Source organism: Superficieibacter sp. (assembly GCF_032071645.1).
Classification (GTDB): Bacteria; Pseudomonadota; Gammaproteobacteria; order Enterobacterales; family Enterobacteriaceae; genus Superficieibacter.
Window position 1 is genome coordinate 57,672 of sequence record NZ_DAMAPU010000001.1, and the last position, 55,345, is coordinate 113,016.

Here is a 55,345-nt window from a genome sequence, read left to right on the forward strand (position 1 = left end):
GACCGCGTGCTCCGGTTTTTTTATAACTGTAAGTTATGGGTTAGAGGTTTTGGTTCTTGTTTCGCAGCGGGCGCGTCAGGAATAATTACCCGACTGATATTTTCCGGGTAAATCTTTCCTATGTTACAGATGATAATAAGCGGGCTGTTCTGCGGCGCGCTGTTGGGCTTTGTCATGCAACGCGGGCGTTTCTGCCTCACCGGCGGCTTCCGCGATATGTATATCGCCAAAAATAACCGTATGTTTTATGCGCTGCTGATTGCTATCTGCATTCAGAGCGTCGGCGTTTTTGCCCTGATCCAGCTTGGCGTGGTGCAGTACGATGCAGGCGCGTTTCCATGGCTCGGCACCGTGGTGGGCGGTTTTGTTTTTGGAATCGGCATTGTTTATGCGGGCGGTTGTGCCACCGGAACGTGGTATCGCGCCGGGGAAGGCTTGATCGGTAGCTGGATCGCGCTGGTCACTTATATGGTGATGAGTGCGGTAATGCGCTCGCCGCACGCGGCGGGGCTGAACCAGTTTCTGAAAGGGTACAGCACCGAACATAACTCGATCGCCGAAACGTTCAATCTTTCCGTCTGGCCGCTGATTGCGGTGCTGCTGGTGGTCACATTTTGGCTGGTGCTTAAAGAACTGCGCAAACCAAAATTGAATGTGGCAACGCTGCCATCGCGTCGTCGTGGACTGGCGCATCTGCTGTTTGAAAAACGCTGGCATCCTTTTTTCACCGCCGTTCTGATTGGCCTCATCGCGCTGTTGGCCTGGCCGCTTAGCGAAGCCACCGGGCGAATGTTCGGGCTGGGGATCACCTCGCCGAGCGCCAATATTTTGCAGTTCCTGGTGGCGGGTGACGGCAAGTTCCTCAACTGGGGCGTGTTTCTGGTGCTGGGCATTTTTCTCGGTTCATTCATCGCCGCCAAAGCCAGCCGTGAGTTTCGCGTTCGCGCGGCCGATGCTGCTACCACGCTGCGCAGTGCTTCCGGCGGCGTGCTGATGGGCTTCGGTGCCAGCATTGCGGGCGGCTGCTCGATTGGTAACGGTCTGGTGATGACCGCCATGCTGACCTGGCAGGGCTGGATTGGCCTGGCGTTTATGATCCTCGGCGTCTGGACCGCCTCGTGGTTCCTGTATGTTCGTCCGCAGCGCAAAGCCAGAGTCTCGGCTGCGGCAGCTTAATTGATTGTGGAGTCGATATGACGATTAAAAAACTGGATGTGATTACCCAGGTCTGCCCGTTCCCGCTGATTGAAGCGAAAGCGGCGCTGGCTGAAATGAACAGCGGCGATGAGCTGGTCATTGATTTTGACTGTACCCAGGCGACGGAAGCGATTCCGCAGTGGGCGGCGGAAGAGGGACACCGTATTACCGACTACCAGCAGGTCGGCGATGCGGCGTGGTCTATTACGGTGAAAAAGGGTTGAGTGTGTAAGGGATGGCCCGGATGATCGGGCCTGACCCGAGGGAGACGATTATCCCCTAAACCTACACCGTCTCCTGCGCGTACTGGTATAGCGCCTTCAGCAAAGCCTGTTTCTCACTATTCCCCTCATACTGACCCCACAGCATCTCCAGTTCCTGTGCATACGCCTGTAAAAACTCCGGGGTGAAAATAGCGCGGCGATGCTGCAACCAGCGCTGCTGCTCGGTTTCATCCAGCGTGCCGGGGAAGTTTCGTGCCCGGTAGTTAAACAGCAAACGCTCTATGCGTTTATCGGCAAAGGTGATATCCAGTGCGGGCAGATTACGTGGCTCCGTCTCCAGCACGATTTTCATTGCGGCGCGATCGGCGTCGCTAAAAAAACCATTATACAGCTGGGTATCAACATTTTCTGACGGCACAAACGGCTCGGCGTCAGCAAAAATAGCCACCACCTTCTCGCGCACTTGGGGGTTATCCCGCAGAATTTTCAGATTATCAAGGCAACGCTGGCGGTTGATCCCCAGCCGGTCCGCATCTTCCGGGCGCAGCGTGTTTGCCTGCGCCAGCACCGGACATTTATTTAAGTGCACCAGCTTCACCGGCACCGGCAGCGCGTCACCGAGATCCGCTTTGGCGGTATACAGGCGCTCACGCAGGGCGTCGGCATCCAGATCCAGTAAGGGCGAAACGTCTTCTGCCAGATCCACCATGATCACCGCATTGCGATTTTCCGGGTGCCACGCCAGCGGCGCCACCCAGCTGGTATTGCCGCGGCACGCGCCGAACATCCCGGAAACGTGCATCAGCGGTTTCATTTGCGGCACGTCGATCAGTGTTATCAGCTTGTTTTTACTGCGGTAGGAATACAGATACTCAAACAGGCGCGGCTGCTTCGTCTTCAGCAGTTTCGCCATGGCGATAGTGGCGTACACATCCGCCATCGCATCGTGAGCGTTGCTGTGTTCAATGCCGTTGGCTTTGGTCAGATGCTCAAGGCGAAAGCTCGGCAGACCTTCTTCATTTTCCGGCCAGTTGATCCCTTCCGGGCGCAGGGCATAGCAGGCGCGCATCGCATCCAGCAGATCCCAGCGTGAGTTATCGTGCTGCCAGCTCCAGGCATAAGGATCGTAAAAGTTGCGGTAGAAAATATTGCGCGTGACCTCATCGTCAAAGCGCACGTTGTTGTAGCCCACCACACAGGTTTTGGGCACGGTAAAAAGATCGTGGATGCGCCGCGCAAAGGTGGCTTCGTTTTCGCCCTTCGCCAGCGCTTCCTGCGGCGTGATGCCGGTGATCAATACCGCTTCCGGCTGCGGCAGATAGTCATCAGCAGGTTTGCAGTAGAAAATTTCTGGTTCACCAATGACGTTAAAATCAGCGTCGGTACGCAGAGCGGCGAACTGAGCCGGGCGATCCAGCGCCGGGCTGGTGCCGAACGTCTCGTAGTCGTGAAACAAAAATCCGGGCTGATGTGTCGTCTCTTGCATTGTTCTGGTAAGTCCCTGATGAGCGGCGAGAAGATATTCGCAGTATGGTAAACGATTTACCCCGTCGCCAGAAGGGCGGGTAAAAAGGCGAATGTCATATTTTCTTGCAATTTAGCCGGGTAAGCCGTAAAGAACTCCCGTACAAAGGACGGCGAATTATAGAATGAGGATATGCTGTTGAAACGCCGCCTGTTTATTGCTGTTTCTTTACTCGCTTCGAGTATTTCTTGCGCACTTGCCGCGGATACGTTTGCCGTTTCGCCGCAGCCGCCTTCTGTCCAGGCCGGAGCCTGGGTTCTTATGGATTATACCACCGGTCAGGTGCTGGCCGCCGGGAATGCGCATCAGCAGCGTAATCCTGCCAGCCTGACCAAGCTGATGACCGGCTATGTGGTTGACCGCGCCATTGATAGCCACCGCATCAGCGCCAGCGACATGGTCACCGTCGGACGCGATGCCTGGGCGAAGGGCAACCCGGTTTTTGATGGCTCTTCATTGATGTTCCTCAAAGCGGGTGAACGCCTGTCGGTACATGACCTGAGCCGTGGGCTGATTGTCGATTCCGGTAACGATGCCTGCGTAGCGCTGGCGGATTACGTCGCGGGCGGGCAGCCGCAGTTTGTGGCGATGATGAACAACTACGCTGAAAAGCTGCATCTGCGCGATACCCATTTCGAAACCGTTCACGGGCTGGATGCGCCGGGGCAACACAGCTCGGCCTATGACCTCGCGGTGCTCTCGCGCGCCATTATTCACGGCGAGCCAGCGTTTTATCACATGTACAGTGAGAAAAGCCTGACGTGGAACGGTATCACCCAACAGAATCGTAACGGCCTGCTGTGGGATAAAACCCTGAAAATCGACGGTCTTAAAACCGGGCACACTTCCGGGGCGGGATTTAACCTGATCGCGTCTGCCGTAGAAGGCAACCAGCGGCTGATTGCGGTCATTATGGGCGCGACCAGTGCTAAAGCCCGCGAAGACGAGGCGCGTAAACTGCTGGTCTGGGGCCAGCAGAATTTTGCTACCGTACAAATCCTGACTAACGGTAAATCCATTGCCCGCGAACGCATCTGGTACGGTGATAAAGAACACGTCGCCGTCGGCCCGGAGCAGGATTTCTGGATGGCGCTGCCGAAAACGGAAATCCCGCATATTAAGGCGCGTTATGTGCTGAACGGCAAAGAGCTGGACGCGCCGATTGCCGCCCACCAGCGCATCGGCGAGATCCAGCTGTACGACCGGGATAAGGTCGTCGCGCATATGCCGCTCACCACCCTGGAAAGCGTTGAAAAAGGCGGGATTTTCTCGCGCATGAGTGATTATCTGCACCACAAATCCTGATTTTCCACGCGCCTTTCGAAGGCGCGTTTTTCTTTGCGTCCGCGCTCATCAGCACACATACTTAGGCGATAAATTCCGTTTACAGGAGGCTGTATGGACTATCGCATTACCCAAACCGACGCGCGCAACGTGGCTGGCTTTCACCTGGTCGGGCCGTGGGAGAAAACCGTTAAGCAGGGTTTTGAGCAACTGGTACTGTGGGTAGAGAGCAATCAACTCTCACCGCGGGAATGGATGGCTGTTTATTACGATAACCCCGAAGAGGTGCCCGCTGAAAAATTGCGTTGCGCGACGGTAGTGTCAGTGGAAGAGGGTTTCGCGGTGCCGGAAAACAGCGCCGGGGTGATCCTGACGCAGATTGATGGTGGCGACTACGCCGTTGCCCGTGCGCGGGTGGAGAATCATAATTTTGCCGCAGCGTGGTATCAGTTCTTTGACAGCCTGTTAAAAGATGAGCGCTATAGCATTGCGCCGCGTCCCACCTTTGAAGCCTATCTTAATGACGGCAACGCCGAGGGTTACTGGGAAATTGAGATGTATGTTCCGGTAGCGTTACGGGGATGAAAATCCCCTGTAAAGCAGACGGAATTTTACGTCTCATGGGATGCCTCGCGCAGAAAACCCGGTACAATTGCGTTTTTCAGACTCCTGCCGGAGAGTGTGTTTGCGTGCTGATAAGTCGTTAAGTCCATTTGAGATCCGTTTGTACCGTCACTACCGGGTAGTTCACGGCATTCGCGTCGCGCTGGCATTCATTCTCACCTTTTTAATGGTGAGATTATTTAATATCCCGGAGGGCACCTGGCCGTTAATCACCCTGGTGGTGATCATGGGGCCAATTTCTTTCTGGGGCAACGTGGTGCCGCGCGCCTTTGAGCGTATCGGCGGCACGATCCTCGGCTCGGCGCTGGGGCTGGTGGCGCTTCAGCTTGAGCGTTATTCGCTGCCTTTGATGCTGGTCTGGTGTGCGGCGGCCATGTTCCTCTGCGCCTGGCTGACGCTGGGGAAAAAGCCGTATCAGGCGCTGCTGATCGGTATTACGCTTGCGGTGGTGGTCGGCTCGCCCGCTGGTGATATGCATACCGCACTATGGCGAAGCGGTGACGTGATTTTCGGATCGCTGCTGGCGATGCTGTTCACCGGCATCTGGCCGCAGCGCGCGTTTCTTCACTGGCGCATTCAGATGGCGAACTACGTCACCACCTTTAACCGGCTTTATCAGGCCGGGTTTTCACCCAATCTGGTCGATCGTCCGCGCCTTGAGAAACAGCAGCAGAAAGTGCTGAACGACGTGGTGAAAATGCGCGGCCTGATCGCGCCCGCCAGTAAAGAAACCCACCTTCAGAAATCCATATTCGAGGCTATTCAGACCGTCAGCCGGAATCTGGTGTGTATGCTGGAACTGCAAATCAACGCGTTCTGGGCATCGCGCGCCAGCCATTTCGTTATGCTCAACGCGCGCACGCTGCGCGAAACCCAGCAGATGACCCAGCAAACCTTGCTGACCATTGCTCATGCGCTGTATGAAGGCAACCCGCAGCCCATCCTGGCGAACTCCGAAAAGCTCAATGAAATCGCCGCCGAACTGCGCCAGTTGATGAATGAATATGAAGGGGACGATCTGGCCGAAACGCCGATGCACGGCTACGTCTGGTTAAGCATGGAGCTGGCCCGCCAGCTTGAGCTGTTGTCGCATTTGATCTGTCGGGCATTGCGCAAATAAAATGCAACCATCAGGCGATTTACGCGGTGGTGTTTCGATTCAGCCGCGTTTAGGGTTATGATAACCCCAAAGTAAAAACAGGTCTTCAGCCACAGCGACGCTGTCGCAGTGGCTTTAACGAATCCGAATCTCAATTAGCAGAGGTAGAAAATGGAAACAACCAAACCTTCGTTTCAGGATGTGCTGGAGTTTGTCCGCCTGTTCCGCCGTAAAAACAAACTACAGCGTGAAATCCAGGACGTTGAGAAAAAGATCCGTGATAACCAGAAGCGCGTTCTGCTGCTCGACAACCTCAGCGACTACATCAAGCCGGGGATGAGTGTAGAAGCGATTCAGGGCATTATCGCTAACATGAAGAGCGACTATGAAGATCGCGTGGATGATTACATCATTAAAAATGCTGAAATCTCTAAAGAGCGCCGTGAAATCTCCAAAAAACTGAAGGTGATGGGTGAACTGAAAGTTCACGACGTAGAACCTAAAGCTGAATAATGCGGGTATGCGGTGAGAATGTTCTCACCGCAACCGTTCACTGAAGTCGTTTCTTCATCTGTTACGTCTCTGGTCTGGTTCAGATCCGCTTCCAGGATGAACGAAACGCTAACTACTTGTCTTTCATAATAAGTTTACGTGCCATCAGATAGATTTTCTGACGCTGCCTGCCGATAAACAGAATTTCATTTGCTCGCAGGAGCAAGCTGATATTCCGCGTGTTTACCGGTAAATGCAGTTTCATCAAATAACCTGCGGCTCTGCCTATAACTTCATAAACCTCATCAAGACTATTATCATTCTTTTGGTTCAAGTCACCTCCATGATTCACTATATATAGAAAATAGCGATCCCTCCGCTTATCCAGTTACAGACAGACGGATGGTGTAGTCAGCAGGGTTAGCGTGTAGCCCTGTATTAATTACCTGTTGGCCTGAAATGAGAGCAATAATTCCCCTGATAATCGTTATTGATTATCCGAAAATAATGGCCTCATGGTTGACAATATAAGCCAGACCGATGTCGTTAAATAACACGCCCGGAAAAGTGCTTATTATAGAGATGTGCAGTCTATAATTAAGGCACCCTCGGGTGCCTTAACCAGTTCAGACCTGTTCATCGGGGTGATTGTAATCACGCCCGGATGTGCCGGGTTGTCTGATACTGGCATCAGCATGCATCTCCCCGTTTGCCGTTTGATGACGGGGTTCTGCCACCGTGTGAGATGCGCGAGGCAGGGCCTGAAGTAGCCGCTGTCCCTGCTGCGTGCGTATAGCTGACTCGCTGCTGGCAGGGTTTTCGGCCCGTAAGCCAAGTTCCTGCATCAGAGAATCATTACTGATTTCTTCCCTGTTGAAGATATGGCTTACTACGGCTTCGCCTATAGCAATAAACCCTTTTTTATCTTCTTCAGAATTTTGCACTTATTGAACCTCCTCATTGATGATTTTAGAAACAGGATATTGCTATCCATGTGAATAATTATAGTAAACCCAGTAAAACTGTGGGGTAGATATTTCTTATTTCTGACGATGATAATGAAAGGAAGCGGCTATTGGTATTGTAAGTCGTTGAAATTTAAAATCTATATTACGATTATCATTTTGCTGACGTTTGCAGCAATATTACATTGCAGGCTAACAAAGTTGCTATTTTAGAAACGGGCCGGGCAAACGTTTACGTGTATTATGCGGCACTTAAAACGCAGCCGGGGAGAGAAGATAAATAAAAATATCCCGCATTTGGCAGAGCAGCATGAGAGGCCGGGAAAATAGCACATCAGCGCATCATTTTTGCTATAAATTGGACTTGTTATCAATCGTCATACTCGTGGCAGCATTACTGGCGCTCGCCGGGTCGGTATAAGTGACGCTGGTATCCGATTCATTTAGCCCGAGGCCGGATACCACGCCTTACATTTAAATAGCCCACGATGGGGATTCGCATTTTAGCCACCGGGCAGATATGTAAACCTCATTTCGCGCCAGTGCGCTTAATCACACAATGCAGATTTTTATCACATATGTGCATATCTCATGAGCACTAACAGATATACTCTTTTGAGTTAATTTTTACACGGCGTACAGAGTGGAGGCTTCCTGTACGCCAGGCATTGAATGGACAAGGTTATGGCAAAACAGAAGAACACCGCGCGCTGGCAGGACTACGATCCCCGTTACATCTACTCTCTGGTGGTCAGACGTTATTTCGCGGATATGAAAACCAAAATCGAGATTGCCGAGGAACTCGGCATCTCACGCTTTAAAGTCGCGCGCCTGATCGATGAGGCCATTGAGCAGGATTATGTGCGCTTTATTTTCCCGAAGCAGCAGGCCATGGACGATGAAATCGCCGGAAATCTGCGGGCAAAATATCACCTGGATGATGCGGTGGTGCTGTCGGTTTCCGAATCCTGGACCACCCAACTGGAGTTAACCGACAAGCTCGGAGGGATAACGGCAAAATATCTCAGCGAAACGCTGAAAAAGGGGATGACGTTCGGTATCGCCTGGGGGCGGGTACTTTCCAGTACCGTCAGTCAATTAAACGCGCTGCCCGCTCTGGATGTGGTGCAGCTCTCCGGGGTACATCCCGGCATTGAGTTCAGCCAGGGGCCGATTGATCTTATCCATAAGATTGCTGCGCTTTCTCATGGGAAAGCGCATCCGATGTATGTACCGATGTGGGTGGATGATGAAGGGCTGGCGGAAAAGCTGGCGGAAGATCAGGCGGTACTGGATACCCAGCAGTTTTATTCCCAGCTCGATGTGGTGATCACCGGCATCGGTGCGTGGAAGTCAGGCTCGTCCAGCCTGTGTGATATTTTTCCGCAAGCGTGGCGTGAATCGTTATTCCGGCAGGATATTGCCGCCGATGTCTGTATTACACTAGTCAACAGCCAGGGGGAAATCCTCGAAAGTCCTATCGATCGGCTGGGCTTTGGGATCTCCACAGAGCAACTGAAAAAAACGAAAAAAGTGATTGGCGTGGCCGGTGGCGATGAGAAGTTTGACGGCATCGTCGCGGCGCTAAAATCCGGGCTACTGAACGTTCTGATTACCGATTTTGATACCGCGATAAAACTTCTGGATTAGCGCTGATCGCGAAGTGAACTGGCGGCCGCAGGATTGTTTCCATGGTCGTCAGCACTCTGGTGCCAGCCATTAACGAGGCAAATGTTTTTCCACATCTGAGCATCATGCTGTTTTTCACTCTCCGGCCTTTATCCCAGCGTTAACTTTACTAAAAACCTTTATTTTCATAGCGATATTCGATTTGCATTTATTTGGCTCACGGTTCTTTTGCTCATATGAGCAAACTCTTTTATGCCCTAATGTGATTTTTTGTGATCAAAGTACAACTTCTGGCAACCGCAGATTTCCCACCCGAACGGGTGTGCTATAAATGCTCATATGATTTTATGTTATTGCTCACATGAGCGGTAATGAAAAATAAGGAGAAGGTGGTGAGTACATTTACGATCCAGGTGGCCGACGGCGAAGGGTTTAACCATTACGACGAGGTGCTGGCGCATCTTTATGACCAGCTTTGCGCGCAGGGGATTGTCAAAACGTCCTGGCTTACGGCGATGCGCGAGCGCGAAGCCGATTACCCTACCGGGATTGAACTGGATGGCTATGCGGTGGCGATCCCCCACTGTGGCAGTGAACATGCTAACCATCCGGCCGTCTCCATCCTGCGCACGCCAGAGGCTGTAAAGGTCAATCAGGCCGACGGCGACGGAGAATTATCGGTACGGTTGATTATCTGCTTAATCGTTACCGACCCGGCAGATCAGCTTCAGTTGCTGAAAGCCATGTTTAATCATCTGCAAAATAAACATTTTTATAAGAGTTTATTGGAGCTGCCTGCCGAAGAGGCAAAGGCTCTTTTTGTGTCCACAGTCATTCAATAATAACTTACCGGAGTATTCTATGATTAATATCCTTGTTGCCTGCGGTAGCGGTGTTGCAACGTCCACTTTAGCGGCGGATGAAGTGAAATCGGTCTGTGCTGAATATAATATTACTAAATACAGCATTAACAAATGCAGTATGTCTGAGCTGCCTTCCCAGCTATCCCAGGCGGACGTGGTACTGACCACCAATAATTATAAAGGGGATATCGGTAAGCCGCATATGAGCGTCGCCGGATTTATCACCGGAATTAACGAAGAGGCGTTGCGTAAAAAACTCGGTGAGTTATTAACTGGCCTGGTTGATCACCAGGGCTAAAAGGGGATGGCAAAATGGAAATGTTGAAACATATAATGGAAACGATCACCAGCATGGGAGCAACCGCTATCCTGCCGCTGGTGATCTTTATTCTCGGATTAGTTTTTCGCATGAAAGTCGGGGCCGCAATAAAATCGGGCCTTACCGTCGGGATTGGTTTTATTGGCCTGGGACTGGTGGTCGGGCTGCTGAATGCTTCACTGCAACCGGCTATTGAATATTATTCAAAAATTGGCAGCGGATTTACCGTTGCCGACATTGGCTGGCCAGCCGTCGGCGCGGCGGCGTGGGTCGCGCCTTTTGCCGCATTGGTGATCCCGGTGGGCATCATTTTAAACCTGCTGCTGGTGCGCCTGAAATTAACCAAAACGCTGAACGTGGATATCTGGAACTATATGCACTTTTTAGTTCCCGGCGCGCTGGCTTATTTTGTTTTCGACAGTTTTTTTATCGGCTTCAGCGTGGCCGTAGTGTTAAGCGTGGCGGCGTTGTTTATCGGTGATTTAATCGCACCACGGTGGCAAAAATATTATGGCCTTGAAGGCACCACCTGTACCACGATGATCCATATTGGCTGGACGCTACCTTTTGCCTGGCTGGTCAATAAAATCATTGATTATATTCCGGGGCTTAATAAATTAGACGTTGACCTTGAAAGCGTGCAAAAACGGCTGGGCGTATTTGGCGAACCGGCAATTATCGGCGTTATTGTGGGTGCGCTGCTGGGGGTGTTAACCAAACAGGATATTACCAAAATCGTGCCGATGGCGATGGGCGTTGCCGGGGTTATGGTGCTGCTGCCCAAAGTGGTCGGCGTGCTGATGGAAGGGCTTAACCCTATCGGTAAAAGCGCCAAAGAAATTATGCAAAAACAGATGGGTAAAGATGCAGAGCTGAATATTGGTATGGACTGCGCGCTGGCGCTCGGCGATCCGGCTACGGTAACCGTGACGGTGATTACTATTCCGCTGACGATGCTCTGCGCCCTGGTCTTACCCGGTATTCAGATTTTCCCCATCGGCGTATTAATGTCGATTATTTATATGACGACCATGACGGTGATGATGAGCAACGGCAACGTGATCCGCTCTGTCATTTCAACTTTGCTGTTCTGCATCGTGGTGATGTATTTAGGCGGCTATGTGGCTCCCGGCGCAACGCAATTTTTACAGGGCGCGGGTGTAGGACTGAACGGACAGGGAACCGACTTTGTATTAACCGGACCCTGGGAGATCTTAACTTACTGGCTAAGCACGGTAACGCCTTAACCCAACAGAGCGGGGCTTGACGACAATGGCACAAATACTACCTTCAGTTTTCGGGGCGAATATTTTACGCCTTCAGGAAGAGATCGACTTCCTTGAACAGGAAAAAACAGAAATTTTACATGTTGATCTTATGGACGGCACCTATGTCAGCAATATTGCTTTTGGTCCGAATCAAATCGCGGCGATGAAAAAAGCCAGCGTCATGACATTTGACGTGCATATGATGCTGGCAAATCCAGAACGCCATATTGATGACGTTATTAATACCGGCGTTGAAATGATTTCCGTACACTATGAATCAACGCCGCACGTGCATTATATTTTACAGAAGATCAAAAAGGCTGGACGTAAAGCGGGAGTGGTACTTAACCCAGGGACGCCTGAAAGCGTGCTGGAATATCTGCTGGATGATATTGATTACATCCTGATTATGACCATTAATCCCGGTCAGCCAGGGCAGACTTTTATTGAAAAAAGCCTGGAGAAAATACGCAACACCAGAAAATTGATTGCCGGTCGGCCGATTCAGATTGAGGTAGATGGTGGCGTGAACGTTGATATTGCCCGCCGGGTAAAAGAGGCCGGTGCCGATCTGATTGTAGTCGGCGGAGCATTATTTAATAATAATCCGCAAGCTAATTATCAGGCGCTAAAACAGGCCGTTCAATAAAATTATTTGCGTGACAACACCAGGGCTTTTTTTGTTTGAGGTTTTCGACAGTTATTGTCGGGAGGAAAACCTCGTCTTAACACTGTAAAAATCAGGAGAAACACAATGAGTCACTTTAATGGAAAGGTCGCCTTAATTACCGGCGGCGCACACGGTATCGGCAAAGGCATCGCCAGGCAATTCGCTGAGCGTGGTGCTAATACGGTCATTGTTGATTATAACGAAGAAAACGGCACCAAAACCGCCGCAGAATTAACGTTTGGTCAGGTGAAATCACTCTTCATTAAAACCGACGTTTCTGACCCACAGGCGCTGGTCCGGGTCCGTGAACAGGTTATTGCCACTTTTGGCCGCATTGATATTCTGATTTTAAATGCGGGCGTGGCTTTTGCGAATAAGGTCAGTGACATTTCCTTTGACGAGTGGAATAAAACGCTGGCGATCAATCTGTCAGGTTTATTTAATACCGTAAAAGCTTTCTATGATGATTTCTTAACCAACAAGGGTTCCATTGTCTATATCTCTTCCGGTTCTGCGCTGTCCGGTACTGGCGGCGGCGTAAGTTATCCCGCCAGCAAGGCCGGTGGGGAAGGGCTGATTCGTGGACTGGCCAAAGAACTGGGGCCGAAAGGCGTCAACGTCAACGCGATTGCGCCACGGCTGATTGATACCGGCGAAATGATGCGGGTGAATTATCCGACCCAGGCAGACCTTGACGCCGTGCTGAAGAAAATTCCGGTGCGTCGCCTCGGAACGATTGATGACGTGGCAAATCTGGCGATTTTTCTGGCCGACAAGTCCAACTCCTATATTCAGGGGCAAACTATTTTAATGGACGGCGGGCGAACGATTGCATAAGAGGGAAATAACATGGGCATTAAAGAAAACACCATTAATATTCTCCGGGAATTAGAACACAACGCGGCCGGAATCGATAATGCGCAGGCCGCGCAATTTATCCGGCATATTAAGAAGGCCAACCATATTTTTTTGCAGGGAGCTGGCCGAAGCGGAATTGCGATCCGCGGGTTTGCCAATCGGCTATTACACCTGGGTTTTGCCGTCAGCATGGTCGGTGAAATTTCCGCACCGCATACCCGACCGGGCGATTTAGTGATCATTGGTTCCGGTAGCGGTGAAACCACCAGCCTGAAAAGCCTTGCCGAGAAAGCGGTGGCAAGCGGCGTGGACGTGGCGCTGGTCACCATGAAAGCCGACTCCACCATTGGCCGATTGGCTAAAAGCGTGCTGGTCCTCCCCGGCACCGTTAAAGACGAGAATGCGCGTGAAGACGGTGCCTTTTCGCAGCCAATGGGCTCGGCGTTTGAACAGCTCTGCTTCATTACTTATGATGCCATCGTGCTGGAGTTGATGGCCCAGCTCGGCGAAACCAGCGAAAGCATGTTTGTCAGACATGCCGATCTGGAATAGTGCTCACGCGTGACAGGTAAAAGAAAGGTGTTATGGGTTCACTCCCTGCGGATGGCGTTTACGCATACGTGTTGCCGCCCAACAGAGGATTGAACCTGCGCACACCATCGCCGTGCCCTGCCAGAAGGTGAATGAAAGCGGGGCACCGAGGATCACCGCCGCCAGCGCAGCGGAGAGGATGGGCGTGAAGTAGGACGCGCCTGCCAGAACGGTCACGTTGCCATGTAAAATGCCGATATTCCACGCGGCGTAGCCAAAACCCATTGCCGAAGCCGCCAGCGCCAGCGCGATAAGTGACCGGGCGCTGAATATCATCTCCCCGCCGCCGCTAAGCAGATATTTGCCCCAGAGTGCGACGGCAACCAGCATGAAGAAAAAGGTGATGCCATTTTTGCCATCGGCATATTTTGCCGTGACGATGGAGTAGGCGGCCCAAATTACCGCCCCGGCGAACGCCAGTCCGTAACTTAATGGGTTATCCTCAATATTGGCGAGGGTTGCCGCGAGATCTAACCCTTTATCTCCGCCCAAAACCCAGAAAATGCCCAGCATTGAGATCAAAACGCCGGGGAAAATCAGCAGGCTGGCGCGCTGTTTGTTAAACAGAATGGCGGCGACCAGCGTAAAACTCGGCCACAGGTAATTGACCATGCTGACTTCAATCGCCTGCCGCCCGGAACTGGCATAGCCAATCGACAATGACAGGCACAGCTCATAAGTGACAAACAGCAGACTTCCCCACAGCAGATAGCGGCGGGGAAAGGTGCTAAGTCGCGGAAAACCGACGGTAAAAAATAATATCGCCGATGCGACGGTGTAGATCATCGCCGCACCGCCTACAGGACCAAAACCTTCGCTGACGCTGCGGATCAGGCCCACCAGGCTGCCCCACAGCACGATCGCCAGCAGGCCCACGAGGGTCATTTTATTGCGCGTTTCTCTCTGTTGTATCATTACCGTTTTCTGTTCCGTAAAAGGTGAATCCCTGCACGGCGTTCGTTAGCGCTTCAATGCTGCTGAACGCGGCCATAGACAGGATAGAGCCAAAAACGCCTTCCTGAAACAGGGAATGTTATGCTGTCTGTTCCACCGCATTGCAGCCTCATGCGCTTTACATTTGGCTCTGCCGGGTAGAGGAGCCCGTTGCCTTACGCATTTCCCTTCCATGCTTCCGGTCAGACAAAGTGAGGCGGCGATTATCAGTCAATTTATTTGATGTAACAGGTCAAACAAACGATCTTTCTTCTTAGCCCCTGTCGCGTAAAGTAGTCACTATGCCGGGCAGGCTGCGCTTTTTATCGTGGTGCGGTCTGCTCAAGATTTCTCTCAACAGGACAACGCTGTTATGAAGAAGATCGGATTTTTGTCATTTGGTCACTGGACCCCTTCGCCGCACTCTGCCACCCGTTCAGCCGCTGATGCGCTGCTACAGTCTGTCGATCTGGCGGTGGCGGCTGAAGAACTGGGTGCCGACGGCGCATATTTCAGAGTTCACCATTTTGCCCGTCAGCTTGCATCGCCTTTTCCCCTGCTGGCCGCCATCGGTGCGAAGACCCGCCGGATTGAAATCGGCACCGGGGTCATTGATATGCGCTACGAAAACCCGCTGTATATGGCTGAGAGCGCCAGCGCAGCGGACCTTATTTCAGGCGGACGCCTGCAATTGGGTATCAGCCGTGGCTCGCCGGAGCAGGTGATCGATGGCTGGCGCTATTTCGGTTATCAGCCTGCCGAAGGTGAAACCGAAGCGGATATGGCGCGTCAGCACAGCGAAGTGCTGCTGGACGTGTTGCGCGGTGAAGGTTTTGCAAAGCCTAACCCGCAGCCAATGTTCCCGAACCCGCCGGGTCTGCTGCGCCCCGAACCTTTTTCCGCAGGCCTGCGCGAGCGCATCTGGTGGGGCGCTTCCTCCGATGCCACCGCAGTCTGGGCCGCGAAGCTGGGGATGAATCTGCAAAGTTCGACCCTCAAAAACGATGAAACCGGTGAGCCGTTTCATATCCAGCAGGCGAAACAGATCCGCGCTTACCGCGCCGCGTGGGCCGAAGCAGGCCACGCCCGCACGCCGCGTGTTTCTGTCAGCCGCAGTATTTTTGCTCTGATGGATGACCGTGACCGGGCATATTTTGGTGCAAGCGGTGATGACAGCGATAAAGTCGGTTTTCTTGATGAGAAAACCCGCGCCGTCTTCGGACGCAGCTACGCCGCCGAGCCGGAAAAGTTGATCGACCAGTTAAAACAGGATCAGGCCATCGCTGAAGCGGATACGCTGTTGCTGACCGTGCCGAATCAACTGGGCGTGGAATATAACGTGCACGTTATTGAGTCTATTCTGAAGCACGTTGCGCCAGCGATGGGGTGGCGTGAGTAAGGGTGAGTAGGGCGGGGTGGTCGGATGCCTCGCCAGTCTTTTGGCAAGTGTATTGTCATTCGCCCCGCATTTAAAAATCACTCATCGCTGCGATACAAAGAACCCTGACTCCGGCGTGCTCTGGCCCATATTTCATCATCGTCCAGCGACGTTTCAATCAGTTCGACAGGCGCGCCTGCGTCGTTAATGATGGCCACGAAGTAATCATCAATCGGTTCACAGGGACCCAAAATCACGTCTTCACCTTCAATGGCCAGGGCTAAATTATTTACTTTAAATGCCACATGCGGCACGGTTTTGATGAGTGGGTGCAGAGGGGAATTATCGGTAAAACGATGCCATTGCACCCGAAACTTGCCGGGATTATCGGTGGTATACATCCCCGCTTTTTCACTATACATACCCTCCGTGCTTCCATCCTGAACAGGAATACCGAAGTGATGAAACTGGTAATGAATATCTTTTTTCATGGAAAACCTCAGGGTTATTTATTGCGCCGTTGAATGGCTAAGCTGTTCATGGAATTCTTTCTCAGCGTCGGACACGATGCGTTTTAGCAGGTCGGGTCAACAAATGCTTATTTATGACTTTGTGTGACCCCTCCGTCAGCACAACGTCCTGATATTAATATTTCTCATTAAGTAGCGGTAAATAAAGCCACGCGGCAATACATCCCAAAAGGGCGCATATCATCAGTGTTAACCCCAGCCATTGTGACCATCCTGCAAGCATCAGGCCTGATCCAATGAATACGTAATAAAAGAAGCCAAATAGCGCGCCAGCTGTGCCCCGGCAATGCGAATAGGCGTTCAGCGCTGAGCTGAGCACGACAGGAATAGCCATTGAAAACGACGTCATCACCAGCGCCATTGGCAGCAGGAAATTCAGGGAATCGCTAAAACAGAGAACGCCAGTGCTACCAAACAGGTTGAGGATGCAGGCAAGCGTTAATATCCAGCGTTGACTTTTCCCCTGCTGGAACAGCAGGCGATTAATCTGCGAGCCGATTATTGAACCCGTGGCAAGTGCGACACCGCTGAAGCCAAAAGTCTGGGTATCAAAATGGAGTCGTGCAAAAATAAACGGTGCCAGGCTGTAATAGCTAAAAAGACTCACATTAAAGGCGGCGACAAGGACAATCGCCAGCCAGACTTTTTTATCACGCAACATCAGATAAAGCACGGACCAAAAAGCCACGTCTGAATGCTGCGACGAGCGTGTTTCAGGGAGAATGAACAGGCTGCCCGCCAGTAATAGTCCCGACAGAATTGTCAGAGCAATAAAGACGCCATAAAACTCCCATCGCCAGGCCAGCAACCCGCCGACATAAATGCCCACTGCGGGACTTATTGCCAGGGCAATGCCGATTAACGAGAAAATAGCTGCGAGCCTGGGGCCACTAAAACGATCGCGCAGCATCGTTTGGGTCACTACCGAGCCGGTGGCAGCGCCGAAAGCCGTTATCACGCGTGCCGCAAGTAATAAGGTGAAGCCCGAAACAACTAAAGCGATAAGCGTTCCCACGGCATAGACAGCCAGCCCTGCCAGTAAAGCGGGTTTGCGTCCCCAGTTATCACTGACGCGTCCCCAGAACAGAACCCCAGCGGCAAAGCCAATAAAATAAACGGATAAGGTTTGCGCAGTTTGCTGGGCGGTCACAGAAAAATGCGCGCTGATACTGGTCAGGGCCGGGCTATAAATCGTTTCCGCGATTTGAGGAAACATCAGTAATGCAGTGATCATCACCATTGCTGTTCGGCTAAACATTTTCGCCTCCTGAATAAAAGAGGCGTGATTGTAAGCCAGCCATTTTTTGAATATTATAAACATAATGCCTTTAAATATCGAAAATAGGACATTATGGCCTGGCTTAATGCTAATGCGGTATTCGATCCTGATACCCTGAAAAATTCTGTTATTGGGATTCAGGCAGAGTTGGGAAATCATGACTCAGGCTTACATCAGCACGCAATGGCCCAGATCCTTTTTACGCGCCAGGGTTGCATACGACTGACATTGAATAACGGTGCGTTGTTGTGCCTTCTTCCCCCCACCAGGGCGGCATGGATCCCCGCTGGCGTCAGCCATCGCGCGGAGATGAAGAATACGGTTGCCTATCGTTCAATCTGGTTTCAGCCGCAGCATTTTCCTTCGCTGCCAGCTTCGCCAGGCATTCTTAATGTTTCCCCCTTACTGCGTGAACTTTTAGAACGCATTACCGAACAGCCGTGGGAAACGCGCTGGGGATCCGGGTCTTCATTACACCTCGCCGCACTTTGTGTCGCAGAAATATGTACTGCTGCTTACGAACCAATGATGCTTGCCTTGCCTCAGGATAAGCGACTCAGCCGTCTGTCCGGGGATGCCTTGCCGCCAACGCTGCAAGAACTTGCCGCGCTTTGCGGTGCCAGCGAAAAAACGATAAGCCGTATCTTCCGACGCGATACCGGAATGTCTTTCCAGCAGTGGAGGCAGCAATGGCGTCTGATGAAGGCCGTTGAACTGCTCGCGACCGGCCAACGGATTACTGATACCGCCCAGAGTCTGGGTTTTGCCAGCGACAGCGCATTTATATACTTTTTCCGAACAATGACGGGGGAGACGCCAGGGCAGTATTTCGCCTGAAGAAATTGTGGGTTATAAACATTTTTGCCTGTAAGGGACTTTTATTCTATTTGGCGATTCCACCACAACCCAGCCACAGATTTTATTTACCCTGACGCTTCGCTTTCCCCTTTGCTTCGCCCACATCGCATCTTCAGTTTGCCTTTACAGAGCCTGTTCAGAACAGGCTATCAGGGTATTAAGGAGGGTGACTTTCGCGTATCATCCTGCTTTCATCAGGAGGAAATGATGCCGACCGATATTTCAAATACCCCCCGTATGCATAATTACCAGGCGATCGCTGACAGCATCGCGACGCTGTTATTTCCTCATGCTGAAGTCATCCTGCATAGTCTCAGGACGCAGCGCGTGCTTTACATTGCGAATAACTTCTCCGGCAGAGGTATTGGCGATGACTCAGGTCTGGACCAGCTACCCCTTGTTGAAAATGACGAGGTTGTGATTGGGCCTTATGAAAAAACCAACTGGAATGGTCAGAAAATCCGATCGATAAGTACCGTTTTGCGCGATGAAACAGGCCACGGTGACACCGTGATGTGTATTAACCTCAATCTGTCGGTACTGGAGCAGGCGCGAGATATCCTGAATCTTTTCTTTCAGTCCGGGCGAGTCATCCCTCAGCCTGATGCGTTATTTCGTGATGACTGGCAGGAACGCATTAATGTCTTTATACAAGGATGGCTTCGTGACAAACAACTTAGCCTCGCCACGCTTAATCGGGATCAGAAACGTGCCCTGGTTTCCGCGCTTTATGATGAAGGCGCTTTTGAAGGCAAAAGCGCCGCCAACTATATTGGACGGGTGCTGGTGCTGGGCAGAGCAACCGTCTACAAATATCTGAAAGAGTTTAAAGAAGAGAATGCATAAGGCTGCGCGCAATTTGCAGATCCTGGATGCCCAGACCTGTTAAATCGGCAAGGGTGATATCCTGTTGATGGCGTTCAAAACGATCGCTCTCTAATAAAGCGCCCAGTTCAATCAGGTGTTGCCCGGCGATCAGACCGGCTTTCAGTGCATGACTGACCTCGCCATACTGACGACACTGTTTTATTGAGTCCACAACAATTAATTTAGCCTTTCCAGGCAACGTCACTGCCAGCTCTTGCTTACCCGGGCTATCTGCACCCACGGCCGTTATGTGGGTGCCGGGAGTTATCCATGAGCTATTAATGAGTGGTTTGTGGGAAGGCGTTGCGGTCACAATCATATTTGCTTCCCTTGCTACACGCTCCGCCAGAGTAGTACCAGTAAAACTAACGTTGGTATCACGTATATTTTCCTGCATAACCTCCAGACTTTGCTGACTTCGTCCCCAGACGATCACATCGCGGCAATCCGTTATTTCTAAAAGCTGCCTGAGCTGTAGTTGTGCCTGAAGCCCGGTGCCATAAATTCCAATAGCATGTATTTTTTCAGGCATGAGCAGGCGAGCGACTATTCGTCCAGCAATTGCGGTCCGCATGGCTGTGAGCCATCCATGATCATGAAGGAGTACAACGGGCTGGCCTGTTTTTGCCGAGATAAGCATGATCAGACCATTATTACTGGCAAGCCCCTGCGACGGATTTTGATAAAAACCGGTGGAGATTTTCACCGCAAAGTAATCACTCTGATCTACCCACGCCGATTTAATACAACAATCGCCATCAACCTCTGCGAAAGTAAATTGCTGAACCGGCGGAGATTGCACTTCGCCCCGGCTGTAGGCAATAAAACCTTCTTCTAAAGAGCGGATCGCATCGCTGACAGGCAGACTGGCCTGTATTTCACTGAGCGTGACGACTCTCATGACACCGCTCCAATAAACTTCTCCAGCATAATATTTCGTCCGCAGAGAACAACGGCAACGCGCTTTCCTTTCCAGACGCTGGCTTGTTTCAGAAGAGCGGCCACGGCGACACCTGCTGCCCCTTCGATCATCCAGCGCTCGCTACGAGCAATCTCGCGCATTGCCTGCCGAATCTCTGCTTCGCTGACCAGCACGCACTCATCAATAACCTGCATACAAAGCGGGAAGGTGATACTCCCTGGCTCAAGGCCACCCGCTGTTCCATCGGAGAGCGTTTCGCTTTCCTCCACCTCAACAATATGCTGCGCCTGTAATGAGGCATACATCGCCGGAGAGGCTTCAGGCCAGCAGCCAATCACTTTAGTGTGCGGACTAAGATTTTTCAGTACGGCACCGATCCCGGAAATCAGACCGCCGCCGCCGACGGCGACAAACACTGCGTCCAGCTCAGGCTGCTGCTCCAGCATTTCCAGCGCGATCGTGCCCTGACCCGCAATGACGTCTTTATCGTTATAAGGAGAAACAAATATTTTTCCCTCCTGACGTGCAGCGGCTGCCGCCGCGATTTCCACGCTCAGCGGATCCGTATCCAGCGTAATGACTTTCGCTCCCCATGCCCGGATAGCGCTGAGCTTAAGCGAGGAAGCACTTTCTGAGGCGTAAACCGTCACCGGAACATCGTTCAGTTGGCCTGCCAGCGCCATTCCCTGACCATGATTGCCAGAGGAGGCAGTAATGACACCCCGGGCGCGACAATCCTCATCCAGCAAACGCAATTTATTACTGGCACCGCGAAATTTAAACGATCCGGTATGTTGCAAATGCTCTGCTTTAAACCAGACCTCACTATTAAGCTGCTTGCTAAAGCCCGGGCTGAAAAGCAGCGGCGTAACAGCGACTTGTGGGCGTATGGCCTGATGCGCATCGTAACAATCGGTAAGAATGGCAGTAAGTTGACGGGTAACTGACATGATACAATCCATAGTGGACTAAAAGTCCATAATAGACATTTTTTATTTTCATTGGCAAGCTGTTTTGCTTCACCAGGCAAGCTACCTGGCCGTAAGCGCGGGAAAGGGCGCTCAACGCCAGGTTGCCGTCTTCGTCCGGCAGTTCCGCTACCGCTATACCTGATCTAAACTGTCTCGCACAGCGCGGGCCGGGCATCGTCGACGCTGGAGGAGATTGGGTCATCGTAGTATTACGGCAGGGTGGCCTTTTTATGCGTTAATTCTGTTTACCCGAAGGTGTATTTCCGCAACAGGGTTTATACAAACGGTGCCAGCGGGTCTGCAATCTCAAACGCTACCGCTTTATCGGCCTTCGGCGGATAGATAAGCTCGCTGACGATCGACATTTTGAGCTTTTTCGCCTCGGCGCGCGTCAGCTTCACCTGCTGATCCCAGCCTTCGGTGTAGACCGCGCCCCATGCGCCAAGATCCAGACAGGTGACGTAAGTTTCCTGACGATACGGCAGGGGAGCGACGTCCAGCAGGCTGGCGGCGGCGTTGTTACCGGCAAATTTCCCCAGCAAAATTGCATGCTGGCAGGTCATTAACGCGTGATTTCCCTTATCGTCGGTGGCGGCGTAGGCCACGTCGCCGGTGGCGTAAATGTCTTCATGCCCGACCACCTGAAGTTCGCTGTTAACATGCAGACGGCCCTGACGGTCGCGTGGGGCATCAATCTGTGCCGCCAGCGCGTTGGCCTGTACGCCGACGGTCCAGATAACAGTGTGCGAAGCAATCTGACGCCCGTCTTTGAGCGTCACGCCGTTAGCCTCTACGCTTTCTACTTCGGCATTCACTAACCACTCCACGCCCAGCGCTTCAGAAGCCTGAACAATCACCTCGCTCAGCGCCTCGCTGAAGCGCGAGCCAGGCTGCGGACCTCGCTCAACTACGACTACTCTGGTCTTAGCATTCTCGCCAAGGATCTCGCGCAGCTTCGTCGGTAGCTCCAGCGCCATCTCGATCCCGGTAAAGCCGCCGCCGCATACGACTACGGTATTGCGCTGCGCGCTCTCTTCGTGCGTTGCCAGTGAATGCAGATGATTCTCCAGTACCGTCGCGCTCTCCAGCTGGTCAAGGTCGAAGGCGTGAGTTTCGGCACCGGCAACGAGTGAGCGGTTAACGTGGCTGCCGCTGGCCAGCACTAAACGGTCGTAGCTAAAGGTGTGGTTTTCGCCGGAGGTATCTGTCCAGTCAACGTTTTTGCTGCCTGGCAGGATCTGCGTAACCGTACCGCGCAGAAAACGGATGCCGGTTGCGTCAAATAGCGGCTGTAGAGGGGCAACCAGGGTTGGTACGGCGCTCTCATAGAAGCGAGGGCGCACGCGCAGCTCAGGCTGCGGGGCAATCACAGTAATATCAACGGGTTGTTTTTGATTTTTATCCGCCAGGCGCGCGGCGCTCAGTGCTGCCCACATACCGGCAAAACCGGCTCCGACGATGAGAATTTGTTTATGCATTTCTGTTGTACTCACTGTTGATTACGCTTCATTTACTAGGATTATATTTGTCGTAGTTAGTCGGCGCAATGCTATTTGTGATGCTGAGCTCGTTTTTACCTGAAATTTCTTCTTATTTTGTTGATTTTTAATGAATTAAAGGCAATTAATATTTTTGTTATTGGAATCGTTCTGGAATGAGGATGGCGAAAAAGCTACAATAACTCGGATTTATTTATGCTGAGATATTGAGAATGGCATTTTACAGTTCCGGGGTTGAATACGGCATCCATAGCCTGATGTGCATGGTGGATAGCAAGGGTGACGCCCGTGATATGAGCGTTCGCGAGATTGCCGACCTGCAAAGCGTGCCCTACGACTATCTGGCCAAGATCTTTACCCGCCTGTCAAAAGCGGGGCTGGTGCGTAGCATCGAGGGTAAAGGCGGCGGCTTCCAGTTGGCGAAACCTGCCGAGCACATCACGGTTCTCGACGTGGCGAATGCCATTGACGGCGATAAGCGGATTTTTGAATGCCGTGAGATTCGCCAGCGCCTGGCGGTATTTGACGAGTCGCCGCCGGAATGGGCCTGCGAGGGGATTTGCGGTGTACGCTCGGTAATGGACATGGCGCAGCAGCGGATGGAAGAGGCGCTGGGTCAGCACACCATTCTCGATCTGGCGCGCAAAATGTACCGCAAAGCACCGGACACTTTCGCGGTTGAAGTGCAGGAGTGGGTTGCCGCGCGCAAGGGGTAACTGACGATAGCGCAACGCTTGCCGGGCTGTGGCTTTGGCAACAAAAATTTCGTACTACAGCGTGAACGCTGATAACTAAAATCGCCGGGAGAGTGCTTTATCAGTTCACGTAACAGAGTGCAGATATGCTCAAAGGGCCAGCGACGGGGACGCCCGGCAGGCAAGGATTTCAGGCCTTCAACACCTGACAGCGTAAACCAGTTAACCCAACGCCCAACGGATGAACGGTCGCAGCAGAGTGTTCTGACCACGTCGCTGACACGGTCACCACGATGCAGCATCAGCATTGCGGTCAGTGTGCGGGCATGATTCTTGTCATGCGTTTTATGGATCGCTTTCTGCATCAGGCGTCGTTTGTCGCAGGGTATTGGTGCTATGATCGGCATCGCTCAGTCCGGTTGGTGGTTTGCGATATTTGGCGATTGATCAGATCGCACAATCCGGACCGAGTTCCCTCAAAGTGATCTACTATTCCGCGCAGCTATTTAGATGGAAGTACTAAATAGAATTATGTGAGAATAAAACATCAAAATACTATCACATTGTGAATATCAAAAAATAATACATTCACTTAATACATATATTGAGCGATATGCAATCACCTGTTAATAAATATTCTACTGTTTAATCCATTCCATTGATATCAATCAAAAGTATGAATGCTGAAAGGGAGTACTTCGTTTCACAGAGTAATAGTGTTTAACATTTTATCCGGTGTTGCGCCATCATGTTTGTTTTCCCCTTTGCCACAATGCCAGTTCTCGTCGGATAAGTTGTATCTGTATCAGAGAGGTTATTGTGTCGTTAAAAGGTCTGCGTTTTACGCTGGAAGTGGACGGACAACGGGACACTCCCCTGGCAGTGACCGACTTTTTGGAAAAGAAAGCGGTGCTGACCATCTGGCAGGGGATGGAAACCGAAAGCGCCAGAAGAAAGCGGCAGCCCGCCGCCGGATATGCGGCAGTACTGATTAAACAGCATCACAAATCTGTAAAACAGGGCAGTAAAGCAAAACAAAAATCAGGGAACAAGGAAGAATAGATATGAGCGGAAAACCGGCAGCCCGGATGGGCGACATGACAAAATATGGCGGCCCAATAATCCAGGGCTCGGCGGGCGTGATGATTGGCGCGCCGACCGGCGTGGCCTGTTCGGTCTGTCCGGGCGGCATGACCTCCGGTAACCCGGTTAACCCGCTGCTGGGCGCGAAGGTCTTACCCGGCGAAATGGAATTCGCGCTGCCCGGCCCGCTGCCGTTTGTGCTTTCCCGCACCTACAGTAGTTACCGCACAAAGACGCCCGCCCCTGTGGGGATATTCGGCCCCGGCTGGAAAGGGGGGGGAGATTTGTGGAGGGCAAGACCAGAGAGGAGAGCATGCAACTGATGGGCTATGGGGGCCCGGAAAAGCAAGCAATGACACAAAAGAAAGTGCAGGGCGATGTGATTCTGTCGAACCAGATAACAGTTGCATTGAAAATTGCTTAAAAGAAAAATTCAAAGGAATTAGACCTCGTTATACTGTATTACCAGATATCCCAATTCCAATAAATTTAGGGCTGTTTAAAAACTGTCAAGATTGGTCTGATGATGCATTGAAATCATGTAGAATGAAATGCTCTGGCAATGATTTTGGGCGGCTAATTAGATTTATGCTGACGGGGGTGATATGAAGACTTATTTCGTTTATTCTGTAAAAATAATATGGCTGAGCCTGTCCGTTCTAATATTGTGTTTTTCGTTGCATAGACTTTCACAATTGCATTCAATGCATGATATTAGTGAGTTAATAAGTGTAATGGCATATGGGATGGTATTGATATCATTTCCTACAGGGATGGCTTCTGCTGTCTTATTGTTTCTTGTTGATTTTATCATTGGTGTTAATATTAGCAATAAGTATGTTGTACTAACGGTTATATGGTTTGTTTTTTTACTTGGCGGATATATTCAATGGTTTCTGTTAATGAGTAAAATTATCAGGAAATGAGAATATAAGAAGTGAGGCATACAATGCAGCGCAAGAAGAAGTTTCATTGAGGATGAGATAATGACAATCATAAATAGAAATCTACTATTATTGATATCTTCACTATTTGTAATAAATATCTACTCATACGATTCATTTGCTTATGAAAAGAATTTATCATTGAGTTCAGTAGCCAGTTTCCCGTCAACGATAAATGCGTTGAAATAAAGATGGTTTTTTTGTGATAAATGTCTGTAAGTATGTAATACAAAAAAACGAGCCGAAATTATTCCATATATTCAAAATTGCTGCTCTGTTGTAGAGCAAAACGCTGATTGGATTCGGGGGCTGGATATTTATGTCCGGGAAAGGGCTTTGTAAAAAAACATCATTCCGTCATGTAAAATGTTGACCAATTGTTATTGGGCGAAATGGGTATATAATAATATGCATGCTTAAAATGGATTCATATTTTCCCAATAGTTCTATTCTCATATTAACCTTAAATTTTTCATATTTCTGATAACTGCTTAAACCTTTATATTCCGTAAGATCATATTGGCTAAGAACCCAGTAATCAGCGACAATTGTCGCCTGTTGCTCTATGGTATAAAAAAATAGGGTTTATTAAAGACATATGTACGCCAACATGATGATGCATACGTACTATCATGGGAAGAGGAATCATGAAGATAATATTTCCAGACAAAGGTTATGGCAAAAATAAATAAAGATATTTGACAGAATCATGATAACTGGTATAACCAGCAGAAAAATCAGTTCTATATTTGTTTCTTCTTAGAAGACTTCTCCGTTTTGAGTATTTGTAATAGCTTTTGATTGTGATCTGGATTGGTTGCTACCACAGTATATTTTTACCCGATCGTAGTTTATGGTGTTTTGAAACACACTTTTTACAAGTTCTATCTCGCCAGGAGTGAGTGATCTGAATAAAAGGCCAGTTTTTACTCTTTTCCATCGATGCGGTACTTCATATACCAGAATTTTGAGCCATTGGGTTGGATCAACAGGTACAGTCCAGAACTGTCTGTCATTTTGAAGGATTTGTCAGAGGGTTTGATCTTGCGAATAGCGGTGTCTGTTAATGCCATAGCGTGGGAGCTCCGTTTGCTCACCGAACCTTGAGGCCCCTGATTAGGCCCCCAAAAACTATGGACGTCAAAAAACCCGGTGGCTTCTTGCGAGACAACCGGGCAAAAGTAAGTTCTTGTTTTTTAACTATCTTGAGACTCACAGAGATGTCTCAGGACTAAAATTTGGCTCCTCTGACTGGACTCGAACCAGTGACATACGGATTAACAGTCCGCCGTTCTACCGACTGAACTACAGAGGAATCGGTTGGAGGCTTATCTTAGCGGCGTAGAATCTTTTGTCAAACCCCAATAATCGCCCGGGCGTTTGAGTGGCTCTTTTAGCAACAATCTGTTGTATTTGCCGACAAATTTTGTGGGAAAATACTTTGCAGGTTTCGCCTTTCTCCCCCATCATTTGAAATGTAGTTTCAACATTTTTAGCTAAGGTCAATTTTGGACGTTACTGCTTCCCTGCGCCAGGCCGTTGCGCGCACGCCCTGGTATAAAAAACGCAAAAGTTATCGGGTTCTCTTCTGGCGTGAGATTTCCCCGCTTGCCATCCCTATTTTTCTGGAAAATACCTGCGTCCTGCTGATGGGGGTGCTGAGTACCTTTCTGGTGAGCTGGTTGGGTAAAGAGGCGATGGCAGGCGTGGGGCTGGCCGACAGTTTTAATATGGTCATCATGGCCTTTTTTGCGGCGGTCGATCTGGGAACCACGGTGGTGGTGGCTTTTAGCCTCGGTAAACTCGATCCCAGCCGGGCGCGGGCGGCGGCGCGCCAGTCGCTGGTGATCATGACCCTGTTTGCCATTGGGTTAACGGTGCTGATCCATGCTTTTGGCGCGCAGATTATTGATTTTGTGGCGGGTGAAGCGACGCCAGAAGTGAAAGAGCTTGCCCTGACCTATCTGGAACTGACCGCACTGAGCTATCCGGCAGCGGCGATCACGCTTATCGGCAGCGGCGCGCTGCGCGGAGCGGGGAATACTAAAATCCCGCTGATGATCAACGGCGGGATGAATATTCTCAACATTCTGATCAGCAGCGCATTGATTTATGGCGTTTTTTCCTGGGACGGATTAGGTTTCGTCGGCGCGGGGCTGGGGCTGACCATCGCACGCTATATCGGTGCGGTGGCGATTATTGTGGTGCTGATGATTGGTTTTAACCCGGCGCTGCGTATTTCGTTGAAAAGCTACTTTGCACCGCTGAACTTCAGCATCCTGTGGGAAGTGCTGGGGATTGGCATCCCGGCGAGTATCGAATCGGTATTGTTTAACGGCGGCAAGCTACTGACCCAGATGTTCGTGGCGGGGATGGGAACCGATGTTATCGCCGGTAACTTTATTGCTTTTTCTATCGCTTCGCTCATTAACCTGCCGGGGAATGCCCTCGGATCTGCCTCCACCATCATTACCGGTAAACGGCTGGGGAAAGGGCAGATAAGTCAGGCTGAACGCCAGTTGCGTCATGTGTTCTGGCTGTCCACGATTGGCCTGACGATTATTGCCTGGCTTAGTGCCCCCTTTGCCGGATTAATGGCCGCGTTCTATACCCGTGAGGAAGATGTGAAGGAAGTCGTGAAGATCCTCATCTGGCTGAATGCGGCATTTATGCCGATCTGGGCGGCCTCCTGGGTACTGCCAGCAGGGCAAAAAGGCGCTCGCGACGCGCGTTTTTCTATGTGGGTATCCATGCTCAGCATGTGGGGCTGCCGCGTGGTTGCGGGTTATACGCTTGGCGTCGTGCTGGGCATGGGCGTTGTCGGCGTATGGCTCGGGATGTTCTTTGACTGGGCGGTGCGCGGAGCCTGCTTTTACTGGCGTATGATCAGCGGACGCTGGCTGTGGAAGTATCCGCGCCAAAAGAAAACCGCCGGGTAAACGCATATTGTCGTACTCTTTCTGCCCATTTCGGAGAATAAATCGGCAAACGGTTGAATTAGTAAAAACAGCCTTTGACATGGGGCGGGAGCCTCGCTAATATTCGCCCCGTTCAAACGATTCCTCTGTAGTTCAGTCGGTAGAACGGCGGACTGTTAATCCGTATGTCACTGGTTCGAGTCCAGTCAGAGGAGCCAAATTTAAAAAAGCCTGCTTTCGAGCAGGCTTTTTGCTTTTCAGACCTCAGCCTGCCTTCACCCGCAGCGGGGCGGTGGCGGCGAAAAGCCAAGGACGCGCATCCCGCGCGATGTGCGGCGAAAGCGCTTCGCGTACTTTATGGTGATAATCATCCAGCCACTGTTTTTCCTGCTCGCTCAGTAACTGCAATTCCACCTGGCTTAAATCGATGGGGATCAGCGTCAGCGATGAGAAGCGGCAAAAGCCAGGGTAACTCTCCACAATTTCCACCTGATTCTCAATCCGAATACCGTAGCGATCTTCCAGATACAAACCGGGTTCGATGGTAATGATATTGCCCGCACGCAGCGGCCACGGGTTGACCTTTTTCGCCAGACGATGTGGCGCTTCGTGGATCAGCAACTGATGCCCGACCCCGTGACCGGTGCCGTGATCGTAATCCAGTCCCAGTTCCCACAGCGGTCGGCGCGCAAAGGCGTCAAGCTGGTGGCCCTGCGTCCCGGTGGGGAACTGAAGGGTAATCAAAGCTAAAAAGCCTTTTAACACGGCGGTGTAATGCAGGCGGCGCTGCGGGTCAAGGGTACCGAATGCAAGGGTGCGGGTCGCGTCTGTAGTGCCGTTATGATACTGACCGCCGGAATCGTTCAGGTAAAAATTCGCACCGGTGATCGGCGTATTGGTCTTCTCGCTGGAATGATAATGACACATCGCCGCGTTGCTGCCAGCGGCAGAGATGGTGCTGAAGCTTGGCTCAATAAAGTCCGGCTGCTGCTGGCGAAACGCCAGTTGTTTTTGCTGCGCTTCCAGTTCGGTCAGCGGATCGCCTGCGGCCTCGCGAGCCGAGACTTCATGCGCCAGCCAGGCGAGGAAATTAACCCACGCCGCGCCGTCCTGACGATGGCAATGACGATATCCTTCCAGCTCGACGGCATTTTTGGTCGCTTTGAGAAAGGTGATGGGATCGGCCTGCCAGACCACCTCCCCACCGGCTTGCTCAGCGGCGAAGCGCAATGCGACCGGGGCATAATCGGCGTCGAGCTGAATCCGTTTCCCGGCGGCAACGTGCCGGACGCGGGCGATAAAAGCGTCCTGCGGCGTTAATGTCAGCGAAGCAAGGAGCGATTCGGGCAGTCCGCTGGTTTTCCCGGCATCGACAAACCATTCTACGTCGCCATGCCTGCTTAACAGCGCGAAGGAGAGCGGCACCGGAGACATCGCCACATCCGACCCGCGCACGTTAAGCAGCCAGGCGATATTATCCGGCAGCGTGATCGCCAGAAAATCAACGTTCTGCTCGTCCAGATGCGTGGCAATCCGCTGACGTTTATCCGCACTGCTTTCACCGGCAATCTCCGGCGGTAACTCGCGAATAGCGCCGTCAGGCCTGGGCGGGCGCGCGGTCCAGATCGCCTCGAAGGGATCGTCTTCAAGCGCCACCAGGTTGCACGACGTGGCATTAAGCATTTCATACTGGCTGTTGACCATCAGCAGTGGCTCAAAGCCGATGCGGCTTCCCGCCGCCAGTTCAGCATGAAGCCAGTCGGCGAGCGGTTCATTATGCAGATGATGGATCTCCCAGGCAGTAAGATCGACTTCGTTGCGTGCCTGTACCTGATAACGCCCGTCAACAAACAGCAGCGCCCGGTCGCGCAGCACCAGCGCCAGCCCGGCAGAGCCGGTAAAACCCGTCAGCCAGGCCAGTTTATCGTCGCACGGCGCACAGTCTTCACTCTGATGGGCATCCGCACGCGGAACGATAATCCCATCCAGCGCATGGGTCAGCAGCAGATCGCGAAGAGCGGAAAGAGCATGAGAATGATCCATAAAAGTCCTTATCGCCATTAACGGAACGGCGGTTCGTTAAAGGTGCGCAGCTTGCGTGAGTGCAGGCGTTCGCCTTCGGCGCGTAGCAGATCGATGGCGCGGATCCCGATTTGCAGATGCTCGGAGATCGCGCCTTCATAGAACCGGTTGGCCTGTCCCGGCAGTTTGATTTCGCCATGCAGGGGTTTATCGGAGACGCACAGCAGCGTGCCGTACGGGACGCGGAAGCGATAGCCCTGGGCGGCAATGGTGGCGCTCTCCATATCAATCGCCACCGCGCGGCTTAAGTTAAAGCGCAGGGCGGAGGCGGAGTAGCGCAGCTCCCAGTTGCGGTCGTCAGTCGTGACCACCGTGCCGGTGCGCAGCCGCTGCTTCACTTCCTCGCCCGGCATGGCGCTGACCTGCTTGGTGGCGTCGTACAGCGCGCGCTGGACTTCGGCAATGCTGGGGATCGGGATATCCGGCGGCAGCACTGCATCAAGAACATGATCGTCACGCAGATAAGCATGGGCCAGCACATAATCGCCGATCGCCTGGCTTTCACGCAGCCCGCCGCAGTGACCGATCATCAGCCATACGTCCGGGCGCAGCACCGCGAGGTGATCGCAAATCGTTTTCGCATTCGACGGGCCAACGCCAATATTGACCAGCGTAATCCCCTGGCCGTCGGCGGTGATCAGGTGCCAGGCAGGCATCTGATGTTTTTTCCACGCCAGGTCGGAAATGGCGGCTTCAGGTGCTTCGGTTTCAGCGGTGATCCAGCTTCCGCCCGCGCAGGAGAGGGCGATGTAGGGACTGTCAGGATCGAGGATCTGGCTGCATCCCCAGCGTACAAACTCGTCAACGTAGCGGGTATAGTTGGTAAACAAAACGAACGGCTGAAAATGCTCGACCGGCGTACCCGTATAATGGCGCAGGCGGGCCAGGGAGAAGTCAACGCGGCGGGCGTCAAAATGTGACAGCGGGTAAAACTCGGTTGGGTGAAACAGCCCGTCCGCCGTCTCGTCGCCAATCTGCGCCAGTTCGGTGGTTGGGAAATGACGGGACAGCCCGGCGCTCATGGAGCGATCGAGCGCGATTTCGGAGCCATCAATCACATACGGAAACGGGATCTCATGCTGTGAGCGAGTGACGGTGATCTCAGCGCCGTAATCTTCATATAACAGCGTCAGTTGTTCTGCAAGATAGGTACGAAACAGAGCCGGGCGGGTGATGGTGGTGGTGTAACAGCCCGCGTGGGTGAAGCGACCATAGGCGCGGGTTTTTTGTGCTTTATGCGCGTTGCCATCCCAGGTCACGGAGATCTGCGGGTAAACAAATAATCCCTGCGCCCGCGCTTCGCGGTCAGGCAGCGTTTCATCGGTGATATAAGCGCTGATGGCGTCCCGCAGGGCGCTGACCGACTGCTCGTACAGCGCTTCCAGTTGATCCAGCGCTTCATTCGGGTTCAGACCGATACCCTTATTATTCATCATTCGCTCCTTGTGTCAGACAAACTGAATATACCCGATAGTATGTCACAGGAATGTGAAACGAAAGCCAGCGGATAAAACTGAACCGGGACGCTTAACGATCGCCGGGCTGCGCTTCCACTGCAATCATGCTGACGAAAGGGTGATATTGCCACGGTATACTCCCGCCTTTCTGGTACATGGCGGAGATAGTGCCGTCCAGATACAGCATCTGGCGGATAGCAAGTTTTGATTTGGCGTAGCAGGCGAAATCAAAGAAGTTGGTTGCGCCTGCGCTGAGCATAAATACCACCTGACCCTGCGATGTGATGCCAACCGCGTTACGGATCTTGCGCGAGCTGGCGGACGCAAGCAGCCGTGGATTGATGTTCCCGTTTTGTATCAACAGCGGGCCGGACTGCACCGCATAATCGACGCCTTTTGACGACGTGAACTGGTCAAGGCTGACAATCGCTGCTTTCTGGCCTTTAAGATAAAACACTCCGCCGGGGCGGATGAAAAAGTTACCGCCGCCGGATGCGCGGTTCAGCGGCACCCTTTTTCGGCCGTTTTCAATATACAGCCCAAGCGGCGCGTAAGACTTATCATAAATACCGCCGTTCATCACCATCTGTACCCGCCCGTTGCTGTCGATATCGTTTAGTAGATTACGGATCGATTCCCACGCTTCGCCATCCTTATTTTTCCAGTAGGTGACAATACGTTCTCGCTTTGCATCAACGTGATAACTCTGCACGCTGAGTGCCGGATCGCTAAGGACGCAGCGATCGGCGGCGAAAGCGGATACCGGGAGGAGAAGGGCGAGGACTGACAGGCGGAGCGTCATGTTTTAAGTTCCTTTACAGAGCGGGAGATTCCCTGTCATTTTGCTGGTTTTCTTTTTCGGAACAAGGCAGGGCGGGAGCGTGTGAACGGGCGGGAGGCAGATAGCAAAAAGCCTGCTTAAAAGCAGGCTTTTTAGAATTTGGCTCCTCTGACTGGACTCGAACCAGTGACATACGGATTAACAGTCCGCCGTTCTACCGACTGAACTACAGAGGAATCGCTTGAACGGGGCGAATATTAGCGAGGCTCCTGCATCATGTCAAAGGCTGGATGCGCTAAACCTGTTTGATTGCTGACAAAACCAGCAAAAAGACGTTTTACGGGCGTATCGGGTCGACTGCCCGCACCTGGATGGTGCAATCTACCCCTTAATGGGGCATAGCCATTTCCACTGGCTAAGTGATGGAAACGGCGTTTTAAATCAGAATGTCTTATTATCCAGCCTGTTAGCGTCCGTAAAAAGACATCTTTCAAAACTGGCAAAGTTATTGCAACTCCTCCGATAAGATTAATGCCAGCACTGGCACTGGCGTTCCTTACCGGAGGCAAAATGAACTTAAGACGGCTGAAGTATTTCGTAAAAATCGTCGATATTGGTAGCCTGACACAGGCCGCAGAAGTGCTGCATATTGCACAGCCTGCGCTAAGTCAGCAGGTCGCCACCCTGGAAGGAGAGCTGGATCAACAACTGCTGATCCGCACCAAGCGGGGCGTAACCCCGACTGAGGCCGGAAAAATCCTCTACACCCACGCGAGAACGATATTGCGTCAGTGCGAACAGGCGCAATTGGCGGTCAATAATGTGGGGCAGACGCTGCGTGGTCAGGTCTCTATTGGCCTTGCGCCCGGCACCGCTGCTTCCTCTGTGACGATGCCGCTGCTTCAGGCCGTGCGTGATGAACTGCCGGATGTGCAGGTTTATCTGCATGAGAACAGCAACCCGGTGCTCAATGATAAATTACTCAGCGGGCAGCTTGATATGGCTGTGCTTTATGAGCGTTCGCCGGTGGCGGGGATCTCCAGCCAGCCGCTGCTGAAAGAAGATCTCTACCTGGTCGGCACCCGCGATTGTCCGGGGCAAAGCGTCGATCTTGCCGCCGTCGCCGGGATGAATCTGTTCCTGCCGCGTGATTTTAGCGCGGTGCGGCTGCGCGTTGACGAAGCTTTTTCACTTCGTCGTCTGACGGCAAAAATTATCGGTGAAATTGAGTCCATTGCGACGTTGACCGCGGCTATTGCCAGCGGGATGGGCGTTACCGTGTTGCCTGAATCCGCAGCCCGCTCGCTTTCTGGTGCGGCAAATGGCTGGATGGCGCGTATCTCCACGCCGTCAATGAGTCTGCCGCTTTCGCTGAACGTTTCCGCACGCGGGTCACTGACGCCACAGGCGATGGCAGTCAGAGAGATCCTGATGTCGCTGGTCAGTCGTCCGGCGCTGGAAAACCGGGAATTGATGCTCGTCAGTTAGGGTTTATAACAAAAAAGCATAAGTTGCTGGTTTTTATTATTTGTTCTGCTCCTTCTGTGACTCTAACAATAGTGTTATGTCATATGGCCCTGGAGGGGTAGGGTGAATTTTCAGCAACTTAAAATTATTCGCGAGGCCGCACGGCAGGATTTCAACCTGACCGAAGTCGCTAACATGCTTTATACCTCGCAGTCTGGCGTCAGTCGCCATATCCGCGAGCTGGAAGAAGAACTCGGTATTGAGATTTTCATCCGGCGCGGTAAGCGTCTGCTGGGCATGACCGAGCCGGGGAAAGCATTGCTGGTGATTGCGGAGCGCATCCTCAACGAGGCCAGCAACGTTCGCCGACTTGCCGATTTATTCACTAATGATGCGTCGGGCGTGCTGACCATCGCCACCACGCATACCCAGGCGCGCTACAGCTTGCCGCCGGTGATAAAGGCGTTTCGGGAACTGTTTAAAGATGTGCGTCTTGAGCTGGTGCAGGGTACACCGCAGGAAATCGAAGCGCTGCTGCACAATGGCGGCGCAGATATTGGCATTGCCAGCGAGCGTTTAAGCAACGATCCCACGCTGGCCGCCTTCCCGTGGTTCCGCTGGCATCACAGTCTGCTGTTGCCGCACGATCATCCGTTAACGCAGATTTCCCCACTGACGCTGGAAGAGATCGCCCGCTGGCCTTTGATTACCTACCGTCAGGGGATCACCGGGCGCTCGCGTATTGATGAAGCTTTCAGCCGCAAGGGGTTGACACCGGATATCGTCCTCAGCGCGCAGGATTCCGACGTCATCAAAACTTACGTCGATCTGGGGCTGGGCATCGGGCTGGTCGCTGAGCAATCTACCGGCGAAAATGAGGTTGGAAGGCTGGTCCGGCTTGATACCCGTCATCTTTTTGATGCCAGCACCGTCTGGCTGGGCCTCAAGCGCGGTCAGCTTCAGCGTAATTATGTCTGGCAGTTTATCGAGCTGTGCAATGCCGGACTGTCGCTGGCGGAAATCAAGCGTCAGGCAATGGAATCGGATGAAGTCGTGATTGATTATCAGATTTGAGCCGCAATCTTGCATTCAAAGCCTGCCTCCGTGCAGGCTTTTTGCTTTGATGCCGCTGGCGAAAAAGACGATGTTGTTATGGGATCCTGCTGCTAATGATGGACCGGATCCTTGATTTCGGGCGGTGAGGGGATCATGCTCAGGCGCTGAACTTTCTCCCGGACAGCAGGTGATTTAACATGCTCATGTATACCACTACAGGAACCAACAACATGCATCATATGATTATTTTTTATGATGCGATTTTCGACGTGCTGGGTATTTCCCGGATACCTTCATGGAATGAGAGCTGGGCTACGTGGGGAGATCCGTCAGATAAAGGTTTCAGTTTTTGTATCTGTGAACCCTTTGACAAAAATAAAGCCACAGCAGGGAATGGCACGATGTTTGCGTTCAGAGCCAGGAGTGCAGAACAGGTCAGAAAGTTTCATGCAGCGGGTCTTATGCATGGCGGAAGCGATGAGGGCGCGCCCGGTATCAGAGAAGAATACGGCGCGGATTTTTATGTTGCTTATCTTAGAGATCCTGACGGACATAAGCTGGCATGTGTATGCTATCCGTTTAATCCTGAAGAGAATAATAAATAAGGTTTTCGGGTTAATCCCGGCATATGCGGTGCATTGGCAGCGCGTGCAATTCTGCCGCTGCACCGCAGTATTATCAGCCTCTGCCCCACCGTTTTACCACCTGGCTGGTGATCCAGGGGATGGCGAAGGAGGAAAGCACCATCACCAGCGCCAGTTGCGAGGTGGCGGCTTCCGCACAGGGGGCGAAAGCGGGTTGTGAAGCTGCCAGGATGGTCGGAACGACGACCGATATTCCGGCCACGCTACAGGTAGAGACAGCGGCGTAGCCTGGGCGGCGGAGAATGGCCCGGTCGACGAGCAGCATCAACGCGACGTTGACGATCAGGAAGATCAGCGTCAGCAGGATCCCGGCCATCCCCGCTGTTAACGCGCTGCCCAGATTGACCGACGCGCCGAAGCAGAAGCCGAGGAAAGGCAGCACGATAGGCGTGCCCGGTGCCATCAGGGCGCGGATCTGCGGATCGAGATTGCCAAGGATGATGCCGACAATAAATGGGATCAGCACGACCAGGATTTCCATCAGATCAATACCGCCGCCGCCAGCGACGCCGATGATAAGGATTGGCGTCGCGGGTACCGCAATGACGTTCAGCAGACCGAACACGGCCTTATCAGTGTCGTCGCCGTATTGTTCGCACAGCGCGATATAAACGCCGGGATTACAGCTGACCATGGCGCTGATCAAGGCAACCGCCGAAATACCCCAGAAACCGTCCAGGCCGAGCCAGCTCAGCACCAACCAGCCTGCCAGGAAACCGATAGCCAGTTTGGCCAGGCAAAGTGCCGCGCCGCGTTTCAGGGTCATGCCCAACTGGTTTAGCCTGAACTGGCTGCCCGTGATAAACAGGATCAGGCCGATAACGACCATGGTGCCTTTGGCGGTGAACAGACTTGTCGGTCCGCCCAGTTTGAGCGCTTCGGGGAAAAACGTGTTAATTAGCGCGGTGACGAACATCGGTACGATCATTAAACCGCCCGGTATTTTTTTGACACAGCCAAGAATATTCATTTTAACTATTCCGTCCTGGATAAAAAGTAAGGAACCCCAGATACTGAGGTTCCCGCTGTTTTTACAGTCTTACTTTTTTGAAAAGAGCCGATGCGTTCCCACTAAAGATTTTCGCTTTCTGCGTCTCGTCCAGGTAGGGAGCCGTGAACACGGCGTTGGTCTGGTCTTCCAGCACCGGCACAGGCGGGAAGGGATAGTCGCTGCCGTAAAGGATGTGGCTGACGTCGGTCATATCCAGCACGTCGCGCAGTTGGTGAGCCGCCGATGCGCCCGTGGTGTCGAAATAAAAGCGGCTGAAAGTCTTATAAACGTCATAATCTTCCGTCACAGAGCCGGTCTTGATCAGCGTCGGTTTGAAGGACGCGATCCGATCGACGACGTACGGCAGCATCGATCCACAGTGCGGCATCAGGAATTTGATATCGGGGTATTTTTCGGGATAACCGCGCAGCATCAGATCGACGACACAGCGCGTGGTGTCGAAAATAAACTCCATCATCGGGATCGGCAGCATTTCGCCAACGCCTGCTGGTACAGCGCCAGGTTTGTTAGGATGAAACGTCACCACCGCCTTACGACGGTTGAATTCGGCGAACATCGGCTCCAGCTCCGGCGCGCCCATATAGACGCCTTTGGTATTGGTCGGCAGCGTGAAGCCATCGGTGTCCAGATGATCGCAGGCATAAGCGATTTCTTCGAGCGTATCGTCGATGTTGGGCAGGGGCAGCGACGCCAGGAAGCTGAATTTCCCGGGATTATCCGCCACGATTTGCGCTCCGGCTTCGTTGCCAATACGGGCAAGCTGGCGGTTGACTTCGCGTGTGCTGAAATTGATATGCGGTGACGAGTATGACAGAACCGTATGCACGATCCCCATTGATTCGTTGTACTGCAAATGTTTTTCGACCGACCATTCCGGCATCGGAAAACGATCCGGGTTGCCGCCCAGATACTTGTTCATGGCCTCAAGATACGAGGGGGTCAGGAAATGCGAGTGTACATCGACTTTCGGAATATCTCTGAAATTGCTCATTTTTGCCTCCATGGTGAAACACCGTCATTTGCGAGGGGTTGAATCCATCCGATCGACCCATCGGCAGGTCGACAAAAAAGATGTTACTCCCGCGCATCTGATACAATAAGAAGGCAAATTAATCCCGGCGATAGCTTTTTGATATCAGCCAGCCAGGGTCAGGAGGACCACCGTGAAAATCCATCATTTGCGCCATTTCGAGGCGGTGATCCGCACAGGCAGCCTGCGCGCGGCGGCACGGCTGCTTGGCCTTGCGCAACCGGCTTTAACCCGTAGCCTGCGCGAACTGGAAGAGGAACTGGGGCTGCCGTTGCTCGAACGCCACTCTTATGGCACAACGCCGACGCCAGCCGGAGAGCGGTTTTACCTGCGTGCCCACAACATGCTGGAAGATTTGCAGCGGGCCAAAGACGAAGCCAGCCAGATGCGCGGTAAACTTCAGGGCAAAGTAACCGTGGGATTTTCGCCGGTTATTCTGGAGATGATCCTGCCTCTGGTCTATCAGCCCTTTCGCGAGCAATATCCGCAGGTCAGGTTGACAATTCTGGAAACGGTTTATCCCACCGCCATTCCCCGGCTGAATGATGGCAGCATGGATTTTTACGTCGGGCCCAGCCCGGAGAAAGCGCCCGAATCGCGCTACCAGATGGACCTTCTGTGGCGAAAAAATCGCATGGTCATCGCCCGGAAAAATCACCCGCTGGCACGGGCAACGAGCCTCGCGCAACTCTGCGATGCGCAATGGCTCTCCTTCGGATTGCGCAACCGACCGGAAGAGGAGTTCGACGAGGTGTTCCGAACGCACGGGCTGGCATCGCCGCGCTTGCTCACGCAGGTGAATTCCGTCATGGCTGTTCTGACGCTGCTTTCCTCCACCGATTCGTTGATCCTGCTACCCAAAGCCTTGTTGAAATCGGAGTTTTTTAAGGATTCGATGATCGCCATCGCGATTGAGGAACAGATCCCCGGCCCGGAAATCGTGCAGATCCGTCGCGCCAGCATGCCGCTGACCCCGGCGGCCGAAGCCCTTTCCCTGCTGGTGGAAAAAGCGGCCGGGCATGTGATATCGACCTTTGATTGAAATTGTTGGGCGTGAATGCCCCGGCTGGCTGAACGCTGAAAAGCAAAAAGCCTGCTCGAAAGCAGGCTTTTTAGAATTTTGGCTCCTCTGACTGGACTCGAACCAGTGACATACGGATTAACAGTCCGCCGTTCTACCGACTGAACTACAGAGGAATCGTGTGAACGGGGCGAATATTACTGGCCCCGTATTCTGGTGTCAACGATAAAATTAACTCGTTGATTCAACTGGCTAATAATGATGCAAAATGGGTTTTTAATGTACCAGAGAGGTATTACTCTCCGCTTCACCGTTTTCACGCAGTCGCTGTAAGGGGTCCTGCTGATAGAACAGACAGAAGCGTTGCCACAGGGACGGGAAGCGCGGGGCGAAAAGTTCGGGCGCACTGAAAAAGTATTCCGACAGCACGGCAAAGCATTCTGCGGGATCGGTGGCGGCATAGGCATCAATACTGGCTGCGCTTTCGCCGACCAGGTCGATCTCATCCTGAATATTGTTCATGGCCGCATGAAGGTCATGCTCCCAGCCTGCGACTTCACGCAGCGCAATTAATGGCACGCCGCTGGCGCGGTCGCCGTTGCGGGTATCCAGCTTATGCGCGACTTCATGAATGATCAGGTTAAAACCGGAGGCGTCGAAGGAGTCCTGAATATCCAGCCAGTTCAGGATCACCGGCCCTTGCTGCCAGCTTTGACCGGACTGCACCATCCGCTGATTGTGTACCAGCCCGATATCATCTTCCCATTCATCATCAACGACGAACGGCGCGGGATAAATCAGGATTTCATGGAAACCATCGAGCCATTCAATGCCCAGTTCAAGAACCGGAAGACAAAAGAGCAGGGCGATACGGCAGTTTTGCAGCGTATCCAGTTCAAGACCTTGCAGGGGAACCACCCGCTTCTGCTGTAAGAAGCGTTCGGCAAGCTGAATGAGCTTAGCCTGTTCATCTATAGAAAGACTGGCTAAGACAGGGATCGCAAGCGCGTGCTCCCAGGGTAATTCCGGGCTTCGGGTTGCTTCATGTGCTTTCCAGGGCCACTTAATCATCGTTTTGCTCGCAAACTCATCACTTGAACATAATTGAAGGGACTTGGGCTGTTAAAATGCCAAAATTCCTGGCATTATTGCAACTATCAAAACGGAGAGATGCCGGAGCGGCTGAACGGACCGGTCTCGAAAACCGGAGTAGGGGCAACTCTACCGGGGGTTCAAATCCCCCTCTCTCCGCCACTATTCAAGCACTTACTCATTCCGCTTTCAACGATCCAGATCTCATTGAGAAAAAGTGAGAAAATCCGATGAGAAAAAATCGGGCTTTGTAGCTCACATTTTTCGGTTCAGTGTCGGACTGACTTTAACCTTCCTGTCATAAACCAACACCTGCGACTCTGTCTTATGACCGCTATAAACCTGCTTCTCTTTACTGGATCCTTCATAATCTGATATGCCTTTCGCTTTCAGATCATGGAAGGTGCAGTCGAGAGCCTGTCCCAGTTTTTCACTTGCACCAGATCTGGCTTTTCTCCAGGCTTCATTGAATCCCTTATATGAATACCGCTCGCCGTACATCGTCCTGATTACCGGCCCTTCATCTCCCCATGTCCTACAAATATCTACGGCAGCCCTCAGCCTGTCATTCCATGCTTTGATCTGTTTAATACCAGTTTTACCTTGTTGGATAAAAATTCCATGATCCATTATCTGATTCCAGTTCATTTTAAGAACATCAGACACCCTGGCTGCGCACAGATAGGCTATTTCCATTGCAGCGCGAACGGCAGGGGTAGCATGGTTATAAATAGCCAGATACTCTTCGTCGGTGATATAGCGATCCCTTTGTGGTTTGGGAAATTTATCGACGCCAACACATGGGTTTCCTGGTACATACCCTCGTTGATAACTCCAGCGAAAAACGCGGGACATAGAACTATGTTCATGGTTAGCCTGAACGCGACTTTTTTTACCTCTGGCATCCATGTAACGGCGGATGTGCTCAGGCTTTATTAACTTTGCTTCTGCATCGCCAAACACCGGCAAAATATTTTTTTCATGGGCAAGGTAGTCTTTTTGAGTCCGGGGAGCCAGATCAGCATAATCGGCACTGGCTAAAAACTTTCGCCAGAGCTGAGAGAAGGTGATGCGATTTTTTCTTCCTTCAACCACCTTTTCATAAGCGACCCATACTTCGGCTTTGGTGGCGTTTGCTGCTGCTAATTTTTCTGTGGTACCGCCGGGCTTCCAGTAATAGCCAGAAGGGCGAAAAAAAACACCCTTTGGCATCCACTCGTTACCGGGCGCGCGTTTGCGACCCATAAGTCATCTCTCTATAGCGTCAAAGTTCATGCCTGGAACAGGCAGATGACCTGCTGGTGGAGTGAGGCGCTGAATAGGATGATTGATATGGTACCAGGTGGTTTTGATCGAACCATCCCGGCGTTCAATATAAAAAATCCCATTACAGCTTAAGACCTCTTTTTGCAGCGACTTTTGGGGGGAACCCGTAGCCTCTGCTAATTCTTCATCAGTCAGGAAACGATCGCTCATGGTCACCTCTCCACTTTGCCCGGCTGCACCCCGGCATTAATCAGTTAAGCTCTTCTGCTCGCAGCGCGGCAGATATTATTCGTCATCGTCGTCACAACATTCCAGAAGTGGATTCATTCGCTGAGTAACCTGACTGGCGTAACCGCAGCGACCAAGATTGTAAAGCACGCCATAGATTTCGAATATCTCCGTGCGATCGTCACCAATATCCAGATCAGATGCCAGCGCGTGACACTCAGTAGCCAGGGCAGATATCTTTTGAAGTAACTCAAATTTATTCACCTGGTACCTCCGGCTGCGGCGCTGCTGCGAGCATGGCGGAATACTGCTTGCGCATGCGATCTGTTGTTGATGCCGGATAGCTATAAGCAGCGTCCAGCATTGCCTCTGTCGGCTCAACCGGCACGAGCTTCCAACCCTCCGGAATAGCCGGAGAGTTGCTTGGTTTGCATCCTTCAGCCCAATCGACACCAACCCACGCAGGCGCTGCTGGATACGCGCTACCTTTTTGCCCTGGCTCATTGCTCCCGCTACAGGCGTTACGATGGTCATTTGCCTTCGGGCAGCGCTTGTTTCCACAGTCAGGGCATACCACAAACCGCATGTCAGTAATATCCATAGGACGACATGTGTGGCACCAGCATTTCTCATGCAACTTGGTTGACGTTTCCGCGTTTTCCCGAAAATGTTTGGTTGACGAATTCTCGTTTTCCCGAAAATCAGGCAACTCATCACGATTGCTTACAGGTTCACTGGTAAGCATGGTGGCGCGGCAGGCATTCCAAGTATATTTAACGCAGCCCACGACATCCCCATCAGGAAGGGTGTTTAACAGGTCGAATGCCTTGATTCGGTCAATCTCATCCGGCACCTGCACCGCCTTACCCTGCTGCGGGTGGCGATAGAGGGAAACAGTTTTGTAAATTGGCTCTCCCTGGCTTTGCTCATTGTTCCATTCCTCAACCCATGCCTCAACTACCGCCCGCTCTGTTGAAACGGTTTCTGGATCTAAATCATCCTCCCGCCCCTTGCAATACATCACTGGCCGCTGCTCTTCGGCGGCAAGCAGGCGGCGGGCCATTTCGCGAATTTCATCATTGACGTTGCACATGCGCTTATCGTACGCATATTGCGCCAGACGTTCTTTGCTCAGTTCTGTCATGGGTTAGTCCTCGCGCTCGACAAAATTCTTACGGTTAGAGCGGCATACCAACGCCCAAAAATTCATATCGCAAATCAGTGCTACGCGCATTTCCGCCGTAAAGCGACAGCCGAGCTTAATTGACTTACCGATAGAACGCCGACGCTTGCGCATTATCTTGCGTACGTGCGCCGCCTGCACCTCAACCTGACGATGCCTTGAGGCATAAACACCCTTAGCAGGTATCTTCCGAGCCTGTTTTTGATAAGCACTTAACAGGTCATGCACGTCTGATGATTTAGCCATCTCATTCCCCCTCAACCTGCAATTTGATGCCAGCAGTAATGGAAATCAGGTGATCACCGAAATCCGTGATGTAGCTAACACGACCGGAGCGCTGTAACGCGCCAATTTTCTCCAGTCGCGCTACCTGTTCTTTTTCCAAATCATGGCCGCCAGATTCAGGGTCATCACAGCATTCCGCGAAACGATGTAATGCTGCTAAATCGACATCAGTAATAAACGAGCGCATCTGGTCTATCGTGAGCGTCTGCGCCTCCGGTTCGGCGATATGCTTATCCGTGGCTGGTGTCAGAGGCAGACGCGTCGATGCATAGTCATATTCAGCACCATCCTTCACGAAGCACTCTGTGTTAATGAAACTGAGCAAGTTAGCGTTTTCATGCTCAAGCTGGTGGCTCCGTTCCAGGGCTTCAGAAAGCGCAACGTAGGTCACGTCGAGACGTGCTGCTAACTCTTTCATCAGCGCTGCATCGGCATCCCTGAGGCGGGGCGCAGCCTCGTACGCCCGCGCTATCAGTTCTTTGACTTTCAGGCGCATGCGCGAGCCTCCGTCAGCTCATTGAACCGGTTCATAAACAGACCATAAGCCTGCCCTGGGCGCAGCGGGATAATTTGGATCAGATCCGATGTAGGCACGCCAGTCAGCATCGGCCAGACGGTACCGTCATCAATATCAAGATCGCGGCGCTCGGTCGCCAGCATGGTCAGGTCTGCATATTTCACTACCTGGCTGGTTTCTTCCGGCAGGCCATATTTATGGCGGATCAGCCTGTCGATTCGCGACTCAATGAAGCGGTAATCCGGGACCAGCACTTTCAGGGGTGAGGGGAGATCGCAGCAGTAAGCCTCTGCGCCATCGTGCAGCAGCGCTTCGAGGGCGAACTCCGGCGGCACGATCTGGCTGCACAGTACCGAGTGCTGCGCCACGCTGTAGAACTCCGGCAGATGGCCGCCGAAACGGCAGGTATGCGAAAGCGCCGTAGCGATATCCTCGATCACGATATCGTCGGCGGTGGAATTGAGGTAGTCAAATTTCTTACCGGATAATGTCTGAATAAAGCCCACTGTGTTTTCTCCATATAGCTGGCGCTCTGCACCGCGCCTGATTTTGGTTGCACGAATCCCTCGCCGGGTGGCGATAATAAAAAGGATTACGCTTCCATAAATGCCCCCGCAGGGGCACTTGCAGCAGCGAAATTAAGCGTTGAACGTACCGATGAAGGTTTCCACGGCACTGCCCTTAAATTCCTCAACCAGCAGATCGCGGAACTCGGCGGCCATTGCTTCCTGCGTTGCTTCCAGCTGCACGATGCGCAGAACCAGAACAGGGCGATCGCCGGTGATAATGCTGAGGCGCAGTTTAAACGGACGTTCTGCCAGCCCTTCGAATGGCACGCATTTAAACTCGAACGCCACCGGCATAATATCTTTGGTTCGCGCTTCCACGGATTCCATTAATGATCGCTTACCGCTGAAGTCATTGTCTTCGAAGTCGGCAGACTGATTAGACTCGATGGTGATTTTGCGCACCGCTGCTGAAGCTTTCTTTGCATCAATTACAGCGCCACCGGCATCAAAACCGATCAGATAATCAGCCCAGTCCTCAAGCCATTCAGCCAGGTCTTTCTGATTGTTGCGATCGCCATTGATGCCCAGCAGCGCGGCATAAGGCGCTGTTTTTTTCAGGGACAGCACAGCCGTGTTATCGGCATGACCGGGATTATCCAGCGTGCCGAGGTTGAATACCGCCACAGCGCGCATCTCGTCAGCATTAATAAAGCAGCGGGAACCTTTATCTGCATAGCCGGTGGCATAGCGGGCAAAGTCTTCAATGCTGAAAGTCTGCAATTTTCCACGGAAACGGAAACGTTCGAGAGAAAAACGCTCGAGGCTTTCCACTTTTACGCTTTCCGGCACGACCGCGACCGGGCAGTCGACAGACGATAGCTTTTCTTCGAGGAACTGAGAGAGAACCAGCGTCTGAACTTTATCAATAGCACTGGCATCAACGGCATGGGACATGATTTTTCCTTTTAAATTTTATCAGGGGAATTACTGCTGGTTGCGCAGCTTCGCGTCAGGATCACCGGCAAGGCTGAAAAGCTGCCCCTGGTCTTCCTGCAGAACGGTCAACTTGCCGCCGCGATTGACATACATCGGCGTTTCAGTGGTGTCCTCTTCGGACGACTTACCGCGCGGAGTCGGGCGAACAAATGAGAGCTTGTGTTTGATCATCACCCGTTTTTCTTCAACCGAATTGCTCATGCGGTCAATATCGAAAGTGATCACCACCTTTCCCTTCTGGCCGTTATTGAGGACGCCGAAGGCAACCTCACTCAGCGCCATCGAGATCTTGTTTTCGAAGACCCCGCCATCCAGTTCACCGATAAAATCCGGCACTACGGTTGCACGTTCATTGGACATAGGCTTTACCCTTTGAAAAGACGGCTGCCACCGCCGGTTAATTTCTCCACACAACACAGAAGAGCACCTTGTGCTTTACGCCAGCACCCGGATGGATTGGGTTATGGGCCCGTCACCCGGTGATGCTCTTGTGTGTTGTGTAAAAAGGGCGGTACCAGCGACTTCAAGGGTTAACTCTGGCACCGCCAAGACTACACACAGCAATGAAGATCCTACTTTTTGTTATTACCAGGTGGCTTCGGGCGGGGTGCTGGCGACCAGCCAGCTATAACCCCTACGGTATTTATTCTCCGCGCCGTGGGTTAAACGGCTCCGTATCGCGGCTGAGTTTCTGTCGCTGGTGGTCAGCCCAGCGGCGCAACCCCTCCCGAAATCACCTGTCAGCGAATCATCCGGACATTCATACGCCACCGGCGGCTACTTCGTGGGCGTCCTGCCTGTTCGCTGTTGGTCAAAAGAAGATAATCAGAAATTGCGCATAACGCAAGAATAATTTGCACAAAACGCAATTAATGGGGTGTAAAAAAAGCCACGCAAAGTGGCTTTTTTATGAATTTGCAGTTTACCCGTGTCGCTTGATGGCTTGGGACTGGCTGATCATAACCTTGCCATAAATATAGAAGCGGTGCTCGTTTTGTTTATCGATGCTCCACTCCCTGTATTTGGGATTATCAGATATAACCAGTAGCTGATCAGGGATCATCTGTAAGCGTTTGACATAAATTTTCTCATCAAAGCCAAAAACATAGATGCCATCGCCATCAAAGTCGTGGATTGTGATATCGACAAAAATTAAATCGCCGGGCTCGATAGTGTCGGCCATGCTATCCCCACGAACGTTGATTACCTTTACCCCGTCGGAAGGTCTACCACCGAACATTGATAAAGCTTTTTCGTGGCTGTATTCAATGGCGTGGATAACATCTATCACGTCACTTCCTTGAATAAATCCTGCACCCGCACTTGCTGCGATATCAAGAACTTCAACCCTAAACACATCGACACCCTCTACAGATGAAGAATTATTGTTACTGTTTATACATACAGTAGACTGAATGTCTGTCGAGGTAAAGAGTTCGGCAATACTAACGCCTAAAGCTTGAGCTAATCGGTTAAGTGTTTGTTCTGTAAATTGCTTTTGCTTACCCGTCTCCAAACGGGAAATATTGGCAGAATCAATCTCTACGGCATCAGCAAGATCCGCAATTTTCATCTTCTTCGCTAGGCGAAGTTGTCTTACACGGTTTCCAATGTTCATGCGTCCATTACATGTATTTTTTGCGCGTTGTGCAAAGCGACTTGCGCAAGCGTTCAGCATGAAATAATATGCGTAATACGCAAATATAGGAGGCATTATGCAATCACCACTTAGAATATTGCGAAAGTCGCACGGATTTACTCTTTCGCATGTTGCTGCTGGCGTACAAATCGATCCTGCAACTTTGAGCCGAATCGAACGATGCGAGCAGGTTCCCTCAGTTGAGTTGGCAGAAAGGCTGGTCAACTTCTTCAAAGGTGAGATTAGCGAGCTTCACATACTTTACCCAGGCAGATACGAGCAAACCGAACTGCTCACTTCTGGTTCTGCACAACAACTCTAAATCGAAAGGTTCATTCAGATAACTACCAAAAGGAAAACATCATGGTAGAGAGCATAAACACAGCAATCCGTCTTATGTGTAAATCACACAAACAGGGTCGTTTAGGGATGGCATCTGAGCTGGGCATGACCATCGACCAGTTTCATAACCATTTGTATCAGAAATGCGGTAGTCGTTTCTTCACGCTTAAAGAACTCGAGTCTATGGAAGATCTTTCCGGCACCAGTTTCTTCACAGAATACGTTGCTGAAAGGCAGGGCAAATTCCTGGTGGATAAGCCGGTACCGGGGCTTGTGGACAACGTCGATCTTTATGACATCGAGCTGAAAGCCGCGGTAGCTGAAGGGGATTTTGCAAGAGCAAAAATTGAAGCAATGGCTGACGGCGTGATTGACAAGAAGGAACGCATGTTTCTATCGGATTTATTCAACGCGAAATTACGTCATCAGATACATGGGTTTATGGGATTTTTGGCTTTGTATGGTGTTGGCATTGCAGATCACGCAGTTGACGCATTCGTAATTAATGGTCGGAAAGGTGACGCCCCGAGTGTGCAGCTCGAGGCGTCTGGCGCGCCAGCTTTCTAAGTGGAGAAATTTAACGCATGAACAGTTTAAACCGATACAGGCCTGCTAAGCAATTCAGATGCAAACCGCTGGTGGGCAATGCTCCGTTCGGCTATGAGGAAATCGTACATTCTGCGGACGGCAGCCACAACTACCAGACGCCAGGCGATATGGTAGGCGCATTTTCCGAAATGAATGAGAGGGGGCGTATAGAGTGGAACTCCTTACCAGGCGGTACCGCGACAACCGTGGAATTGAAGTTCATGTCATCGGCTATGACCGGGAAAAACGACAGGTCATCTACAGGCGCGCCGGTTATCCGCACGACTGCATGCAACCTGTTGAACGGTTCCGGGAGAAATTCAGAAGGGTGGCGGGATGAGCACTAAGTTAACCGGCTATGTGTGGGATGCCTGCGCATCGTCGGGTATGAAGCTGACCAGCGTGGCAATTATGGCGCGCCTGGCTGACTTCAGCAGTGACGAGGGCATTTGCTGGCCTTCCATCGACACCATCGCCCGCCAGCTGGGCGCAGGTGCCAGCACCATCCGTACCGCGATCGCTAATCTCGAAAAAGACGGCTGGCTGGTACGTAAACAACGCCGCCAGGGTAATCGTAATGCATCGAACGTCTATCACCTTAACGTTGCAAAGCTCCGGGCTGCGGCATTTACTCACCTGTCAGATTCTGACACCTCAAAATCTGACCCGTCAAAATCTGATGCGTCAGATTCTGATGCATCAAAATCCGACCCGTCAAAATCCGGCAAAAATGGTGGTTTTGACCCGTCAGAATCTGGCGGGGATCCGTCAGTAAAATCAAAACAAGATCCACAAGTAAAACCTAAACCCTTTTGTCAGGTTGCCGGGCAACCCGACCGGGATGTGATGATCACCGATCAGGCTAAACAGGTTTTAACTCACCTGAACCAGAAAACAGGCTCCCGGTACCAGGTCTGCAAGTCTTCGCTGGAAAACATCCGTGCCCGCCTGGGCGAGGGGTTCAGCCTGGATGAACTGGTGCTTGTCGTGGACTACAGCACCGCGAAGTGGAGCGAAGACCTCAAGATGGCGGAATACCTGCGTCCGACCACGTTGTTTCAGCCGACAAAATTTCCTGCCTACCTCAAAGCCGCTACCAACTGGGATAACGCAGGGCGTCCGCTGCGCCAGAACGGGGAGTGGGTGAGCAGCCCGGCGGCGCGTGCCTCATTCGACAACGTTGATTATTCACTGCCAGAAAATGCGGGGTTCCGATCATGAGATACGGATCCGTTTGCAGCGGTATTGAAGCAGCAACAGTTGCCTGGGAGCCGCTCGGCTGGAAAGCCGCATGGTTTGCTGAGATAGAAAAATTCCCATCGGCAGTTCTGGCAGCTCGTTGGCCCGAAGTGAACAATCTCGGTGATATGACAAAAATAGCCGCTGCTGTAAGAGCTGGAGAAGTTGAAGCGCCTGAAGTTATAGCTGGCGGAACACCCTGCCAGTCCTATTCAATTGGTGGCAAGCGTCAGGGGTTAAGCGATCCACGCGGACGATTGACACTTTCATATATGGAATTAGCTGATGCAATCGACAGTAAACGCAGGGGAAATGGTGAGCATGAAGCAATCTTCGTCTGGGAAAATGTCCCGGGGGCATTCTCATCAAAAGACAACGCCTTCGGTTACTTTCTCGCTGGAATGGCTGGAGAGGTTGAAGCATTCGAACCTGGTCCACGACCTGCAACAGGATGCAGCGGCAAATACTGGCGCTGGGATAAAAAAACCTGCAAGCACATTCCAGTCTGGTCAAAGCGTGGTGTTGTTATTGGACGACAGCGCCGAGTGGCCTGGCGAACCTTCGATGCTCAATACTTCGGAGTGGCCCAACGACGCCCGAGAATTTTGCTTGTCGCAACTGCTAGAACAGACATTGATCCCGGGCAAATATTATTTGAGTCCGAGAGCCTGCGCCGGGTTAATCCCCCGACAAAGCAGACGCCCGTGCCTGTTTGTCTCACAGCAAGAGGGGCTGGCTCTCTCGATGACAGAGAAACTTACGTTGTTACACCAGAATGCCGAATCAGACACCTGATGCCGATCGAGAATGAAAGGCAGATGGGATTACCTGATGACCACACACTGATCCCATGGAACGGCAAAGATGCTGCTGATTGTCCAGATGGCCCGCGCTACAAAGCGATCGGCAACAGCATGGCTGTACCGGTCATGCGCTGGATTGGCGAGCGTATCGTCGCTGCGCTGCCAGCGGAGGAGCCAGCACCACGCGCATGGCAGCGCCCGTTCCTGAAGTGGGCTGGTGGCAAATACTCTCTGCTGCCGGAGCTGGATCGTCTTATCCCGGCAGGTAAACGCCTGATTGAACCATTTGTGGGTGGCGGTTCGGTATTCATCAACTCAGATAAACACGCCGCTTTCCTGCTGGCAGACGTTAATGCCGATCTGATTAACCTTTACCAGATGCTGGCGCTGGTGCCGGAAAAGGTGATGCGCCATGCGCGTCTTTTATTCAGCAGCCTTAACACTGCGGAAGGTTACCTGGCTGTACGTGATGAGTTTAATCAGCAGCTTATCCCAGCGCCAGAACGCGCAGCAGCTTTCCTGTTTCTTAACCGACATTGTTTTAACGGCCTGATCCGTTACAACCGCGCCGGAGGGTTTAACGTCGGCTGGGGCAAATATCCGGCACCGTATTTTCCTGAGAACGAAATCGCAGCGTTCGCTGACATGGCCCATAACTGCGTTTTTATGAACGCTGGCTTTCGCCGCACGCTGTCGCTGGCAGGTGAGGGCGATGTCGTATACTGCGATCCGCCTTATGAACCAATGCCAGGTACCGCAGGCTTTACCGGTTATGCCGCCGGAGGTTTCACCTGGGAAGATCAGATCGCTCTCGCAGAATCCTGCGTTGCAGCACACCAGCGCGGGGCGCGTATCGTCATATCAAATTCCGTGGCTCCGCGCATCGTTGAACTGTACGAACAGCACGGGTTTTCGCTGAATTACGTCACCGCACGCCGATCCATTTCAAGCAAAGGCAGCACCCGCGAGATCGCAAAAGATCTCGTCGCGGTGCTTTAAGGGGGAACAGTGGAAAAAGATAAAAAATTAACTGTCAGCCAGCAAAGAGTACTCGACGAACTGATCGCCTTCCAGCGCGAGCATGGTTTTTCACCAACAGCGGCTGAGCTGGCTCAACGTCTGGGTTTTCGTTCGCCCAATGCCGCCGCAGATCATTTACGCGCGCTTAATAAAAAAAATGTCATCTCGATAACCCCTGGCGTTTCGCGGGGCATAGCTATTACCAGCATGAGTAATGAGGCCACGGCAATATCCCTCCTGCGTTCGCTGGTGGATGGTGATGAGTACGCCAGAGAGCATGCGATAGCTTTCCTCGAATCTCGCGGGGTGGGGGCATGAAGTTAATTTTGCCGTTCCCGCCCAGCGTAAACACCTACTGGCGCGCACCGAACAAAGGCCCGCTGAAGGGCAGGCATCTCATCAGTGCCGTCGGTCGCGCATACCAGAGCGCGGCGTGTGCGGCGATCATCGAGCAACTGCGCAGGCTGCCAAAGCCCGCTACCTATGAACCGGCGGTTGCAGCCGCCTGAATAAGTGGAGAAACGCATGAACGAGTTAACCAATGCAAACACCGGGCTGACGATGTCCAGCCGTGTCATCGCCGAGCTGGTCGATTCACGCCATAGCAATGTATGCATCACCATTGAACGATTAATGAGTAGCGGCGTGATAGGGGGGTATGCTGCATTGCAGTACACCCACCCGCAGAACGGGCAGCAGTATCATCACTACGAAGTCAGCAAGCGCGACAGTTATGTGATTGTTGCGCAGCTCTGCCCTGAGTTTACCGCCCGGCTGGTGGATCGCTGGCAGGCGCTGGAGCAGGGCCAGCAAATTGCCGTGCCGCAGTCGTTGCCCGAGGCGCTTCGTCTCGCTGCCGATCTGGCTGAGCAGAAACAGAAGCTGACGGCGGAACTGGCCGCCGCCGCGCCGAAGATTGAATTTGTGGATCGATATTGCACCGCCAGCGGCTCAATGTCATTCCGTCAGGTGGCGAAGCTGCTGACGGCCAAAGAGACCGACTTCCGCCTGTTTCTCATCGATAACAACATCATGTACCGGCTGGGCGGCGCGCTGACGCCTCACCACCAGCACATTGACGCCGGACGGTTCGAAGTGAAGACCGGAACGTCTGTTACCTCAAACCATGCATTCAGCCAGGCTCGATTTACAGCGAAGGGTGTTAAGTGGATCGGCGGCCTGTGGGCGGAACATCTCGCGAGGGGGAACGCAGCGTGAGGGCACTGCTTAAACCAGACATAGCCCGCCACCTGGGTATTGTGCTGCTGAGGCCCGGCAGTGAGCTGATGAGCATCTTCAGTTCCGGACGAGTGCTGGTGGAGCCGCAGCCGGAAAACATGGCACACCTTCCGACCGGGCGGATTGCCGACGCTCGCCAGCCGCTGACGGAGGACGAGAGGCTTTATCCGTTTTATTGCGATGAGCGGGTAATTAGCGCCGCCGGTGGTATCGGAGCGCTGGAATACTGGCTTGAGCATTACGGCGGCGGTCAGTGCCAGTGGCCGTACTCGGACTATCATCACCGCGAACTGGTCACGCAACGCCACGCCCCCGGCGCGCTGCTGCTGTGCTGGCACTGCGATAACCGGCTGCGGGAGCAGACCACCGACACGATGGCGGCACTGGCCCGGCAAAACGTCGCCCGGTGGATCGTGGACGTGGCGCGTGTCTCGTCTGGCTATGACGCAACACGGGAATTGTCATTGTCCGAGTTGTGCTGGTGGGCCGTATACGCCGGTGTCGCAGACGCTATCCCTGAGGATATGGCAGCCCGCGCGCTGCGGTTCCCCTCTGCGCCGATCCAGTCAGTTTATAACGGTCACGATCTCGGTCCGTCTGCTGGTGGTGAAGAGGTGCTGGGCAACCGGCTTAAAAAATATAAGCCAGCCGCGCGCCAGTCCGCCGAGCCACCAGTAGCTAAACCCATTGTAAATATACAGGTTGATCCGGAGTCGCCGGAAAGCCTCATGCTCCGCCCGAAAAGGCGGCGCTGGACGAACGAAAAATACACCCGCTGGGCTAAAGCACAGGTATGCGCCTGCTGCGGCAAACCAGCGGATGATCCGCACCACCTAATCGGTTACGGGCAGGGTGGCATGGGAACCAAAGCACATGATCTCTTTGTGATCCCGCTGTGCAGGGCGCATCACGATGAGTTACATGCCGATCCCGCGGCATTTGAAGCGAAATATGGCAGCCAGCCAGAGCTGGTGCTGAAGACTATAGACCGTGCGCTGGCTAACGGCGTGCTGGCGTAATTAGTGGAGATAGTAATGCGTGATATGTATGAACTATTAGACCGTTGGGGCGCATGGGCTGCCGCTGACAGCAGCGGTGTTGACTGGCAACCAGTTGCGGCTGGATTTAAAGGCTTACTACCACACGGCAAGAAATCTCGGCTACAGTGTGATGATGATGATGGAATTATGATTGACGGGTGTGTAGCGCGGTTGAGAAAATATAATCCTGAAGAGTATGAGCTGATCATTGCTCATTTTGTCGTTGGCTTATCTCTTCGAACATTGGCTAAGAAACGAAAATGCTCTGACGGAACCGTTAGAAAAGATTTACAAACAGCCCTAGGTTTTATAAGTGGTGTATTAATAATGATAGAAAATTATTAATTATGTGAAGGGAGTCACAAAAAAACGTGACTCCTTTATTTTATATTTAATACGATTATAGAAAATCTTCGGCCTGCTTCTATCAAATAAAGTATGCTTATAGTGAGGAAAAAAATGACGGCATAAAATACACATTTGATCATATGCACTTGCGAAATGAGACAAAGTAAACACACCACTATAAGTGATAGTAAAAACGCGCAGGTAAGTATCGTATCAGCTATCAGTCGTCTGTAATGCCCTGTTTTTAGCATGTTTACTATTAGCTTTTTATCCATCAAAGCTGTTATAAGCGACATTGATGTGATTAGAAAGCCTAATATCGTTCCAGCTAATCCAGTAATCACTCCGGAAGCGTTGACCAGTATTTGTGTATTAATACTCTTTGAGCTGATCCAAAAAAGTACTACCACTCCGGCGCTTAAAGCTGACCTAGATAAGAGCGTCTTCCATTGCACCAAAGTACCCATCTAATTCCTCCTGACATTCTGCTTTCGCTGCATCAATCATACCATACATAGTCAAATTGGGGGGGAAGTACGCATTGGTTTCAACAGACTGCCATGAAAAAACTCGATCTGCGATTAAATCTATTGGGTGCTCCACACCATCCTCAAAGACATATGCGCGTGCAGTAGTTGCACCATGGCCCACAATATTTCTCAATGTCCTTTTCAGACGATTAGCCAATTTCCCTTCCGTATCAGCTCTTCTCAAATCAACCCCCATGGAGATTTTCAAGCTATCTGCATCTGCATCGTTCATCATACCAACGATTGTTGTACCAAAATCATCGTCTGGGTAAAGCCGAGGATTCGTCGGACGGGGTAGAGTGAATTCTATTTTCTTCAATTCAACAGCTCCACTCATTAGACGGGCAACAGCATCTGATTGAATTATTGGGCTGGCTGTGACTCTAACCCCAGCTACAGTACTCAGAAGTTTGATAAATTGGTTAACACCACTTGAGTGAGAATTTCGATGCCATGCCAGAAGATCGTTTTGTTCGTAGTAAACGAAAAAATTTTTCTCAATCAACCCTTCATCGTCATCAAGTTCAATCTGTTCAGCGTCTTCACCTATGCTTCCTATCTCAGGGATATCAGTATTTCTGAACTTCCTAAATTGGCCGCAAACTGAGGCAGGAAATCTGTCAAAAACTAAGCCCCAGACCTCTCTTGTAAATCCACTAATCTCAAGTGAGGTATCGTATTCGTTATCTCTTATAGCCTCTAGCAAATCACGGATTGAGGTTACATCTTGATTAGGGATAAGACTTAACTGAAAAAATTCAATTTTATATGAGCGTTCAGGCATTTCGATTTCCTGTAAATTTTTGTAACACTTCCTGATTGTTATAGATAATACGAAATGTCTAACGCGTACGCAAAAAATATCTTAACCTGTTAAGAGTGGTCACTTAGACACGCAGCTTAATCATTCGATCCCGCCTCCGAACGGTTTTTTTGCAACCTTCTCAACTAAAAGTAAACATAAATGTTTACACAGTAAGCATAATTGCTTACTATAATATTATGTTCAACAGATTGGAGGAGGGATGAAGCAAAGCGAGTTCAGGCGGTGGCTTGAGTCTCAGGGAGTTGTGGTTTCAAACGGTACTAACCATCTGAAACTACAATACGGGGGAAAACGAAGCGTAATGCCACGGCACCCCGGAAGTGAGATAAAAGAACCATTACGAAAGGCCATCATTAAGCAGCTTGGCCTGAAATAAAAAAACCAGCCTCTCCGGGGGCTGGTACTCGCTGAGATTCATCAAGACAATATGCGATATCCCGTAAACCTTGAGCCGGATACCGGCGGATATGTTGTTTCGTTCCCGGATATCCCGGAAGCATTGACGCAGGGCGATACCAGAGAAGAGGCGTTATTTATGGCGCTGGACGCTCTGGTTACTGCGTTTGAGTTTTACTTTGAGGACGGGCAAAAGGTGCCTGAACCCGGTAAAATCACCGGCG

Annotated in this window: 60 protein-coding genes, 5 tRNA genes and 4 pseudogenes (1 of these 69 running past the window's edge); 38 read left to right on the plus strand and 31 right to left on the minus strand. The window is 51.9% G+C overall.

Annotation, left to right across the window (positions count from 1 at the left end; genetic code table 11):
• Window positions 1-120 precede the first annotated feature (120 nt).
• Complete coding sequence (gene tsuA / locus RT197_RS00265; RefSeq protein WP_312946132.1) at window positions 121-1,176, plus strand: thiosulfate utilization transporter TsuA/YeeE; 1,056 nt, start codon at window positions 121-123, stop codon at window positions 1,174-1,176.
• A gap of 17 nt (window positions 1,177-1,193) precedes the next feature.
• Window positions 1,194-1,421, plus strand: coding sequence for a thiosulfate utilization sulfurtransferase TsuB/YeeD (gene tsuB / locus RT197_RS00270; protein ID WP_312946134.1), 228 nt, complete (start codon window positions 1,194-1,196; stop codon window positions 1,419-1,421).
• Between the two features lie 61 nt (window positions 1,422-1,482).
• Here the strand turns inward: tsuB and sbcB are convergent, their stop codons facing one another.
• Complete coding sequence (gene sbcB / locus RT197_RS00275; RefSeq protein ID WP_312946135.1) at window positions 1,483-2,907, minus strand: exodeoxyribonuclease I; 1,425 nt, start codon at window positions 2,905-2,907, stop codon at window positions 1,483-1,485.
• Between the two features lie 171 nt (window positions 2,908-3,078).
• On the opposite strand from sbcB, the gene dacD reads away from it, so the two are divergent.
• The 4 genes from dacD to RT197_RS00295 all read left to right on the plus strand — a co-directional run bounded on the left by dacD (window position 3,079) and on the right by RT197_RS00295 (window position 6,466).
• Window positions 3,079-4,251, plus strand: a complete 1,173-nt coding sequence (dacD, locus tag RT197_RS00280) for a serine-type D-Ala-D-Ala carboxypeptidase DacD (RefSeq protein ID WP_312946136.1) — start codon at window positions 3,079-3,081, stop codon at window positions 4,249-4,251.
• 93 nt (window positions 4,252-4,344) lie between these two features.
• Window positions 4,345-4,815, plus strand: a complete 471-nt coding sequence (gene sbmC, locus RT197_RS00285; RefSeq protein ID WP_312946137.1) for a DNA gyrase inhibitor SbmC — start codon at window positions 4,345-4,347, stop codon at window positions 4,813-4,815.
• Window positions 4,816-4,915: 100 nt separating this feature from the next.
• Entirely contained in the window at window positions 4,916-5,974 is a 1,059-nt protein-coding gene (locus RT197_RS00290; RefSeq protein WP_312946139.1) for an FUSC family protein, read from the plus strand.
• Window positions 5,975-6,124: 150 nt separating this feature from the next.
• A complete protein-coding gene (locus RT197_RS00295; protein WP_312946141.1) occupies window positions 6,125-6,466 on the plus strand; it encodes a DUF496 family protein in 342 nt (113 codons plus the stop codon).
• A 112-nt stretch (window positions 6,467-6,578) separates the two neighbouring features.
• On the opposite strand, the gene RT197_RS00300 is transcribed toward RT197_RS00295, so the two are convergent.
• Window positions 6,579-6,779 carry a hypothetical protein gene (locus tag RT197_RS00300; protein WP_312946142.1) on the minus strand — a complete coding sequence of 67 codons (201 nt, stop codon included), beginning with the start codon at window positions 6,777-6,779 and terminating at the stop codon, window positions 6,579-6,581.
• Window positions 6,780-7,071: 292 nt separating this feature from the next.
• The gene (locus tag RT197_RS00305) at window positions 7,072-7,389 is read right to left on the minus strand and encodes a hypothetical protein (RefSeq protein WP_312946143.1); all 318 of its coding nucleotides are present in this window, start codon (window positions 7,387-7,389) and stop codon (window positions 7,072-7,074) included.
• A gap of 693 nt (window positions 7,390-8,082) precedes the next feature.
• On the opposite strand from RT197_RS00305, the gene RT197_RS00310 reads away from it, so the two are divergent.
• The 7 genes from RT197_RS00310 (at window position 8,083) to hxlB (ending at window position 13,569) form a co-directional block, all read left to right on the plus strand.
• Window positions 8,083-9,060, plus strand: a complete 978-nt coding sequence (locus RT197_RS00310; RefSeq protein ID WP_312946144.1) for a sugar-binding domain-containing protein — start codon at window positions 8,083-8,085, stop codon at window positions 9,058-9,060.
• Between the two features lie 350 nt (window positions 9,061-9,410).
• Entirely contained in the window at window positions 9,411-9,881 is a 471-nt protein-coding gene (gene gatA / locus RT197_RS00315; RefSeq protein ID WP_312946146.1) for a PTS galactitol transporter subunit IIA, read from the plus strand.
• A gap of 19 nt (window positions 9,882-9,900) precedes the next feature.
• Window positions 9,901-10,200, plus strand: coding sequence for a PTS sugar transporter subunit IIB (locus RT197_RS00320; RefSeq protein ID WP_312946148.1), 300 nt, complete (start codon window positions 9,901-9,903; stop codon window positions 10,198-10,200).
• A gap of 14 nt (window positions 10,201-10,214) precedes the next feature.
• The gene (locus RT197_RS00325; protein WP_312946150.1) at window positions 10,215-11,468 is read left to right on the plus strand and encodes a PTS transporter subunit IIC; all 1,254 of its coding nucleotides are present in this window, start codon (window positions 10,215-10,217) and stop codon (window positions 11,466-11,468) included.
• Window positions 11,469-11,493: 25 nt separating this feature from the next.
• The gene (rpe, locus tag RT197_RS00330) at window positions 11,494-12,138 is read left to right on the plus strand and encodes a ribulose-phosphate 3-epimerase (protein WP_312946152.1); all 645 of its coding nucleotides are present in this window, start codon (window positions 11,494-11,496) and stop codon (window positions 12,136-12,138) included.
• A gap of 105 nt (window positions 12,139-12,243) precedes the next feature.
• Window positions 12,244-12,996 carry an SDR family NAD(P)-dependent oxidoreductase gene (locus RT197_RS00335; protein WP_312946155.1) on the plus strand — a complete coding sequence of 251 codons (753 nt, stop codon included), beginning with the start codon at window positions 12,244-12,246 and terminating at the stop codon, window positions 12,994-12,996.
• Between the two features lie 12 nt (window positions 12,997-13,008).
• Window positions 13,009-13,569: a 6-phospho-3-hexuloisomerase gene (gene hxlB, locus RT197_RS00340; protein WP_312946157.1), complete on the plus strand. Its 561-nt coding sequence runs from the start codon at window positions 13,009-13,011 to the stop codon at window positions 13,567-13,569.
• A 30-nt stretch (window positions 13,570-13,599) separates the two neighbouring features.
• Here hxlB and yddG read toward each other — a convergent pair whose 3' ends face one another.
• Entirely contained in the window at window positions 13,600-14,523 is a 924-nt protein-coding gene (yddG, locus tag RT197_RS00345) for an aromatic amino acid DMT transporter YddG (protein WP_312946158.1), read from the minus strand.
• 391 nt (window positions 14,524-14,914) lie between these two features.
• On the opposite strand from yddG, the gene RT197_RS00350 reads away from it, so the two are divergent.
• Window positions 14,915-15,940 carry an LLM class flavin-dependent oxidoreductase gene (locus RT197_RS00350; RefSeq protein ID WP_312946161.1) on the plus strand — a complete coding sequence of 342 codons (1,026 nt, stop codon included), beginning with the start codon at window positions 14,915-14,917 and terminating at the stop codon, window positions 15,938-15,940.
• Window positions 15,941-16,017: 77 nt separating this feature from the next.
• Here RT197_RS00350 and RT197_RS00355 read toward each other — a convergent pair whose 3' ends face one another.
• Window positions 16,018-16,410, minus strand: coding sequence for a hypothetical protein (locus tag RT197_RS00355; protein WP_312946162.1), 393 nt, complete (start codon window positions 16,408-16,410; stop codon window positions 16,018-16,020).
• 154 nt (window positions 16,411-16,564) lie between these two features.
• A complete protein-coding gene (locus RT197_RS00360) occupies window positions 16,565-17,707 on the minus strand; it encodes a multidrug effflux MFS transporter (RefSeq protein WP_312946163.1) in 1,143 nt (380 codons plus the stop codon).
• A 93-nt stretch (window positions 17,708-17,800) separates the two neighbouring features.
• Between RT197_RS00360 and RT197_RS00365 the strand changes: the two genes are divergently transcribed.
• On the plus strand, window positions 17,801-18,565 hold the full coding sequence (locus tag RT197_RS00365) for a helix-turn-helix transcriptional regulator (RefSeq protein ID WP_312946165.1): 765 nt from the start codon (window positions 17,801-17,803) through the stop codon (window positions 18,563-18,565).
• A 225-nt stretch (window positions 18,566-18,790) separates the two neighbouring features.
• A complete protein-coding gene (locus RT197_RS00370) occupies window positions 18,791-19,432 on the plus strand; it encodes a PAS domain-containing protein (protein ID WP_312946167.1) in 642 nt (213 codons plus the stop codon).
• Here the strand turns inward: RT197_RS00370 and RT197_RS00375 are convergent.
• From RT197_RS00375 to RT197_RS00385, 3 genes are all read right to left on the minus strand, one after another.
• On the minus strand, window positions 19,413-20,354 hold the full coding sequence (locus RT197_RS00375) for an ornithine cyclodeaminase family protein (protein ID WP_312946168.1): 942 nt from the start codon (window positions 20,352-20,354) through the stop codon (window positions 19,413-19,415). The two genes, RT197_RS00370 and RT197_RS00375, sit on opposite strands and share 20 nt — an antisense overlap.
• Window positions 20,351-21,325 (minus strand): threonine/serine dehydratase, encoded by a 975-nt coding sequence (locus tag RT197_RS00380; RefSeq protein ID WP_312946170.1) that lies wholly within the window; start codon window positions 21,323-21,325, stop codon window positions 20,351-20,353. Before RT197_RS00380 ends, RT197_RS00375 begins: the two co-directional genes overlap by 4 nt.
• Window positions 21,326-21,621: 296 nt before the next feature.
• The gene (locus tag RT197_RS00385) at window positions 21,622-22,824 is read right to left on the minus strand and encodes an NAD(P)/FAD-dependent oxidoreductase (RefSeq protein WP_312946173.1); all 1,203 of its coding nucleotides are present in this window, start codon (window positions 22,822-22,824) and stop codon (window positions 21,622-21,624) included.
• A 233-nt stretch (window positions 22,825-23,057) separates the two neighbouring features.
• On the opposite strand from RT197_RS00385, the gene RT197_RS00390 reads away from it, so the two are divergent.
• Window positions 23,058-23,561, plus strand: coding sequence for an Rrf2 family transcriptional regulator (locus RT197_RS00390; RefSeq protein ID WP_312946176.1), 504 nt, complete (start codon window positions 23,058-23,060; stop codon window positions 23,559-23,561).
• Between the two features lie 32 nt (window positions 23,562-23,593).
• On the opposite strand, the pseudogene RT197_RS00395 reads toward RT197_RS00390, so the two are convergent.
• A pseudogene (locus RT197_RS00395) lies at window positions 23,594-23,947 on the minus strand (helix-turn-helix domain-containing protein); the annotation flags it as partial.
• Between the two features lie 412 nt (window positions 23,948-24,359).
• Here RT197_RS00395 and RT197_RS00400 point away from each other — a divergent pair.
• Together RT197_RS00400 and RT197_RS00405 are read left to right on the plus strand one after the other, a co-directional pair.
• Window positions 24,360-24,602, plus strand: coding sequence for a hypothetical protein (locus tag RT197_RS00400; protein ID WP_312946179.1), 243 nt, complete (start codon window positions 24,360-24,362; stop codon window positions 24,600-24,602).
• A 2-nt stretch (window positions 24,603-24,604) separates the two neighbouring features.
• Window positions 24,605-24,910 (plus strand): annotated as a pseudogene (locus tag RT197_RS00405) (DUF6531 domain-containing protein); the annotation flags it as partial.
• A gap of 1,586 nt (window positions 24,911-26,496) precedes the next feature.
• Here the strand turns inward: RT197_RS00405 and RT197_RS00415 are convergent.
• Both RT197_RS00415 and RT197_RS00420 read right to left on the minus strand, forming a co-directional pair.
• Window positions 26,497-26,640, minus strand: a pseudogene (locus RT197_RS00415) (Arm DNA-binding domain-containing protein); the annotation flags it as partial.
• Window positions 26,641-26,806: 166 nt separating this feature from the next.
• Window positions 26,807-26,882, minus strand: a tRNA-Asn gene (locus tag RT197_RS00420).
• 193 nt (window positions 26,883-27,075) lie between these two features.
• Here RT197_RS00420 and RT197_RS00425 point away from each other — a divergent pair.
• Together RT197_RS00425 and RT197_RS00430 are read left to right on the plus strand one after the other, a co-directional pair.
• A complete protein-coding gene (locus RT197_RS00425) occupies window positions 27,076-28,506 on the plus strand; it encodes an EmmdR/YeeO family multidrug/toxin efflux MATE transporter (RefSeq protein ID WP_409529661.1) in 1,431 nt (476 codons plus the stop codon).
• Window positions 28,507-28,627: 121 nt separating this feature from the next.
• Window positions 28,628-28,703 (plus strand) — tRNA-Asn (locus RT197_RS00430).
• A 46-nt stretch (window positions 28,704-28,749) separates the two neighbouring features.
• Here the strand turns inward: RT197_RS00430 and RT197_RS00435 are convergent.
• The 4 genes from RT197_RS00435 to RT197_RS00450 all read right to left on the minus strand — a co-directional run bounded on the left by RT197_RS00435 (window position 28,750) and on the right by RT197_RS00450 (window position 33,041).
• On the minus strand, window positions 28,750-30,528 hold the full coding sequence (locus tag RT197_RS00435) for an aminopeptidase P family protein (RefSeq protein ID WP_312946182.1): 1,779 nt from the start codon (window positions 30,526-30,528) through the stop codon (window positions 28,750-28,752).
• A 17-nt stretch (window positions 30,529-30,545) separates the two neighbouring features.
• Window positions 30,546-32,000 carry an AMP nucleosidase gene (locus RT197_RS00440; RefSeq protein ID WP_312947537.1) on the minus strand — a complete coding sequence of 485 codons (1,455 nt, stop codon included), beginning with the start codon at window positions 31,998-32,000 and terminating at the stop codon, window positions 30,546-30,548.
• Between the two features lie 94 nt (window positions 32,001-32,094).
• Window positions 32,095-32,826 (minus strand): phosphodiester glycosidase family protein, encoded by a 732-nt coding sequence (locus RT197_RS00445; protein ID WP_312946183.1) that lies wholly within the window; start codon window positions 32,824-32,826, stop codon window positions 32,095-32,097.
• Window positions 32,827-32,965: 139 nt separating this feature from the next.
• Window positions 32,966-33,041 (minus strand) — tRNA-Asn (locus RT197_RS00450).
• 334 nt (window positions 33,042-33,375) lie between these two features.
• Here RT197_RS00450 and nac point away from each other — a divergent pair.
• From nac to RT197_RS00465, 3 genes are all read left to right on the plus strand, one after another.
• Window positions 33,376-34,293 carry a nitrogen assimilation transcriptional regulator NAC gene (gene nac, locus RT197_RS00455; protein WP_312946185.1) on the plus strand — a complete coding sequence of 306 codons (918 nt, stop codon included), beginning with the start codon at window positions 33,376-33,378 and terminating at the stop codon, window positions 34,291-34,293.
• A gap of 102 nt (window positions 34,294-34,395) precedes the next feature.
• Entirely contained in the window at window positions 34,396-35,346 is a 951-nt protein-coding gene (cbl, locus tag RT197_RS00460) for an HTH-type transcriptional regulator Cbl (RefSeq protein ID WP_312946186.1), read from the plus strand.
• Window positions 35,347-35,525: 179 nt separating this feature from the next.
• Window positions 35,526-35,933, plus strand: a complete 408-nt coding sequence (locus RT197_RS00465; RefSeq protein ID WP_312946189.1) for a VOC family protein — start codon at window positions 35,526-35,528, stop codon at window positions 35,931-35,933.
• A 73-nt stretch (window positions 35,934-36,006) separates the two neighbouring features.
• On the opposite strand, the gene RT197_RS00470 is transcribed toward RT197_RS00465, so the two are convergent.
• Together RT197_RS00470 and RT197_RS00475 are read right to left on the minus strand one after the other, a co-directional pair.
• On the minus strand, window positions 36,007-36,942 hold the full coding sequence (locus tag RT197_RS00470) for a 2-keto-3-deoxygluconate permease (protein WP_312946191.1): 936 nt from the start codon (window positions 36,940-36,942) through the stop codon (window positions 36,007-36,009).
• A 61-nt stretch (window positions 36,943-37,003) separates the two neighbouring features.
• Window positions 37,004-37,975 carry an amidohydrolase family protein gene (locus tag RT197_RS00475; RefSeq protein ID WP_312946192.1) on the minus strand — a complete coding sequence of 324 codons (972 nt, stop codon included), beginning with the start codon at window positions 37,973-37,975 and terminating at the stop codon, window positions 37,004-37,006.
• Window positions 37,976-38,147: 172 nt separating this feature from the next.
• Between RT197_RS00475 and RT197_RS00480 the strand changes: the two genes are divergently transcribed.
• Window positions 38,148-39,056, plus strand: coding sequence for a LysR substrate-binding domain-containing protein (locus tag RT197_RS00480; RefSeq protein ID WP_312946193.1), 909 nt, complete (start codon window positions 38,148-38,150; stop codon window positions 39,054-39,056).
• 79 nt (window positions 39,057-39,135) lie between these two features.
• On the opposite strand, the gene RT197_RS00485 is transcribed toward RT197_RS00480, so the two are convergent.
• A tRNA-Asn gene (locus RT197_RS00485) sits at window positions 39,136-39,211 on the minus strand.
• Between the two features lie 100 nt (window positions 39,212-39,311).
• Window positions 39,312-40,106, minus strand: coding sequence for a DgsA anti-repressor MtfA (mtfA, locus tag RT197_RS00490; protein ID WP_312946194.1), 795 nt, complete (start codon window positions 40,104-40,106; stop codon window positions 39,312-39,314).
• Between the two features lie 93 nt (window positions 40,107-40,199).
• Here mtfA and RT197_RS00495 point away from each other — a divergent pair.
• A tRNA-Ser gene (locus RT197_RS00495) sits at window positions 40,200-40,289 on the plus strand.
• Window positions 40,290-40,382: 93 nt separating this feature from the next.
• Here the strand turns inward: RT197_RS00495 and RT197_RS00500 are convergent.
• The 10 genes from RT197_RS00500 to RT197_RS00545 form a co-directional block, all read right to left on the minus strand.
• On the minus strand, window positions 40,383-41,372 hold the full coding sequence (locus tag RT197_RS00500; RefSeq protein WP_312946196.1) for a tyrosine-type recombinase/integrase: 990 nt from the start codon (window positions 41,370-41,372) through the stop codon (window positions 40,383-40,385).
• 3 nt (window positions 41,373-41,375) lie between these two features.
• On the minus strand, window positions 41,376-41,603 hold the full coding sequence (locus RT197_RS00505; protein ID WP_312946199.1) for a DUF4224 domain-containing protein: 228 nt from the start codon (window positions 41,601-41,603) through the stop codon (window positions 41,376-41,378).
• A 75-nt stretch (window positions 41,604-41,678) separates the two neighbouring features.
• Window positions 41,679-41,885 carry a hypothetical protein gene (locus RT197_RS00510; RefSeq protein WP_312946201.1) on the minus strand — a complete coding sequence of 69 codons (207 nt, stop codon included), beginning with the start codon at window positions 41,883-41,885 and terminating at the stop codon, window positions 41,679-41,681.
• Window positions 41,878-42,765 (minus strand): hypothetical protein, encoded by an 888-nt coding sequence (locus tag RT197_RS00515; RefSeq protein WP_312946204.1) that lies wholly within the window; start codon window positions 42,763-42,765, stop codon window positions 41,878-41,880. The genes RT197_RS00510 and RT197_RS00515 overlap by 8 nt, the downstream gene beginning before the upstream one ends.
• A gap of 3 nt (window positions 42,766-42,768) precedes the next feature.
• Window positions 42,769-43,050 (minus strand): hypothetical protein, encoded by a 282-nt coding sequence (locus RT197_RS00520; RefSeq protein WP_312946207.1) that lies wholly within the window; start codon window positions 43,048-43,050, stop codon window positions 42,769-42,771.
• Window position 43,051: 1 nt separating this feature from the next.
• Complete coding sequence (locus RT197_RS00525; RefSeq protein ID WP_312946210.1) at window positions 43,052-43,585, minus strand: hypothetical protein; 534 nt, start codon at window positions 43,583-43,585, stop codon at window positions 43,052-43,054.
• Complete coding sequence (locus tag RT197_RS00530) at window positions 43,576-44,112, minus strand: HD family hydrolase (protein WP_312946212.1); 537 nt, start codon at window positions 44,110-44,112, stop codon at window positions 43,576-43,578. Before RT197_RS00530 ends, RT197_RS00525 begins: the two co-directional genes overlap by 10 nt.
• A 132-nt stretch (window positions 44,113-44,244) precedes the next feature.
• The gene (locus RT197_RS00535) at window positions 44,245-45,069 is read right to left on the minus strand and encodes a YfdQ family protein (protein WP_312946214.1); all 825 of its coding nucleotides are present in this window, start codon (window positions 45,067-45,069) and stop codon (window positions 44,245-44,247) included.
• 30 nt (window positions 45,070-45,099) lie between these two features.
• A complete protein-coding gene (locus tag RT197_RS00540) occupies window positions 45,100-45,471 on the minus strand; it encodes a hypothetical protein (protein ID WP_312946216.1) in 372 nt (123 codons plus the stop codon).
• Window positions 45,472-46,033: 562 nt separating this feature from the next.
• Window positions 46,034-46,729, minus strand: a complete 696-nt coding sequence (locus tag RT197_RS00545; RefSeq protein ID WP_312946218.1) for a helix-turn-helix transcriptional regulator — start codon at window positions 46,727-46,729, stop codon at window positions 46,034-46,036.
• A gap of 97 nt (window positions 46,730-46,826) precedes the next feature.
• Between RT197_RS00545 and RT197_RS00550 the strand changes: the two genes are divergently transcribed.
• The 10 genes and pseudogenes from RT197_RS00550 (at window position 46,827) to RT197_RS00595 (ending at window position 53,366) form a co-directional block, all read left to right on the plus strand.
• Entirely contained in the window at window positions 46,827-47,072 is a 246-nt protein-coding gene (locus RT197_RS00550) for a helix-turn-helix transcriptional regulator (RefSeq protein WP_312946219.1), read from the plus strand.
• A gap of 41 nt (window positions 47,073-47,113) precedes the next feature.
• On the plus strand, window positions 47,114-47,659 hold the full coding sequence (locus RT197_RS00555; RefSeq protein ID WP_312946221.1) for a YmfL family putative regulatory protein: 546 nt from the start codon (window positions 47,114-47,116) through the stop codon (window positions 47,657-47,659).
• Between the two features lie 193 nt (window positions 47,660-47,852).
• The gene (locus RT197_RS00560) at window positions 47,853-48,020 is read left to right on the plus strand and encodes a DUF4222 domain-containing protein (protein WP_312946223.1); all 168 of its coding nucleotides are present in this window, start codon (window positions 47,853-47,855) and stop codon (window positions 48,018-48,020) included.
• A complete protein-coding gene (locus RT197_RS00565) occupies window positions 48,017-48,901 on the plus strand; it encodes a conserved phage C-terminal domain-containing protein (RefSeq protein WP_312946225.1) in 885 nt (294 codons plus the stop codon). Before RT197_RS00560 ends, RT197_RS00565 begins: the two co-directional genes overlap by 4 nt.
• A complete protein-coding gene (locus tag RT197_RS00570; protein ID WP_312946227.1) occupies window positions 48,898-50,721 on the plus strand; it encodes a Dam family site-specific DNA-(adenine-N6)-methyltransferase in 1,824 nt (607 codons plus the stop codon). Before RT197_RS00565 ends, RT197_RS00570 begins: the two co-directional genes overlap by 4 nt.
• Before the next feature lie 9 nt (window positions 50,722-50,730).
• A complete protein-coding gene (locus RT197_RS00575; protein WP_312946228.1) occupies window positions 50,731-51,060 on the plus strand; it encodes a LexA family transcriptional regulator in 330 nt (109 codons plus the stop codon).
• Window positions 51,057-51,239, plus strand: a pseudogene (locus RT197_RS00580) (hypothetical protein); the annotation flags it as partial. The gene RT197_RS00575 and the pseudogene RT197_RS00580, both read left to right, overlap by 4 nt.
• Window positions 51,240-51,267: 28 nt before the next feature.
• Entirely contained in the window at window positions 51,268-51,960 is a 693-nt protein-coding gene (locus RT197_RS00585) for a phage antirepressor KilAC domain-containing protein (protein WP_312946230.1), read from the plus strand.
• Complete coding sequence (locus RT197_RS00590) at window positions 51,957-53,000, plus strand: DUF968 domain-containing protein (RefSeq protein ID WP_312946233.1); 1,044 nt, start codon at window positions 51,957-51,959, stop codon at window positions 52,998-53,000. Before RT197_RS00585 ends, RT197_RS00590 begins: the two co-directional genes overlap by 4 nt.
• A 15-nt stretch (window positions 53,001-53,015) precedes the next feature.
• Complete coding sequence (locus RT197_RS00595; protein ID WP_312946235.1) at window positions 53,016-53,366, plus strand: antiterminator Q family protein; 351 nt, start codon at window positions 53,016-53,018, stop codon at window positions 53,364-53,366.
• 432 nt (window positions 53,367-53,798) lie between these two features.
• Here RT197_RS00595 and RT197_RS00600 read toward each other — a convergent pair whose 3' ends face one another.
• Complete coding sequence (locus RT197_RS00600; RefSeq protein WP_312946238.1) at window positions 53,799-54,683, minus strand: DUF6731 family protein; 885 nt, start codon at window positions 54,681-54,683, stop codon at window positions 53,799-53,801.
• A gap of 241 nt (window positions 54,684-54,924) precedes the next feature.
• Here RT197_RS00600 and RT197_RS00605 point away from each other — a divergent pair, with 241 nt between their 5' ends.
• On the plus strand, window positions 54,925-55,101 hold the full coding sequence (locus tag RT197_RS00605) for a type II toxin-antitoxin system HicA family toxin (protein WP_312946240.1): 177 nt from the start codon (window positions 54,925-54,927) through the stop codon (window positions 55,099-55,101).
• Between the two features lie 51 nt (window positions 55,102-55,152).
• On the plus strand, window positions 55,153-55,345 hold the 5' portion of the coding sequence (locus RT197_RS00610) for a type II toxin-antitoxin system HicB family antitoxin (RefSeq protein ID WP_312946242.1). 212 nt of this gene lie beyond the right edge of the window; the window shows 193 of its 405 coding nt (coding positions 1-193); it begins with the start codon at window positions 55,153-55,155; its stop codon lies off the right edge, out of view.

Coding starts and splice junctions, on each gene's coding strand:
- tsuA (WP_312946132.1), top strand. CDS start 121: ATGTTACAGATGATAATAAGCGGGCTGTTCTGCGGCGCGCTGTTGGGC.
- tsuB (WP_312946134.1), top strand. CDS start 1,194: ATGACGATTAAAAAACTGGATGTGATTACCCAGGTCTGCCCGTTCCCG.
- sbcB (WP_312946135.1), bottom strand. CDS start 2,907: ATGCAAGAGACGACACATCAGCCCGGATTTTTGTTTCACGACTACGAG.
- dacD (WP_312946136.1), top strand. CDS start 3,079: ATGCTGTTGAAACGCCGCCTGTTTATTGCTGTTTCTTTACTCGCTTCG.
- sbmC (WP_312946137.1), top strand. CDS start 4,345: ATGGACTATCGCATTACCCAAACCGACGCGCGCAACGTGGCTGGCTTT.
- RT197_RS00295 (WP_312946141.1), top strand. CDS start 6,125: ATGGAAACAACCAAACCTTCGTTTCAGGATGTGCTGGAGTTTGTCCGC.
- RT197_RS00310 (WP_312946144.1), top strand. CDS start 8,083: ATGGACAAGGTTATGGCAAAACAGAAGAACACCGCGCGCTGGCAGGAC.
- gatA (WP_312946146.1), top strand. CDS start 9,411: ATGAAAAATAAGGAGAAGGTGGTGAGTACATTTACGATCCAGGTGGCC.
- RT197_RS00320 (WP_312946148.1), top strand. CDS start 9,901: ATGATTAATATCCTTGTTGCCTGCGGTAGCGGTGTTGCAACGTCCACT.
- RT197_RS00325 (WP_312946150.1), top strand. CDS start 10,215: ATGGAAATGTTGAAACATATAATGGAAACGATCACCAGCATGGGAGCA.
- rpe (WP_312946152.1), top strand. CDS start 11,494: ATGGCACAAATACTACCTTCAGTTTTCGGGGCGAATATTTTACGCCTT.
- RT197_RS00335 (WP_312946155.1), top strand. CDS start 12,244: ATGAGTCACTTTAATGGAAAGGTCGCCTTAATTACCGGCGGCGCACAC.
- hxlB (WP_312946157.1), top strand. CDS start 13,009: ATGGGCATTAAAGAAAACACCATTAATATTCTCCGGGAATTAGAACAC.
- yddG (WP_312946158.1), bottom strand. CDS start 14,523: ATGATACAACAGAGAGAAACGCGCAATAAAATGACCCTCGTGGGCCTG.
- RT197_RS00350 (WP_312946161.1), top strand. CDS start 14,915: ATGAAGAAGATCGGATTTTTGTCATTTGGTCACTGGACCCCTTCGCCG.
- RT197_RS00355 (WP_312946162.1), bottom strand. CDS start 16,410: ATGAAAAAAGATATTCATTACCAGTTTCATCACTTCGGTATTCCTGTT.
- RT197_RS00360 (WP_312946163.1), bottom strand. CDS start 17,707: ATGTTTAGCCGAACAGCAATGGTGATGATCACTGCATTACTGATGTTT.
- RT197_RS00365 (WP_312946165.1), top strand. CDS start 17,801: ATGGCCTGGCTTAATGCTAATGCGGTATTCGATCCTGATACCCTGAAA.
- RT197_RS00370 (WP_312946167.1), top strand. CDS start 18,791: ATGATGCCGACCGATATTTCAAATACCCCCCGTATGCATAATTACCAG.
- RT197_RS00375 (WP_312946168.1), bottom strand. CDS start 20,354: ATGAGAGTCGTCACGCTCAGTGAAATACAGGCCAGTCTGCCTGTCAGC.
- RT197_RS00380 (WP_312946170.1), bottom strand. CDS start 21,325: ATGTCAGTTACCCGTCAACTTACTGCCATTCTTACCGATTGTTACGAT.
- RT197_RS00385 (WP_312946173.1), bottom strand. CDS start 22,824: ATGCATAAACAAATTCTCATCGTCGGAGCCGGTTTTGCCGGTATGTGG.
- RT197_RS00390 (WP_312946176.1), top strand. CDS start 23,058: ATGGCATTTTACAGTTCCGGGGTTGAATACGGCATCCATAGCCTGATG.
- RT197_RS00435 (WP_312946182.1), bottom strand. CDS start 30,528: ATGGATCATTCTCATGCTCTTTCCGCTCTTCGCGATCTGCTGCTGACC.
- RT197_RS00440 (WP_312947537.1), bottom strand. CDS start 32,000: ATGAATAATAAGGGTATCGGTCTGAACCCGAATGAAGCGCTGGATCAA.
- RT197_RS00445 (WP_312946183.1), bottom strand. CDS start 32,826: ATGACGCTCCGCCTGTCAGTCCTCGCCCTTCTCCTCCCGGTATCCGCT.
- nac (WP_312946185.1), top strand. CDS start 33,376: ATGAACTTAAGACGGCTGAAGTATTTCGTAAAAATCGTCGATATTGGT.
- RT197_RS00465 (WP_312946189.1), top strand. CDS start 35,526: ATGCTCATGTATACCACTACAGGAACCAACAACATGCATCATATGATT.
- RT197_RS00470 (WP_312946191.1), bottom strand. CDS start 36,942: ATGAATATTCTTGGCTGTGTCAAAAAAATACCGGGCGGTTTAATGATC.
- RT197_RS00475 (WP_312946192.1), bottom strand. CDS start 37,975: ATGAGCAATTTCAGAGATATTCCGAAAGTCGATGTACACTCGCATTTC.
- mtfA (WP_312946194.1), bottom strand. CDS start 40,106: ATGATTAAGTGGCCCTGGAAAGCACATGAAGCAACCCGAAGCCCGGAA.
- RT197_RS00500 (WP_312946196.1), bottom strand. CDS start 41,372: ATGGGTCGCAAACGCGCGCCCGGTAACGAGTGGATGCCAAAGGGTGTT.
- RT197_RS00505 (WP_312946199.1), bottom strand. CDS start 41,603: ATGAGCGATCGTTTCCTGACTGATGAAGAATTAGCAGAGGCTACGGGT.
- RT197_RS00515 (WP_312946204.1), bottom strand. CDS start 42,765: ATGACAGAACTGAGCAAAGAACGTCTGGCGCAATATGCGTACGATAAG.
- RT197_RS00520 (WP_312946207.1), bottom strand. CDS start 43,050: ATGGCTAAATCATCAGACGTGCATGACCTGTTAAGTGCTTATCAAAAA.
- RT197_RS00525 (WP_312946210.1), bottom strand. CDS start 43,585: ATGCGCCTGAAAGTCAAAGAACTGATAGCGCGGGCGTACGAGGCTGCG.
- RT197_RS00535 (WP_312946214.1), bottom strand. CDS start 45,069: ATGTCCCATGCCGTTGATGCCAGTGCTATTGATAAAGTTCAGACGCTG.
- RT197_RS00540 (WP_312946216.1), bottom strand. CDS start 45,471: ATGTCCAATGAACGTGCAACCGTAGTGCCGGATTTTATCGGTGAACTG.
- RT197_RS00545 (WP_312946218.1), bottom strand. CDS start 46,729: ATGAACATTGGAAACCGTGTAAGACAACTTCGCCTAGCGAAGAAGATG.
- RT197_RS00550 (WP_312946219.1), top strand. CDS start 46,827: ATGCAATCACCACTTAGAATATTGCGAAAGTCGCACGGATTTACTCTT.
- RT197_RS00555 (WP_312946221.1), top strand. CDS start 47,114: ATGGTAGAGAGCATAAACACAGCAATCCGTCTTATGTGTAAATCACAC.
- RT197_RS00565 (WP_312946225.1), top strand. CDS start 48,017: ATGAGCACTAAGTTAACCGGCTATGTGTGGGATGCCTGCGCATCGTCG.
- RT197_RS00570 (WP_312946227.1), top strand. CDS start 48,898: ATGAGATACGGATCCGTTTGCAGCGGTATTGAAGCAGCAACAGTTGCC.
- RT197_RS00585 (WP_312946230.1), top strand. CDS start 51,268: ATGAACGAGTTAACCAATGCAAACACCGGGCTGACGATGTCCAGCCGT.
- RT197_RS00595 (WP_312946235.1), top strand. CDS start 53,016: ATGCGTGATATGTATGAACTATTAGACCGTTGGGGCGCATGGGCTGCC.
- RT197_RS00600 (WP_312946238.1), bottom strand. CDS start 54,683: ATGCCTGAACGCTCATATAAAATTGAATTTTTTCAGTTAAGTCTTATC.
- RT197_RS00605 (WP_312946240.1), top strand. CDS start 54,925: ATGAAGCAAAGCGAGTTCAGGCGGTGGCTTGAGTCTCAGGGAGTTGTG.